Consider the following 54,011-nt stretch of genomic DNA (forward strand, 5'->3'; position numbering starts at 1 on the left):
GATCACACCAACCTGTAGGAGCGAGGCTTGCCCGCGAAGACGCCCGCCCAGACACCACCGCAACACCAGAGACTCCACAGATGAACACCATCAACACCCCCCGCATCGCCCTCATCGGCGAATGCATGATCGAACTGCAGCACCGCGCCGACGGCAGTCTGCAACAGAGCTTCGGCGGCGACACCCTCAACACCGCCGTCTACCTGTCCCGCGAGCTGGGCACCGCCGGCAGCGTCGACTACGTCACCGCCCTCGGCGATGACAGCTTCAGCGACGCCATGTGCCAGAGCTGGGCCGCTGAAAACATCGGCCTGGACATGGTCCAGCGTTTGCCCGGCCGCCTGCCGGGGCTGTATTGCATCCAGACCGACGCCGCGGGCGAACGTCGTTTCCTCTACTGGCGCAACGAAGCGGCGGTACGCGACTGCTTCACCACCCCGGCCGCCGAGCCGATCCTGGCGGCGCTACCCGATTACGACATGCTGTATTTCAGCGGCATCACCCTGGCGGTGCTCGGTGCAAAAGGCCGTGAGCGATTGCTGCAAACCCTGATCGAAGCGCGCCAGCGCAATGCGCGGGTGGTCTTCGACAACAACTACCGGCCACGGCTGTGGGCTTCGATCGAGGAAGCGCGGGCGGCTTATCGCAGCGTGTTGCCTTATGTCGACCTGGCGCTGTTGACCGTCGATGACGAGCAGGCGCTGTTCCATTTCGCCGATTGTGATGCCGTGTTCGAAGCCTACGAGCAGATCGGCACGCCCGAGGTGGTGCTCAAGCGCGGCGCCGAGGCCTGTCTGATTCGTTGTGCTGGCGAATCGTTTGAAGTGCCGGCGCAGAAGGTCGAGCGAGTGGTGGACACCACGGCGGCGGGGGATTCGTTCAGTGCGGCGTACCTGGCCAGCCGGCTCAAGGGTGGCAGTGCGGTCGAAGCGGCAGAGGCGGGGCATCGGTTGGCGAGTCGGGTGATTCAGGTGCCTGGGGCGTTGATTCCCAGGTAAGTATTGAATGGCCGTTGGCTGCGCCACCGGTTCGCGAGCAAGCCCGCTCCCACATTGGTGCTGTGTTGAACACAAAATATCATCCGACACAGATCCCCTGTGGGAGCGGGCTTGCTCGCGAATACGTCCGAAAGCCAACCATATCAATCCCGGAAAAACACCTGCACCAGGTGATACCCGAACTTGCTCTTGATCGGCCCATGCACCACCCGCAGCGGTTTCTTGAAGATCACCGCATCTATCACCCCGACCATCTGCCCCGGCCGCACTTCACCCAGATCGCCGCCGCGTTTGCCGGACGGGCAGGTGGAGTACTTCTTGGCTAGCACATCGAATGCTTCGCCCTTGGCGATGCGTTGCTTGAGTTGCTCGGCTTCTTCGGCGGTTTTCACCAGAATGTGGCGGGCTTGAGCTTTCATGGGGCAGTTACCTGTTGACTGGGTTTACAGCGGGGCGCGCGATTATGCCCTAACTCACTCGGGTTGGCCGATCATCGTGCGAATCTTGTTGGCCAACAGATCGATGGAAAACGGCTTGGCCACCATGTCCATGCCTTCTTCGAGAAATCCTCCGCGTTCCGCGGCCATCTGCGCATAACCGGTCATGAACAGCACCTTGATCTGCGGCCGGTGTTGACGGGCGATTTCCGCCAGTTGCCGACCATTCATGCCCGGCAGGCCGACATCGGTCACCAGCAGGTCGACCCGCATGTCCGATTCGAGCAAGGGCAGGGCAGTCTTCGCGTCTTCGGCCTCAAAGGCGCGATAACCCAGCTCCTTGAGAAGGCTCAGCACCAGCATGCGCACCGCCGGATCGTCCTCCACCAGCACCACGGTTTCCCCGGCAATCGCCGGCGGCGCCTCACCGATCACTGGCGACAACACATCCTCCGATTCCATGTCATGCAGGCGCGGCAGAAACAGGCGCACGCTGGTGCCCTGGCCGGGCATGCTGAACAAACTGACGTGGCCGCCCGACTGCTGGGCAAAGCCGTAGATCATCGACAACCCCAGCCCGGTGCCCTGGCCGATGGGCTTGGTGGTGAAAAACGGATCGAACGCCTTGGCCAGCACCTTGGGGGTCATGCCGGTGCCGTTGTCGCTGACGGCGATCATCAGGTAATCGCCGGCCTTGACCGGCTCAAGGATGTTGACGTCGCTGCCGTCGAGATAGACGTTGGCGGTTTCGATACGCAGTTCGCCGCCATCGGGCATCGCGTCCCGGGCGTTGATCACCAGGTTGAGCAGGGCGTTTTCCAGCTGGCTGACATCGGTGCTGACGGACCAGAGATTCTCCGCCAGTTGCAGTTTGAGCACGATGTGGTCGCCCTTGGTGCGGCTGAACAGGTCTTCAAGCGAGTGGATCAGGTCGTTGGCATTAAGTGGCTTGCGGTCCAGCGACTGGCGCCGGGAGAACGCCAGCAGGCGATGGGTGAGGGCGGCGGCGCGATTGGCCGAGGACACCGCTGCTTCGGTAAACCGGGCGATTTCCTCGATGCGCCCGTCGGCAATGTAGCGCTGCATCAGGTCGAGGCTGCCGATGATTCCGGTCAGCATGTTGTTGAAGTCATGAGCGATGCCGCCGGTGAGTTGGCCGACCGCTTCCATTTTCTGCGCGTGGCGCAGGGCATCTTCAGCGCGTTCGCGCTCGAACATCTCGTTTTGCAGGCGCTGATTGGTTTCGGCCAGTTGCTGGGTGCGGGCGGCGACCCGTTCTTCCAGGGTCTCGTTGAGATTACGCAGGGCTTCCTCGGTGTGTTTGCGCTCGGTTTCGTCGATCACAAAGATGTAGAAGCCATTCACCGCGCCGTCCGCCCCGTGACGCGGCAGGTAGTTCATCAACGCGTGGCGGATGCTGCCGTCACGGTGCGGGGTGTTGATGCTGAAACAACAGGGCTTGCCGGACAGCGCCTGCGCAATGTGCTCGGCGCGCAATGCGTAGGCCTCGTCACCGAGCACCTCGCGCACGGTACGGCCGTAGAGTTCCTGAGGCGTCAGGCCGTACCAGTCCAGATAGGCGGAGTTGTTCAGGCGAAAGCGTTCCTCGCGATCGACGTAGCTGATCAGGATCGGCATGGCGTTGATGATCAGCTGCAATTCGGTCTGGCTCTGGCGCAGCGCCTGCTCGGTGTTTTTGCGTTCGGTCAGGTCCAGGGCGGCGCCGAGGAAACGGATCGGCCGATCGTGGTGATCCTTGTAGCAGCGCCCCCGGGCGAACACCCAGCGCAGTTGCCCATCGGATTGCAGACGATACTCCTCGGTGTATTCGCTGCCTTCGGTAATGCAGCGCTTGATGCCGTGGGCGACCAGGGCGCGGTCCTCCGGGTGCACCGCGTGCAGATACGCGCTGATCGGCAGTTGCCCGGCCTTGGCGGGATCGATGCCATGCAATTGCGCGAAACGCGCGTCGGCTATGAAACGGTCCTCGCCGATGTCCCAGTCCCAGGTGCCCACCGCGTCGGTGGCGGCCAGGGCCAGTTGCAGGCGTTCCTCGGTTTCCCGTTGCGCCTTGAGGCTGGCGGCCGAGCGTTGTTCCAGTTCCAGGGCGATGCGCCGGCGCTCGTTGGTCTCGATGGCGGTGACCAGAATCCCGGCGACCTCGGCCCTTTCGTCGCGGATGGGGCTGTAGGTCAGGTCGAGCCAGAAGTCGGAGTCCTTGCCGTCACGCTGCAGGGTGAAGCGCTGTTCGCTGTAGCTGCGCACCTGGCCTTGTAGGACGGCGCTGTAAATGGGGTCGGCAAAGTCTCTAAGTTCTGGCCAGATCAGGTGCGTCGGCTGTCCGAAAGCGTGCGGATGCTTGCTGCCGGAGAGCAGAGCGAAGCCGTCGTTGTAGATCTGGGTCAACTGCGGTCCCCAGAGCAACAGCATCGGCATCGGCGAATGAATCACGATGTCCACGGCGGTACGCAGGCTCTGCGGCCAGGTGCTGGCGTCACCCAGAGGGCTGTTCGCCCAGTCGAGCCGGGCAATCAGGGCTTGGGCATCGCTGGCGGTCGGTGCTGCACTCATCGAGATTTCCAAGAAGATGTTGCATGAACAATGGTCGGGTTAGAGGCGTCTACTCTGTTATCGAGCGTTTCTCGCTGCGATCCGGTCCGGGTCGTTTCTTTCAATTGAATGCTTCGCGGGTGTTTTTTGCCATGGAAATCGATGCGTTGTTAAAAAGACTGGCCAGCCAGGATGGATCCGACCTTTATCTGTCTACCGGTGCGCCACCCAATGCGCGCTTTGAAGGTGTACTTACGCCGCTGTCGGAGCAAGCGTTCAAACCGGGGGAAATTGCTGTCATGGCCGCCTCCATCATGGACGCCGAACAGCGCCTCGAGTTCGATCGTGAACTGGAAATGAACCTGGCGATGTCCGTGACCGGGGTCGGGCGATTTCGGGTCAATATCTTCAAGCAGCGTAATGACGTTTCGATGGTGATACGCAATGTCAAGCTCGACATTCCGCGCTACGAAGACCTGAAGATGCCACCGGTGCTGCTCAAGACCGTGATGCTCAAGCAGGGGCTGATGCTGTTCGTGGGGGCCACCGGCTCCGGCAAGTCCACGTCGCTGGCGGCGCTGATCGACTACCGCAACCGCCACAGCCGCGGGCACATCGTCACCATAGAGGACCCCATCGAGTTCATCCATCGGCACAAGCACTCGATCATCAACCAGCGTGAAGTGGGCGTGGATACCCGAAGTTTCCACATGGCTCTGAAGAACACGCTGCGCCAGGCGCCGGACGTGGTGCTGATCGGCGAAATTCGCGACCGCGAAACCATGGAACACGCGCTGGCCTTCGCCGACACCGGGCATCTGGTGATCTCCACCTTGCATGCCCACAACGCGAGTCAGGCGCTGGATCGCGTGATCAATTTCTTCCCCGAGGAACGGCGGGGGCAGTTGCTTCATGACCTGGGAAACAACCTCAAGGCGTTCGTGTCCCAGCGCCTGGTGCGCTCGGTCGATGGTGGACGTCGGGTGGCGGTGGAGGTGCTGCTGGGGACGCCGACCGTCGGCGATCTGATTCGCCTCAATCGGCTGGGCGAACTCAAGGAAATCATGGAGAAGTCCGAGGCGCAGGGGATGCAGACGTTTGATGCGGCGTTGTATGGGTTGGTGGTGGAGGGGGCGATCACCGCTGACGAGGCGCTCAAGCATGCCGATTCGGCCAATAACTTGCGCCTGCGGCTGAAATTGCACAGCGAATCCACTCCCGGTGACTGGGGCCTCGTGGACTGACACAACCCCCTGTAGGAGCGAGCATGCTCGCGATGGTCGTCAACGATAACGCTGGCAACCTGATGCCCCGCGGTGTCTGGACCTCCATCGCGAGCGTGCTCGCTCCTACAGGGGATTGCGTCAGGTCTGGAGCTCGGGGCGGTTGCGGTATTGCTCCAGGGCTTCGGGGTTGGCCAGGGCGTCTGTGTTTTTTACTTTTTGGCCGTGCACCACATTGCGCACCGCCAGCTCGACGATCTTGCCGCTGATGGTCCGTGGAATGTCGGTCACTGCGACAATCTTGGCCGGCACATGGCGTGGCGTGGTGTTGGAACGGATCACCTGGCGGATCTGCTGTTGCAGCGCTTCATCCAGTGTTACGCCCTCTTGCAGGCGTACAAACAACACTACTCGCACATCGTCCTGCCACTGCTGACCGATGGCCACGCTGTCGATCACCTGCGGGAGCTTTTCCACCTGCCGATAGATTTCCGCCGTGCCGATCCGCACGCCGCCGGGGTTGAGTACGGCGTCGGAGCGTCCGTGGATCATCATCCCGCCATCGTGCAACTGCTCGGCGTAATCGCCCTGGGCCCAGACGCCCGGAAACTGGCTGAAGTAGGAGGCGCGCAGCTTTTCGCCATCGGGGTCGTTCCACAAACCTATCGGCATCGCCGGGAAGTGTCGGGTGCACACCAACTCACCTTTTTCGCCGATCACTGACTGCCCTTCGTCATTCCACACTTCGACCGCCATGCCCAGGCTCTTGCCCTGCATTTCTCCACGGCGCACGGGTTGCAAGGGATTGCCGTTTGCGAAGCAGGAAATGATGTCGGTGCCGCCGGACATCGAGGCCAGGCAAACGTCAGGCTTGAAGTCGCGGTAGACGTAGTCGTAGCTCTGCGGCGACAGCGCCGAGCCGGTGCACAGAATGGTTTTCAGGCTGCTCAGGTCGTGGCTTTGCACGGGTTTGACGCCGCTGCTCTCCAGGGTCGCGAGGAACTTGGGGCTGGTGCCGAAGACGCTGATGCGCTCGTCGTCGATCAGGTCGATCAGCCGCTGCGCTTCAGGCTCGAACGGCGAGCCGTCATACAGCACCACCGAACTGCCCACCGCTAGCGCCGAGACCAGCCAGTTCCACATCATCCAGCCGCAGGTGGTGTAGTAGAACAGACGCTCGCCGGGGCCGAGGTCGCAATGCAGGCCGTGTTCCTTGACATGCTGCAGCAAAGTGCCGCCGGTGCCGTGGATGATGCACTTGGGCACGCCGGTGGTGCCGCTGGAATAAAGGATGTACAGCGGGTGATCGAAGTGGACGGCGACGAAATCCGGCTCGCCGCCGGGGAAATAGAAGTCGTCCCAGAGCGTGACGTTGGCCTCGGTGTGGAACTCTTCGATGTGCGCGTCGGGGCGGGCGTAAGGCACGACCACCAGCTGGCGCAGGGATGGCAGGCGTTCGAGGATTTCATTCAGCTTGACGCGCTGATCGATCTCCTTGCCGGCATAGCGGTAGCCGGCGCAGGTCACCAGCACTTTCGGCTCGATCTGACCGAAGCGGTCGATCACCCCTTGGGTGCCGAAATCCGGCGAAGAGCAGGACCAGATCGCCCCGAGGCTGGTGGTGGCGAGCATGGCCACCAGGGTTTGCCAGGTATTGGGCATGCACGCCGCGACCCGGTCGCCAACGCCCACGCCCGCAGCGATCAGGCCGTTCTGAAAGCCGGCGACATGCTCGGCCAGCTCGGCCCAGGTCAGGTGTTCACGCTGGCCGTTTTCCGCCACGGCAATCACCGCGATGGCATCGTCGCGACGGCGCAGCAGGTGTTCGGCGAAGTTCAGGGTAGCGCCGGGGAACCACTGGGCGCTGGGCATCTGCGTGCCCTCCACCAGCACCGCGTCGGGTTGTTGATGGAAACGGATATCAAAAAAGTCGACGATCGCCTGCCAGAAATCAGGGCGCTGATCGATGGACCATTGGTGCAAGGCCGCGTAGTCATCGAGGTGCACGTGGTGCCGCTTGATGACAAAACGCCGAAAGGCCTCCATGCGTGTCTTGCCGATACGCTCGGCGCTGGGTTGCCACATTATTTCGGACATGATTTGCCTCTTCTTCTATGTGCAGTTCCATTCGCGGGCAAGCCTCGCTCCTACAGATCCCACGGAACCTGTGGGAGCGAGGCTTGCCCGCGAAGAACGATAACGCGGTCTAGCTGACGATCACTGCGCCAACCACCCACCATCCACATTCCACGCCGCGCCCCGCACCTGGCTCCCGGCCTCGCTGCACAGAAACAGCACCAACTCACCCAACTGCGGTGGCGTGACGAACTCCAGCGACGGCTGTTTCTCGGCCAGCAAATCATGCTGCGCCTGCTGTGGATCGATCCCGGTTGCGGCGCGATCGTCGATCTGCTTCTGCACCAGCGGCGTCAATACCCAACCCGGGCAAATCGCATTGCAAGTGACATTGCTGGTCGCGGTTTCCAACGCCACCACCTTGGTCAACCCGATCACCCCATGCTTGGCCGCCACATAAGCCGCCTTGCCCGTCGACCCCACCAGACCATGCACCGATGCAATGTTGATCACCCGGCCCCAGCCCTTGGCGCGCATGCCCGGCAGGCTCAGGCGGGTGCTGTGGAACACCGACGACAGATTGATGGCGATGATCGAGTCCCAACGTTCCACCGGAAACTCGTCCACCGGCGCCACGTGCTGGATGCCGGCGTTGTTCACCAGAATGTCGACGCCGCCGAACTCACGTTCGACATAGGCAATCATGTCGGCGATCTGCGCAGGATCGCTGACATCGGCGGGATGATGGCCGACCTTGCCGCCGTACTGCGCGACTTCGGCGATGACCTTCGACGCATCGCCGAAACCGTTGAGGATCAGGTTGGCGCCAGCCTTGGCCAGGCTCAGGGCAATCCCCAAGCCGATGCCGCTGGTGGAGCCGGTGACCAGTGCGGTCTTGCCTGAAAGAGTCGTCATGAATACCTCACACAATGCCAGTGGCGTAGAAAGTGCCGATCACCACGAAAACCGCCAGGGTCTTGATCAGCGTAATACAGAAAATGTCTTTGTAAGCTTCGCGGTGGGTCAGGCCGGTGACCGCCAGCAAGGTAATCACCGCGCCGTTGTGCGGCAGGGTGTCCATGCCGCCACTGGCCATCGCGGCCACGCGGTGCAGCACTTCCAGCGGGATGTTCGCGGCGTGGGCCGCGGCGATGAACTGCTCGGACATCGCCGCCAGCGCGATACTCATGCCGCCCGAGGCGGAACCGGTGATACCGGCCAGCAACGTCACGGTAATCGCTTCGTTGACCAACGGGTTGGGAATGCTCTTGAGCCAGTCGGCCAGCACCAGAAAGCCCGGCAAGGACGCGATCACCGCCCCGAAACCGTATTCCGACGCGGTGTTCATCGCTGCCAGCAAGGCACCGCTGACCGCGCTTTTACTGCCTTCGGCCAGTTTGCTCTTGATCGCCGTGAAACCGAATGCCAGCACCATGAGAATGCCCACCAGCAACGCGGCCTGAACCGCCCAGATAGCGGTCAGCTTGGCGATCTCGGTGGTGACCGGCGCGGCCATTCCCGGCAGGGTCAAGCTATGAGTCTTGCCGTACCACTGCGGAATCCATTGGGTAAACAGCAAGTTCATGACGCCCACCGCCAGCAAAGGCGACAGCGCGATCCACGGGTTTGGCAGCTTCAGGTCGGAGGCGGTTTCCGGCTCATTGCGCAGCTCCGTGCCATAGCCTTCACCGGCACGTTGTGCCTTATTGCGCTGGCGCTGGAGAAACAGCATGCCGGCGCAGAACACGAAGATCGTACCGATCACCCCCAGCCACGGCGCGGCCCAGGCGGTGGTGTTGAAGAAGGTGCTGGGGATGATGTTCTGGATCTGCGGCGTACCGGGCAGGGCGTCCATGGTGAACGAGAACGCACCCAGAGCAATCGTCGCCGGAATCAGGCGCTTGGGAATATTGCTCTGGCGGAACATCTCGGCGGCAAACGGATAGACCGCAAACACCACCACAAACAGCGACACACCCCCATAAGTGAGCAACGCGCAGACCAGCACAATCACCAGCATCGCCTGGCGAGTACCCAGCAAGCGAATGGCCGCAGCGACGATGGAACGCGAGAACCCGGACAACTCGATCAACTTGCCGAACACGGCACCGAGCAGGAACACGGGGAAATACAGCTTGATGAACCCGACCATCTTCTCCATGAACACCCCGGTAAAGGCGGGCGCAACGGCGGAAGGGTCGGTCAGCAGAACGGCGCCGAGAGCGGCGATGGGAGCAAAAAGGATAACGCTGTAGCCGCGGTAAGCAGCGAGCATCAGCAGCGCGAGGGCCGCCAAGGCAATGATCACACTCATGGTGTGTCTCCTGGGATTGTTATTTTTGTATAGGTGAAGCTTTGTAGGAGGGGGCTATAGCGAGTTCTGTGCCAAAAGCTTAAGTCGTTGAAATATAAGGATTTAATTTTCTTGGCGGGGGTTGTTGCTAGGCTTTTGTCTCTGATTGGAGATTTTTTGTGGAGCGAGAAGATCGCAGCCTTCGCCAGTTCCTACAGGGGAACGCGGAAATCCTGCGTAGGAGCTGCCGAACACTGCGATCTTTTGATCTTCAGAAATCCTTCCATAAACAGAGATTAACGTCTCTTTATGGAGACTTTCGTGTGACATCACAGAGGATAGACCCAGGAAATATGGATTGCGGTGTCGTAGTAGGTATAGAGATGAAAGGGGTGTTCAAGCACCAAAGGCTCTTGATTCACCAACCGTCGCGCAAGTGCGGCGCGCATCTCCGGGCGATTTGAGTTCGAATTCCAGAGCCCATTCTGTTGCGCGACACACACCATCGAAAATGCATTTTCAATGGCAAGATCCGTTGCGCAGGCAACGACGCAATCGAGGATCTCGTCAACTCGATAAAGGCTCTAGTGCAAGCAAATCATCCAGTGCCTGCCGGAAACTCATCATCAGGTTGTGCGCAGCTTCCTGCGAAATGGCGTCACGGTAGTAGGACAGACTGCCGACCAATCCGCCTTCTGTGCGTAGCGTGTTAAGTGAAACATCAGTCTTGATTCCACTGGAGGGCACCCCGATACCCTTAAGCTGAGATGTGCCTAGCTGGCGTTGCCCGGCGGGATAGTTATGGTGGTTGTACCAATAGGGAAAGCGCGAACCATAAGCGCTGGAGCAGGGTGAACAGTGGGCTTCAAGTTTCTGCGGAGGCAGCAGTGCGTGACCGCTCGCATCCAGTACGCAACCACTGACCTGCTCCAGCAAGTGCAGGGAAGGGGACCAATCAGAAAGCCTCGGACGGATCACCATGGGATGGACAAAATACCCCACCACTGGCTCCAGGGCCGCATCGGTCCGGTTGGCGATGGGGGAGCGAACATAGAGGTCGCTGGTGTCGGTCTCTTTTGCGAGTGCCATCAGGAATGCGGTCAGGATCACGGTGTACAGGCTCGAACCCGTTTGGCTACACAAATGCACGATGGTCGGGTACTGCGCATCCAGGTTCATTGGAATCACAGCGCTGCGGAAGGTGAATACTTGGGGCCGCTCAATGGTGCCACGCATGGGAAAGGGCTCGGGCAGGTGTTTGAGTGTCTGTTCCCAAAAAACGGTGTGTTGATTCAGCGAACCCTCGGCAAAACGTTGATGCTGCGCATCCGTGTAGTCCGAGTAGCTCAGACGGGATTGGATGTTTCCCGGTACGCCTGTCGTCAACAAGGACTGGTAGTGAGCGCAGAGCTGGTCCATCAGGAGCGCCCCCGACCAGCCGTCGAATGCGATGTGGTGGGCGGTGATGATCAGTGCATCATCCGATCTGGGGCACTCAATGTAGGTGGCGCGGACCAAGGGTGGTTGCCGCAGATCAATGGCGGTCAATGATTCTTCGATGACCCTGTGTACCACGGTGTCCGGGAGAGTGTCTTGGGATGTGCTCTGGATGAGATTGAACGGCAGCGGAAACTCATCAAGGGCGTGTTGAGTTCGCTGCGAATGACCTTGTCCGTCGGATTTGAAACTGCAGCGCAATGCGGGTTGCTGTTCGAGGACCGCTCCGAAGGCCTGCCGTACTCTGGCTGCGGAGCACTCGCCTCGGATGTAAAACGCGAGGACCACATTCTCCAGGTAGGCCGGTGTTTGTGGCGGTTTTTCAAGGACCTCGCATTGAGCCAGTCCTGGCGTTTCGCTACCCGCGTGCCTGCGCCAGGCAAGTGCATCAAGTAGCAGACCGTTTTCCTTCCTCTCGCGCCTGCTGCCACTGAGTAAAGCGGCCTGCCGGGCCAGGATCGGATGCTCGAAAATGTCTTTGGGAGTCAGGTCCATATTGAACAGGTTCGCGATTCTGCCAAGCAGCATCATCACCGTCAGGGAAGTGGCCCCGCATTCAAAGAAGTGGCTGTCGAGCGAAATGGGTCGGTGACCGAGAATCTCTCTCCAGATTTCCTGCAACTGTTTCACGGTCGATGGTTCGCCGATAAGGGGCGATTCGGCGGCAACCGATTTGGCATGTCTCTCTCGCAGAGCGTTGTGATCAATCTTGCCGTTGGGCAGTAGCGGTAGTCTGTCGAGCACATGTATTTGGTTTGGGTGCATGTAGGCGGGGAGTTGTAGCGAGACCGTCTGTTTGATCCGTTGCCCGACGGCTTGAGGTTCTGCGTCGGACTGCGCGATGTAAGCCGCACAGATCTGCTTTTCGCCGCTGGCGAGGGTATCGATATAGACGGTGGCGCATTGTACGCCTGGTGTTTGTTGAACTACGTGCTCTATGGCCAGTAGTTCGACCCGATGCCCGTTGACCTTGTACTGACTGTCGCGACGTCCGAGGCAGATAAGTTCTCCGGAGACGGAAACGACGCCGATGTCCCCGCTTTTATAAATCCGTACTGGTTCTCCATCGACATTGAGCGATGAGAAACGTAGCGCGTTCTCAACAACACTGTTTACGTAGCCGATGGCTACGCCGGGTCCTGCGATCGCTATTTCGCCTTCTTGCTGATGTTCCACCGGCAAACCCTGTTCGTTCAGCAGGTGTAGTTGCACGCCGCGTACGGGGCGCCCCACAGGCGGGGGCATGTTCCTGTCCGCCGTCAGGTCCACCCGCCAAAAGGTAGCATCGATAGTCGTTTCGGTAGGCCCATAGAGATTGACCAGTAGGCACCGGGTTTTCGAAACGAACTGATCGATGAGGTCCCAGGTCAGTGGCTCACCGCCACAGAACACCAGGCGGCAGGGGATATGTCCGAACTGCTTTAAACGCATTAGCTCACGCAGCAGTGTAGGGACGAATTGCACAATCGATATGTGCTCCTGTTGGAGTGCCAGCAAGATGCCAAACGGATGTTTGGCATGGGCAGCCGGGAGCAAAACCAGGCAGGCCCCGGCCGCCAACCCGGTCCATAGTTCCCAGACCGATGCATCAAATGCGAGGCTGGTGCGCTGCAGAATGACGTCAGACTCAGTAACGGAAAACTCCTCCATGAACCATTGCGTATGGTTCAACAGAGCGCCATGGCTGATTAACACGCCTTTTGGTTCGCCGGTGGTGCCTGATGTGTAAATACAGTAAGCACAAGTATCGCTGTTTGGCAGGGCTAATTGTTTACGTTGGAAAACCTGTTTAAAGATGTTTTCCGGGTTGATGATTTCGGCGGAAAGTTCCCTTGAGAAAAATTCAGATGAATCACTGAAAACGTATTCGATATTTGCGTTCTCGAGCAGGCAATTGACTCTGTATTCAGGGTAATCAACGTCCAGTGGAAGATAGGCACTGCCGTGTTTCATTATTCCGAGGAGTACAACCACCAGTTGGGTAGTCCTTTCCATGGCAACTGCGATAATTGATCCGCGGGCCACCTCCTGTTTTTCGAGCCAAGCCGCCACCTGATCAGCTTGCTCATTCAATTGCCGGAAGTTTAATCGCTGTGACCCGCATTTGACGGCGATTGAGTCTGGAGATGCGATAACGTGATGCAGGATTAATTCCAGAATACTTTCGTAGTTTCCGTGATTCATGCCCGCTTTCTCTTTGATTTGCCTGATTTTATGGTGAGCTAACTAGCTTGGAGGTTGTATTGGTGGTGTGCAACTACCAACTTTGGTAGTTGCATTTTTTGATGCGTGTGGTCTTGTTTGTCGGTCACAAATGATCAGAGGGGATTGCAGATGCATTACGAAAATAGTCTGCGCAGGGTGTTAGCAAATCGAGCGATATTCGGAATAGCTTCCGCTTTCAAATCTATCGACTGGGTCGACGCCTATTGCGTCTTTGTCAATCGATTGCCTGCACCGTATGGCAGCGATGCAAAGCATGTTGGCGGAGTACTTTCAGGCATCGATTTTATCGTCAAGGATAGTATTGATGCATTGGGGTTCCCGACAACAAACGGAACCGAGGCGCTGAGCATCAACTACCCATCGAAGGATCATTCTCTGGTTGCTCGTCTGAAGTCCTTGGGTGCTGTTTGTGTGGGTAAAGCGAATCTGGACGAAATGAGCTATGGCTGGGCTTCCGATAATCCGTATTTCGGGAAAGTCACCAACCCGATGTACCCTAACCATTCACCCGGCGGTAGCAGTGGCGGATGCGCAGCGGGTGTCGCAGGTGGTGGTGTCTGGGTTGCGATCGGTGAAGACACCGTGGGTTCTTTGCGCATTCCTGCCGCGTTCTGTGGGGTTTCGGCCTGTAGGGCGCCTCTTTCTACTTTAGACGTCGAGGGCATTTGTCCGTTAACGTCTTCCGGCTATGACCAAGCAGGGTTGATCGCAAACACGCTTGACGATATTTCGTTGCTGGACAGCTTAATCCACGAATATGAAGAACTTGCGCCTATCGAGGCCTGCAAATTACAAGTTGCTGTTGCAACAAATTTTTCTCTGACGATGCTGTCGCCGGAGATTGAAGAATGCATGCATAACGCAATATTTAAACTAGCCAGTGCAGGCGCCAATATCGTGATGCAGGAGGTGCCTGCTTCATTCGATCGGGCAGCACAGTCATTAACCACCATGGTTAATTATGAATTTGCGCAAGCATTTAACGCTTACTTGAACTCCCGGTCGCACGTACCTGCAACGCTGGAAAAAATACTCGAAAATAGTGATAGCGCCACAATGCGTAAAATCAAAGCCCTGGCTTTCCCTCCAGGCCGGCCGTGTCGTCCCGCGTACGAGCGTGCTCAGACCAACGCTCGAGATATTGAGCAGGATGTTGTCGATTATTTCGCTCAGACCCGTTGCCACGTTCTGATACACCCTACGGTTGGTATCAACGTGTCTGTGTTGGAGATTTCCTCGATAAATGCTTTAGAGCTTGCCCGCCATGTCTCAGTTGCAAGTTGTGCGCGAGCAATCGCGATGAACTTCTCCGTCATGAGTCCGGAGGGGTTGCCGGTAGGAATTGAAATGCTATGCGATCCGGCGATGGATTCGAGACAGGCATTCGCAATGTGTCGCACGATCGAAGCGATCGTTAAAGGATAGATCGTCGTTGGCGGGAAGTGCAGGCGTCACATCCATGAAACTTTGGTCCCTGTACGTATTCCCACCACCAATACTTTTAATTCGCACAATTTTCTACACGCGATGGATTTGTCTTACAGAGTGATCTCGCTCGATTTAAGGAAAAGGATTACAAGTTTTCCTCGATGCCCAAGGATTAATGGGGAGTACTATTCAAGGCGTACAGGGAGTTCATAACTTCTAATAACCTTCGCCTTTATTGGGAGACATGAGCATGTCGGCATGGAGCGACGGGTTGGATGAAAAGGTCAGGCAGTGTCGAAGTAACGAATGCACCATGGGGCTCTTGCATCGAGCGACTGAAAGCCTGGGATTTGATTTCTTTTTGTACGCTACCCGAGCTGCGACTCCATTTGTGAATCCTGATACCAAGGTAATTGGCACCTTTCCTGCCAATTCGAGTGTTCATTATCTGGCTGCCATTCAGCGCGAAGAACGGTCGTTGAGTCATCTGAACGCTAGGGTTTCCTGTTTTTTTGTTTGGCGCGAATCTATCAAGGGTGCAAATCGCAAGTTGTTTGATGAGTTCTGGAGTTATGGATTACGGCATGGATGTGTACTGACAGTTCGTAACTTCAATAACGCATCTCACACGCTCTCGGTTGCGAGGCGAGGTAATTTGGTTAGCTCGAAAGAGGCGTCTGATCTCAAATCGAAACTCAAGCACCTGATCGAGATTTTTGCAGAAAGCACCGCCTTCCAGAGTGCTGGGGGGCGAGACGCTCAACGCATATTGTTTACGGATCGAGAGCGTCAGATCCTGCAGTGGAGCGCGGAGGGCAAGAGTTCTGCAGAGGTGGGCATCATCCTTGATATTTGCCCCGATACCGTCAATTTCCATCTCAACAACATCAAGCGAAAGCTGGGTGTGTCAAACAAGACCTCTGCGGTTGCTTATGCCGTCGCCATGGGCTTGGTCTAATACTGCGTGATGCCCAATGCCAGCATCTTTTTGTAAAGCGTCGAGCGCCCGAGCCCCAGGCGCTTGGCGGCCTCAATCACATTTCCCTGACAGGCCTCGAGCGTCGTCCCAATCAACTGCCGGTCAAACCGCTCCCGCGCCGCACTGAACGTCTCGTGCTCCAACGGTTCGATGGTCTCCGCCGCCACCCGCTCAACTGGCGTAAAAGTCCCGATCGCCGCCCGTATATCCGCCACCGATAGCCGCAGGTCATCACTGAGCAACGCCGCCCGCTCCAGCACATTACGCAACTCGCGAATATTCCCAGGCCAGGCATGCTGGCCCAGCATTGCCAACGCTTCGCCATTAAGTTCATGCTGGCTGCGCAACTCTTCAAGAATCGCTTCACTGAGCGCGGGTAAATCATCGAGGCGGTCGCGCAGCGGCGGTACCTGGATCGGCAGGACGTTGAGGCGGTAGTACAGGTCGGCGCGAAACTCGCCGCGTTTGATCGCGGCTTCAAGATCGGAGGAGGTCGCGGCGATGACGCGTACGTCGCTCTGGATCACCTCGTTGGAGCCCACTGGCTCGAATTCCTTTTCCTGCAGGACTCGCAGCAGTTTGCTTTGCAGCGGTAGCGGCATGTCGCCGATTTCATCGAGAAACAGAGTGCCGCCCTGGGCGATCTGCAATTTGCCGGCGCGGCCCTTGCGGTCGGCGCCGGTGAAGGCGCCGGGGGCGGTGCCGAAGAACTCGGCTTCGAGCAGCGATTCGGGGATGGCTGCGCTGTTGATGCTGACAAAGGCCTTGTGCGCGCGGGGCGAAGCGTTGTGGATCGCCTGGGCCAGCAGCTCCTTGCCGGTGCCGGTTTCGCCCAGCAGCAAGACCGGCGATTCGGTGCTGGCGCTGCGTCGGGCGCGGCGTTTGACTTCCAGGCTGGCGGCGCTGGTGCCGATGAAGTGGGCGAAGTTGTATTTGGTTTGCCGCGCCCGCAGCAGCGAGCGGGTCGAGGCCAGCTCTTCCTGCATGCTCATGTAGCGTTTGAGCATCGGTGACAGGCTGCGCAGTTCGTCGAACAGGGCAAAGCCGATGGCGCCGATCACCTCGCCGGCATCGTCGTGAATCGGCAGGCGCATGACCACCAACGGTTCCTTGGGGGTGTCCTGCATGTCCAGCAGGATCGGCCGGCCGGTGCGCACCACTTCGCGCAACAGGCTGCCGGGGATCACGCTTTCGCAGGCCTTGCCGATGGCAACTTCGGCCGAGGGCAGGCCGAAGCGCCGGGCGTAGCGTTCGTTCATCCAGACGATGTTGGCGTCGCGGTCGACGATCACCGTGCCTTCACTCGACTGCTCGATGATCTCGAACAGAGAGCGGATCGCCAGCAGGCGGACGCGCTGGTAGTCCTTGAGGCTTTCGGTGGTGTTCATGGATTGATCCTAAATTGTGTGTTGCCTGTGCCGGCCTCATCGCGGGCAAGCCCGCTCCCACAGGTTTTGTGTCGGACCCAAATCCAGGGTCAACCTCATGACCTTGTGGGAGCGGGCTTGCCCGCGATGGCCGCTACGCGGTCTAAAGCCTGGTGCCGAATTATGCTTGCCCCAAATGCGCCGCCGCCAATAGCTCCTTGGTGTACGGATGCTGCGGCGATTCGAACACTTCATGGCTGGCGCCGCTTTCCACCACCTTGCCGTCCTTGACCACGATCATGTCGTGGGCCAGGGCGCGGACGACGGACAGGTCATGGCTGATGAACAGATAGGTCAGACCATGTTTTTCCTGAAGCTGGCGGAGCAGGGCGACCACTTGTTTCTGCACGGTGCGATCCAGAGCCGAGGTAGGTTCGTCCAACAGGATCAATGCCGGCTTGAGCACCAGCGCCCGGGCGATGGCGATGCGTTGGCGTTGGCCACCGGAGAATTCGTGGGGGTAGCGATGGCGGCTTTTCGGGTCGAGGCCGACCTCCTGCAACACCCGGGTTACCTCGGCGTTGCATTCCTCGTTGCTCAGATCGCTGTGTACTTCCAGGCCTTCGCATAGGATCTGCTCCACGGACATCCGCGGGCTGAGGCTGCCGAACGGGTCCTGGAACACTACCTGCATCTGTTTGCGCCAGGGTCGCAACTGCTTTTGCGTCAGGCTGTCCAGCGCCTCGCCCTGAAAGCGGATGCTGCCTTTGGAGTCGAGCAATCGCAGGATCGCCTGGCCCAGCGTCGACTTGCCGGAGCCGGATTCGCCGACGATACCCAAGGTCTTGCCGCGCTGCACGTTCAGGCTGATGCCGTCCACAGCCTTGAGGTAGGTCTTGCGCTGGAACAGGCCGCCACTGACGGCAAACTGCACCTGCAGATTCTCCACCTCCAGCACGTTCTCACGCTCGTCCCGAGGCAGCGCTTCGCCTTCGGGCTCGGCGTTGAGCAGCACGCAGCTGTAAGGATGCTTGGGCTCGGTAAACAGAGTTTCGCAGGGCGCCTGCTCGACGATTTCGCCGGCTTTCATCACGCAGACGCGCTGGGCGATGCTGCGCACCAGATTCAGGTCGTGGCTGATCAGCAGCAGCGACATGTTCAGTCGCTGTTGCAGGGACTTGAGCAGCAGCAGGATCTTGCGCTGCACGGTGACGTCCAGCGCGGTGGTGGGTTCGTCGGCGATCAGCAGTTCCGGTTCACAGGCCAGGGCCATGGCGATCATCACCCGCTGGCGCTGGCCACCGGACAATTGATGTGGATAGGCCTTGAGGCGTTCCTTGGGATTCTTGATGCCCACCAGATGCAGCAACTCGAGGATGCGCGCCTGCGCGGTCTTGCCGGTCATGCCCTTGTGCACCAGCAGGGTTTCGCCGATCTGCTTTTCGATGCTGTGCAAGGGATTGAGCGAGGTCATCGGCTCCTGGAAGATCATGGCGATGCGGTTGCCGCGCAACTGGCGCAGTTTTGCCGCATCGGCGCCCACCAGTTCTTGGCCGCGATAGCGAATGCTGCCGGTGGTTTCGGTGCCGCATTCGGGTAGCAGTTGCAGGATCGAATGGGCGGTCACCGATTTGCCCGAGCCCGACTCGCCCACCAGCGCCAGGCATTCGCCGGGGCGGATGTCCAGGCACAGGTTGCGCACGACGGTCTGGCCACTGAAGGCCACGCTGAGGTCACGGATTTCGATCAGGTTAAGGCTCATGTCTACAGTCCGGATCAGGATCGAGGATCAAAGGCGTCACGCAACGCTTCGCCGATGAATACCAACAGGGAAAGAATCAACGCCAGGGTGAAAAACGCCGTCAACCCGAGCCACGGTGCTTGCAGGTTCTGCTTGCCCTGACCGATCAGTTCACCCAGGGAAGCGCTGCCGGCCGGCATGCCGAAACCGAGGAAATCCAGGGCGGTGAGGGTCGAGATGGCCCCGGTCAAAATGAACGGCAGATAACTCAGGGTCGCGTTCATGGCGTTGGGCAGGATGTGGCGCACGATGACTTTATGGTCAGTCAGGCCCAGCGCGCGGGCCGCCTTGACGTATTCCAGATTGCGCCCGCGCAGGAACTCGGCACGGACCACGTCCACCAGCGCCAGCCAGGAAAATAGCGCCATGATCCCCAGCAGCCACCAGAAATTCGGTTCGACGAAGCCCGACAGGATGATCAGCAGGTACAGCACCGGCAGCCCGGACCAGACCTCTTGCAGTCGCTGTCCGAGCAAGTCGACCCAGCCGCCGTAATAGCCCTGCAAGGCGCCGGCGGCGATGCCGATCAGGGCGCTGACAAAGGTCAGCATCAAGGCAAACAGAATCGACACGCGCGCACCGAAAATCACCCGGGCCAGCACATCCCGCGCCTGATCGTCGGTTCCCAGCCAGTTCACGTTCGACGGCGGACTTGGGGCCGGTTTGTTCAGGTCGTAGTTGGGCGTGTCGTCGCTGAACGGAATCGGCGGGAACAGCAACCAGCCGCCGTCCTTCTTGATCAGCTTCTGCACGTAGTCGCTGCGGTAGTCGGCCTGGAACGGCAGCTGCCCACCGAATTCCTGTTCGGTGTAGCGCTTGAACACCGGGAAGTACCACTGGCCTTGATAGCTGACCATCAGCGGCTTGTCGTTGGCGATCAACTCGCCACCCAGCGTCAGCAGGAACAGGCCGATGAACAGCCACAGCGACCACCAGCCGCGACGGTTTTTCTTGAAACGCTCGAAACGACGACGGCCGAGCGGCGAAAGCTTGAGCATCAGGCATTCCTCGCGGCGAAGTCGATGCGCGGGTCGACCAGGGTGTAGCACAGGTCGCCCACCAGTTTTATCAGCAGACCGAACAGGGTGAAGATGAACAGCGAGCCGAACACCACCGGATAATCCCGGGAAACCGCTGCCTCGTAACTCATGCGGCCCAGGCCATCGAGGGAGAAGATCACTTCGATCAGCAGGGAGCCGGCGAAAAATACGCTGATGAAGGCCTGGGGAATCCCCGACACCACCAGCAACATGGCGTTGCGGAACACGTGGCCGTACAGCACCCGTTGCTCGCTCAGGCCCTTGGCGCGGGCGGTAACCACGTACTGTCGGGTGATTTCATTGAGGAAGGAATTTTTGGTCAGGATGGTCAACGTGGCGAAACCGCCGATCACCAGCGCGGTGACCGGCAGCACCAGATGCCAGAAGTAGTCGGTGACCTTGCCCAGGGTCGACAGCGAGTCGAAGTTGTCGGAGACCAGTCCGCGTACCGGAAACCAGTTCAGCGAAGTGCCGCCGGCGAAGACCACGATCAGGAACATCGCGAACAGGAACGCCGGCATTGCATAGCCGATGATGATCGCGGTGCTGCTCCAGATATCGAACTGGCTGCCGTGGTGCACCGCCTTGCGGATGCCCAGCGGGATCGACACCAGGTACGTGATCAGCGTCGCCCAGAGCCCGAGGGAAATGGTCACCGGCATCTTCTGCAGGATCAGGTCGGTGACGGTGGCGCCGCGGAAGAAGCTCTTGCCGAAGTCCAGTTGCGCATAGCTGGTGATCATCAGCCACAGCCGCTCATGGGCCGGTTTGTCGAAGCCGTACTGTTTTTCGATGTCCTTGATCAATTGCGGGTCCAGGCCGCGACTGGCCCGGGACGTGCCGCTGCTGGTTTCGCCGGAGCTGCCGCCGGCACTCACGCCGCCGATGCCTTGCAGGTGGGCGATGGCCTGTTCCACAGGCCCACCCGGAGCGGCCTGGACGATGACGAAGTTGACCAGAAGAATGATGAACAGCGTCGGGATGATCAGCAGCAGACGCCGCAGTATGTAAGCCCACATCAGTGCGGTCCTCCGGGGCTGCCACGGCGAATGCGTTCGGCGGTCATTTGCTGGTTGGTCAGGGGCGTGGTGCTGACTTCCCACCAGCTCTCGATGGCTTCGTCATTGCTGGCCTGCACATTCGGGATGCCGAAGCGGTTCCACCACACGGTGGAGGTTCCCGGCGGGTAATAGTTGGGGATCCAGTAGTAATTCCACTGCAACACCCGGTCCAGCGCGTGGGCGTAGCGCAGCATGTCCGCCTTGTTGTCGGCGCGCACCAGGCCGTTGATCAGGGTGTCGACCGCCGGATTTTTCAGGGCCATGTAGTTGTTCGAACCGGGATCGGTGGCGGCGGCGGAACCGAAATAGTTGAACAGCTCGCCACCCGGGGAGGTGGTGACCGGGTAACCGGTGACGATCATGTCGTAGTCGCGGCTCATCAGGCGGTTCACATATTGCGAGGCGTCGATGCGGCGGATGTTCAGGTCAATGCCGATCTGCTTCAGGGTGCGCTTGTATGGCAGCAGCAGACGATCCATGCCGTTCTGGCTGACCAGGAAGGTGAAGCTCAACGGCTCGCCTTCGGCATTAACCAGTTGATCGCCGTCAGGTTTCCAGCCGGCCTGTTCGAGCAGGGCCAGGGCTTGCAACTGTTTGTCGCGAATCACGCCGCTGCCATCGGTCTTGGGCGCTTCGAACACCTGGGTGAAGACTTCGTCAGGGATCTGTCCGCGCAGGGGTTCGAGAATCGCCCGCTCGCCGGCATCCGGCAGTTGCCGGGCGGCGAGTTCGGTGTTGGAAAAGAAACTCTGCTGGCGGATGTACAGGTTGCGCATCATCTGCCGGTTGCTCCACTCGAAATCCCAGAGCATCACCAGCGCCTGACGCACCCGGCGATCCTGGAACATCGGTTTTTGCAGGTTGAACACGAAGCCCTGGCTCGGTTGCGGGGCTTCGGTGGCCAGGTGGGCCTTTTGCAGGCGACCGTCGCTCAGCGCCGGGCTGTCATAGCCGATGGAGTAGCCGGTGGCGGAAAACTCGCGGTTGTAGTCGTAGGCGCCACCGCGCAAGACCTGGCGGGCCACGTCGGTATCGCCGAAATACTCGATGCTGAAATGATCGAAATTGTAGAGCCCGCGACTGACCGGCAGATCCTTGCCCCACCAGTCGGGGTTGCGTTCGAAGGTGATGCTGCGCCCGGAGTCGACCTTGCCCACCCGGTATGGCCCGCTGCCCAGCGGCGCCTCATAGCCACCGCCGCCGGCGAAATCGCGGGTCTTCCACCAGTGTTCGGGAAACACCGGCAGGGTCGCAATGTCCAGGGGCAGGGTGCGGTTTTCGTTGTTCTTGAAGTCGAAGCGCACGGTCAGTGGCGACTCCACTTCGACGCCTTTGACATCGGCGAATTGCGTGCGATAGCGCAGGCTGCCCTGAGTCATCAGCAAATCGTAGGTATAGCGTACGTCTTGTGCGGTGATCGGCTTGCCATCGGCAAAGCGTGCCTTGGGGTTGAGATAGAAGCGCAGGGACAGGCCGTCATCGGAACGCTCGATTTGCCGGGCCACCAGGCCATACACGGTGTAAGGCTCGTCCAGCGAGCGCTGGGCCAGGGGCGAGTAGAGCAGACCGTCGATCTGAGTGACGCCGATGCCTTTGTCGATATAAGGCAGGACGTGGTCGAAAAGACCGATTTCGATCGCCGAGCGCCGCATAGTGCCGCCTTTGGGCGCAAGCGGATTGGCGTAGGCGAAGTGGCTGAAGCCGGCGGGGTACTTGGCCGGTTCGCCATAGACAGTCAACGCATGTTGCGGTGCGGCGTTCACGCCGACGGCGCCCAGGAGCAGGGCCGCGGCAGTGAAAAATACAGTTGGGAAAGCCAGTCGCATTGTCAGCCTTAGAGCCGGGTGGTCGATAACGACAATTTGTACGCTAGCGGCGCGTCCCTCGCCAGCCGAATTCGCATCCCAAACACGACGGCCCACCAGAAGGCGGGCCGTTGTGTGCGAAAACCGGGCGTCGATCAGTCCTGACGGCTGGTCACTTCCAGCAGGTGGTAACCGAACTGGGTCTTGACCGGGCCTTGCACGACGTTGATCGGCGCGCTGAAGACCACGGTGTCGAATTCCTTGACCATCTGGCCTGGACCGAACGAACCCAGGTCACCGCCCTGGCGGCTGGACGGGCAGGTGGAGTTGGCTTTGGCGACTTCGGCGAAGTCTGCGCCAGCCTCGATCTGGGCCTTGAGCTCGTTGCACTTGGCTTCGCTGGAAACGAGGATGTGGCGGGCAGTGGCTTTAGCCATGGGGAAATACTCCTTTCAATGTTCGGTAAAGTGGGGAGCCTACCGGATTCAGTGAGCGATTTCTTCTCAAAGTTCCGTTACGTGGGGCCTGCGGGGTAGTTACGGGCTACAGACCGGCTTTTTTCAGGCGCTCGGCGTGTTGCACGTAGAGGTCAATCGAGTCGACGGCTTGTGCTGCCACGATGCCGGTCTGGCGCAGGGTGTCCAGATGATCGAGGGGGTAGTCGGAGCGGATGACGGTGCCCAGGTGCGAGCTGTAGCGTCCGACCAGGCCATCGTTGTGCTCGGTTTCATGGACGAAATATCGGGAAAAGGCACGCAGACAGTTGTGCAGCGGATTGACCGCTTTGAGTCCACTCTCGATGAGACCGCCCTGCAAGGTGCCGCTCCAGGAGTAGTAGCGCACGCCGTTTTCCAGTTCGCAGCCGTTGTCGCCCCTGGTTTTCGGCAGTCCTTGGGGGTATTTGCGATTGAATGCGCCCACGCCTTCGGTGGTCAGGGCATTGAGCGCGGCGAGGGCGTTTTGTGGCAATTGGCGGTGGCCGCCGAGTAATGCCAGAAATTCGGCGAATAAGGTCGCGACTGTTTCGGCGACGTGTTCCGGCAGGTGTCCGGGGACGAGGGCCTTGCGCAGGTAGTCCGCCAGCTCCGAGCCTTGATTCGGTCCGCTGACGGACGTCACCGAGGCCACCGATTCCGGCGCCATCGCGGCGGCATATCGAGCGGCCAGCGCGCCCTGGCTGTGGCCGATCAGGTTGACCTTGTTCGCGCCCGTGCCTTGCAGAACCCGCTTGATCTGCACCAGCAGTTGTTCGCCGCGCGCTTCGTTGCTGTGGGTTGCCGACAGGTGAGGGACGAAAACCCGTGCGCCTGCGTTCCTTAAAGCCTGCTTGATGTCGTGGAAGAGTTCGAAGTTGCCGATCCGGTCGAAGCCGAAGAGCCCGTGGACCAGGAGAATCGGGTGGCGAGTGTGTGCATTCCGTTGCATGTTCAAAGTCCTTTTTCTGGCATTCAGGGTGGTGCCTTGCGGCTCACTCTAAAGCAGGCAGGGTTGCCTGCGGTGTATGAAAAGGACGCGGTTGGCGGGTGAAAACGGAATAAACAGACGCCGAAAAGGCGGAGGTTGCGTCAGTACCGGCCAGCCAAGTCGAACACTTACCTGTGGTGAGGGGGCTTGCCCCCGTTGGAGTGCGCAGCACTCCCATCTTTTTTGGGGCCGCTGCGCGACCCAACGGGGGCAAGCCCCCTCGCCACAATGACCCCATCGTCTGTTCAATCAGGGATCAGGCCCGCAACCGCTCGGCGGCCTGGCGCAACAACTGCTCCGTCCCGCTCCACCCCAGGCAGCCATCGGTAACCGACACGCCGTACTTCATCGATGGACCAATAGCCTGGCAGCCTTCGAACAAGTGACTCTCGATCATCATGCCAATCAGCGAGCGATCACCTTGCAGGCGTTGCTCCAGCACGTCATTGAACACCGCCGGCTGGCGCAGCGGATCCTTGCCGCTGTTGGCGTGGCTGCAATCGACCATGATCCGCGCCGGGATCTTCAGTTTGCTCAAGTCGCCGTTGACCTTCGCCACGCTGGCGCGGTCGTAGTTCGGGCCGTTGTGGCCGCCGCGCAAGACCAGATGAGTGTCCGGGTTGCCGGGTGTCTGGATGATCGCCGGGTGGCCCTGGCTGTCCACGCCGAAATGGCGATGCGGATGGGCCGCGGAGCGCATGGCATCGCTGGCCACCGTGACGCCACCGTCGGTGCCGTTCTTGAAGCCGACCGGCATGCTCAGGCCGCTGGCCATCTCGCGATGGATCTGCGATTCGGTAGTGCGGGCGCCAATGGCAACCCAGCTGAGCAGGTCATCGAAGTAGCCGGCGGCCATCGGTTGCAGCAGTTCGGTCGCGACCGGCAAACCCAGCATCAGCATTTCGCGCATCAGTTCGCGGGACAGGGTCAGGCCGCCGGCCATGTCGTCGCTGCCGTCCAGGTGCGGATCGTAGGCCAGGCCTTTCCAGCCCACCGTGGTGCGGGGTTTTTCGACGTAGGCGCGCATCACCAGCAGCATTTGATCGCTGACCTCGGCGGACAGGCGGGCCAGGTTGGCGGCGTATTCGAGCGCGGATTTCGGATCGTGGATCGAGCAGGGGCCGACAATGACCAGCAGACGGGAGTCTTCACCGTCGAGAATCGCGCGGACCGCCTCGCGGTGGGCGTCGACTTGCCGGGTCAGGGCGTTGGAGAGCGGCAGTTGCTGTTTGAGTTGCAACGAGCTGGGCAGACGCAGGGTCAGCGCTTCATTGGCAGGGCTCAGGGTGGACAGCGGCAAAGCAGAGACGGACGAGTTCATGTTCAGGCTTCCTGGCTGGCGGCGGGTTCGCTCCCGCGCGCTCGGCCTATAGGGGTGTTCGACAATTGGCCGGATTGGCTGCGTGTGTGTGCTTGCCACCTGTGGGTGACCGATCGGAGGCGGCAGGCTGTCCCGAGCGGAGGGTGGTAAATCGCCAGGCGGTAAAAGTGTCGTAACGGTAATAAGTGGCGTAGTTCATGGTGCTGATCCTCTGTATGTCTGGTGTGCTGCAACAAAAAATTAAGGGCTGAAAAAACAAAACCCCCGGTCGGGAAGCCGACCGGGGGTTGAGAAATCTCTGGTGGCGACCCGTTCAAAGTGGGCGCCGTGTGGGTATCAGGCGCGCCAGTGGCTAAACCAATACCCAAAATAAAAGCTGACCGGAGCGCAAACACCGTTCGCCCGGGCAGCCGAAACCGAGCGCGGGGCGCTGGCGGTACGTAGCTGTGAGAGGGCGTTGAACATGGTTTGTCTCCGATGGATGCGCCGAGCTTACTAGAGCCCGGTGCGAGGATTCAATCAGAAATTGCTATCGATCGCAGGCGGAGTTTTCTATGGCTTGAAAAATAATCCGTCGCGGGCGTTGTATGAAAGAAAGGGATTACAAGCGATGGGCAAGGCCCCGTGTTTCCTGAGAATGCAGCGCGACGCCGATCATGGATTTGTCTGAAACACGCTTGGCACAGGGCTTTGCAAGATAACTGGAAACTTTTTATGTGACGCTTTCCGCTAGGTCTGCCAGTTCCTTTTTGCTAAGGTGGCGACAACCCACGAAGACCAAATTGCGAGGTGTCTGCTTGATTAGGGTGCTAGTGGTCGATGACCATGATCTCGTTCGTACGGGCATTACACGAATGCTGGCTGACATCGATGGCCTGCAAGTGGTCGGCCAGGCTGAATCGGGTGAGGAATCGTTGCTCAAGGCGCGCGAGCTCAAGCCCGATGTGGTCTTGATGGACGTCAAGATGCCCGGCATCGGTGGTCTTGAAGCCACGCGCAAACTGCTGCGCAGCCATCCGGACATCAAGGTCGTCGCGGTAACGGTGTGTGAAGAAGACCCGTTTCCGACACGTTTGTTGCAAGCCGGTGCCGCGGGATACCTGACCAAGGGTGCAGGTTTGCCGGAGATGGTCCAGGCCATTCGCCTGGTCTTTGCTGGTCAGCGCTACATCAGTCCGCAGATTGCCCAGCAGTTGGCAATCAAATCCTTCCAGCCAACCAATGACTCTCCCTTCGATGCCTTGTCCGAGCGCGAGATCCAGATCGCCTTGATGATCGTCGGCTGCCAGAAGGTCCAGATCATTTCCGACAAGCTGTGCCTGTCGCCGAAAACCGTGAATACCTACCGTTACCGCATCTTCGAAAAGCTTTCGATCAGCAGTGATGTCGAGTTGACGCTGCTGGCGGTTCGTCACGGCATGGTAGATGCCAGCCTCTGAAAATGACCGAAATCTTTGATCCAAGTGCCTTCCTGTCAACCGTCAGTGGGCGTCCCGGTGTGTATCGCATGTTCGACAGCGATGCGCGCCTGCTGTACGTCGGCAAGGCCAAGAACCTCAAGAATCGCCTGTCGAGTTACTTCCGCAAAACCGGCCTGGCCCCCAAGACCGCAGCGCTGGTTGCACGCATCGCCCAGGTCGAGACGACCATCACCGCCAACGAAACCGAGGCGCTGCTGCTTGAGCAGACGCTGATCAAGGAATGGCGGCCGCCGTACAATATCCTGTTGCGCGACGACAAATCCTACCCCTACGTCTTCCTGTCCGATGGCCAGTTCCCGCGGTTGAGCATTCATCGCGGTGCGAAGAAGGCCAAGGGCAAATACTTCGGTCCTTACCCGAGCGCCGGTGCGATTCGCGAAAGCCTGAGCCTGCTGCAAAAGACCTTTTTCGTTCGTCAGTGCGAAGACAGCTATTACAAGAACCGCACGCGTCCCTGCCTTCAGTACCAGATCAAGCGCTGCAAGGCGCCTTGTGTCGGTCTGGTCGAGCCTGAGGTGTACGCCGAGGACGTGAGGCACTCGGTGATGTTCCTTGAAGGCCGCAGTAACGCGCTCAGCGATGAGCTATCGGGCGCGATGGAAGAAGCCGCGATCAACCTCGAGTTCGAACGTGCCGCCGAATTGCGTGATCAGATCGCGTTGCTGCGACGAGTTCAGGACCAGCAGAGCATGGAGGGCGGCAGTGGCGATGTCGATGTGATCGCGGCGTTCGTCAACCCGGGTGGCGCCTGTGTTCATTTGATCAGTGTGCGGGGCGGTCGGGTGCTGGGCAGCAAGAACTTTTTTCCGCAGGTCGGTATCGAGGAAGACGTTTCCGAGGTCATGGCGGCGTTTCTGGGTCAGTATTTCGTCAGCAGTCCCGAACGCGACCTGCCGAGCGAGCTGATCGTCAACGTGGTTCATGAAGACTTTCCAGCGTTGATCGAAGCCATTGCAGAGCTGCGTGGTCGCGAGCTGACCATCAGCCATCGGGTGCGCGGCACGCGTGCGCGCTGGCAGCAATTGGCGGTGACCAATGCCGAACAGGCTTTGAGTGCACGCTTGGCAAATCGTCAGCACATCACCGCGCGCTTCGATGATCTGGCCAACGTGCTGAAGCTGGACGAGCCACCACAGCGCCTCGAGTGTTACGACATCAGTCACTCCAGCGGTGAAGCGACCGTGGCGTCTTGCGTGGTGTTCGGTCCGGAAGGACCGATCAAGGCCGATTACCGCCGCTACAACATCGAAGGCGTGACTGCAGGCGATGACTACGCGGCGATGCATCAGGCGCTGACGCGACGCTTCAGCAAGCTCAAGGACGGGGAGGGCAAGTTGCCCGATATCCTGTTGGTGGACGGCGGCAAGGGACAGATGTCCATGGCCCGTGACGTGCTCAACGAGCTGGCGGTGCCGGACCTGATCCTCCTCGGCGTGGCCAAGGGCGCGACGCGCAAGGCTGGATTCGAAACCCTGTACCTCAATGACGCTGCCCACGAATTCACCTTGCGCGGTGATTCCCCCGCGCTGCATTTGATCCAGCAGATCCGCGACGAAGCTCACCGCTTCGCCATTACCGGGCATCGCGCCCGCCGTGGAAAAACCCGTCGTACGTCTACGCTTGAGGGCGTTGCCGGGGTAGGGCCGACACGCCGCCGCGATTTGTTGAAACATTTTGGTGGATTGCAGGAGCTGTCTCGTGCCAGCATCGAAGAGATCGCCAAAGCACCCGGGATCAGTAAAAAGCTCGCAGAGTTGATTTATGCAAATCTGCACAGCGAGTAGAATGCCACCTCACCTCGTAGCCAGTTGTGCCGATGAATATCCCTAATCTGATTACCGTTCTACGCGTTCTGCTCATTCCGATCTTCATTTTGCTGTTCTACCTGCCTTATCAGTGGAGTTACCTGGCGTCAGCCTCGGTCTTCGCGTTTGCCGCTGCCACAGATTGGCTGGACGGGTATCTGGCCCGCCGTCTGGAGCAAAGCACACCGTTCGGGGCATTCCTCGATCCGGTTGCCGACAAACTGATGGTCGCTGTTGCGCTGGTGCTGCTGGTGCAGGAACACGGCAATTTCTGGCTCACGCTGCCGGCAGCGGTAATCATCGGTCGAGAGATCGTGGTTTCCGCTCTGCGCGAATGGATGGCCGAACTGGGCGCTCGTGCTCATGTGGCCGTGTCCAACCTGGGCAAATGGAAAACCGCCGCGCAGATGCTGGCGCTGGTGATCCTGCTGGCCAATCCGAAAGACTTCAGCTTCTGGGTGTTGATGGGTTACGCCTTGCTGATGGTCTCCGCGGGCCTGACTTTGTGGTCTATGGTCCAATACTTGCGCGCCGCCTGGCCGCATCTGAAGACCGACGTTCAAAAGAAATAAAACTTTTTTGAATCAAAGGGTTGACGGGGCTTCTGGATTCTATAGAATGCGCCACACCAAGACGCGGGAATAGCTCAGTTGGTAGAGCACGACCTTGCCAAGGTCGGGGTCGCGAGTTCGAGTCTCGTTTCCCGCTCCAAGTTTTACGCATTTGATGTTGTTGCTACTGACAGCAAATGTTTTGAGGCCGAGTAGCAAAATGGTTATGCAGCGGATTGCAAATCCGCCTACGCCGGTTCGATTCCGACCTCGGCCTCCACTATAAACAACCCCGTAGATCGATGATCTACGGGGTTTTTTATTGCCCTCAGGAAGGTCTGGGTGTCTGCCAATCAGAACGTCTGGTGCTGACGAGTTTCCCGCTACTTTCAGGGATACCTGATTTCTGTGAGGCAGCCTTGCCGATAGTGTTGCATTACCAGTGGTGCCTTCTGCAGCAAAGCTGATTCAGGGCACCGACGTCGAGACTGAAGCACTTTCCCAAGGATTCACAATGAACGCTGAAAGCCCCCTGATCAAAACGGTTGCCCTTGAGCGGCTCGCTCCTAAAACTGTTCAGGAAATACTCGATAGCCTTCACGAGCTTGAACGTAACGCGCTTTCAACGCTTTTGAATTTTCTCGGTAATGGTCGGTCCGGAAATTCCTGTGAATTCGATCTTGGAGTTTGTACCGGCTATGCCGATATGCTTTTTTTCGCCCGTCGAATTGACGCAATTAAACGACAGGCTTTGGCATCCTATGCGCTGGACTTGAGTCTGAGCTGACAGGCAATTGCACTCGGCGTCGTCTTTGCAGCAGTTTCACAAGGAGCAGTGCGTGATCAAGACCGAATTGGACGTGACCAACCATGGCAACGGCTTGGCTTCGACATTGAAGCCCACCAAGGCAGTGGGGGATGAATCAAAGAGTGCGACCATCGTTTCAAGCCCCTTGTCGGCAAAGGAGGGTATCAAGGTCTCACTGTCTGGTGCCGGCCTCCAGAAAGCCAGCGGCTCCAGCGGCAAAGACCGGGACATCGACGAAAGCGGTCTGCCGACTGACATCAAGCAGATTCTGAAAATGATCCGCAAGTTGCAGCGACAGATCGCCGAGTAGATGGCCCAGATGCAGGCGGTGCTGAATGATCAGCGTTTGAGTCATGCAGAGGCGAAGGCCAAGGTGAGCGCGCTGCAAGCGGCCATAGCAGGCCTCAATGCGGGCCTGGTGACGGCGAACAGCGCCTTGAGCAGGGCCATGAAGCAGGCAAGTCTGAGTCCTGATCAGGTGCTCTAGGCGATGTCGTTAGCAATGAAGTCTTGATAGCGGCGCAAAAGTGGCGGGCGAGTAAGCGACAAAACCTGGCAAGAATCCGAAAAATGTTTCGTAGGTTCATGATTTAAGAAGTTTTTTATTTTTGGTCCCGGCATGATTTAGTCTCGTAAATCACACATGCGACCTTGCTTCACCAGAGCGGGATGTATATATTTCCCCCCTCTGATTCACCGCGCTACCGCCCGAATGGCGAAACTGGTAGACGCATGGGACTTAAAATCCCCCGCTCGTAAGGGCGTGCCGGTTCGATTCCGGCTTCGGGCACCATCTTATATCAAGGGTTTGCGAGCGAAAGCTGATGCAAACCCTTGTTTGTTTCTGGTCTGCAATTCTGAAGTTGGTCCGCAATTCACTTGGTGGGAGAGACCTTTTTCCCTTTCCGATTGCGGATGTACTGCTCCGTCATCACCACGGTGATATGCCCAAGTTGATCTTTGGCCTGCATGATGTCTCCACTGGATTCCGCCTTGTCGGTACCGGCCTTCGCACTCAAATCCCGCATTTGGAACTCCGGTTTCGAAACACCGGCCGCCTCCCTGGCCAAGTCAAATCTCCTTCGCAACATCGCCACTGTCATCGGTGAGCCATCCTCAGAAACGATCAGCCGCGTCGAGCGGACCTTGTGCCCGGTCTTCCTAGCCATGATTCGATCAATCACCACCTTCAGTTCGCCTGTCACTTCGATCCGTCGTTTGGCCTCTGTTTTCCCCTGAGTGACCCAGATCTGGCCATCGCGGACATCGCGCTCGTCCATAAGCCTGGTGTCGGTTACCCGTTGACCTGTGAGATAAGCCAGGTCCATGGCGTCTTGCAGGCCAGCATCGGCCTTGTCGTGCACTCGCCTGAACAGCTCGTCTTCGACGTAGGTGTCCCGGCCTGTTTCCTTATTGCCCTTGATGCCGGCGCAGGGGTTCGCCAGGGCCGTGTAGCCCTTGTCCCTGGCGTAGTTCCAGATGGCACTCAGCAACGCTTTCTCCCGGTTGGCCCGCACGGGGGCAGACTTTCTCCAGGTGAGGTACTGCCGAACGTGCAGCGGCTCGATCGTTTCAAGCGGTGCAGGAGGGTCGTCAAAGAATGCGATGAGGTTTTTCAGCTCGCGCTTATTGTCGGCCTGTGTGGCAGAGCTCTTGGTGGGCACGATGTCGACTGCATATTTTTCAGCGGCATAGCGGAAAGTAATGACCTTGGACACCAAATCAGTCGCGGTTCGATCACGCTCGAGCTTGGCGTACTCCATGATCGCCAAGCCATAATCGTTGCCAAGGGGGATTTCCTTGCGGTCTTTTCCGCCGGTGTCGTAGTAGTAGAAAACACGGCCGTTGGCTTTCTTTCGCTCACGCAGCCGCGCTATAGATCCGGGTTTACTTGGGCGTCTTCCCATGTCAGCTGGCCTTACGTGGTGTCCATACGGGTTTTTCTGCTTCGTACATTCCGACCGCTGTCACGGCCAGGGCCGTCACGCTTGGCCAGCCGTTTACCTTGATGGTATGCCTGATGCCGTTTTTCTTCAGGTTGAGGATTTGCCCCGCCTTGGTCCGCGCCCCGGTGAGCTCACAAACCTCCTCGTGGGACAGAAACTGGACGCTCATGCGATGCTCCATGCCGCCGGCGGCGGCAAAGTGTTCAGTGAATGGTCACGCTGTCCTGGCCAAGGGCGATGGTGCGAGCCTGCTGTTCGGTGCGGCGGGAGATGTGCTGAATCTTGCCGTTGCATTCAGCGATCACCCACCAGAGGCCGGCGAATCGGTGCGGGCCCTTGATGATCTTCGTGATGGTCATGGCTTCGCCTCGCCCGCCGTCACCGGCAGGCTCATGTGTGGGGGGTGGGGTTATAGAGCGAGTTCGGCCTGGGCTTTGCGCTGCCAGATCGGCGAACTGTTGTGCGACTCGATGCGGTCGGCGATCACGCAAGCGCGCTGGCTTGCGGTTGGCGGGGCGTACATGCCGAAGCGGCTGATGCTGCCACCGTTGACAGCGGCGTTCGTGGAATCGGCCGAGGCAAATGGCAGGTGCTCAAATATGGCCGGGTCGAGCATGCGGAGCCCGTGCAGCCGGCAGGCCGGTCTGCCCTGGTCATCGCAGATGGCATCCATGGCGGCTGACATCCGCTTCCACCAGGCTGAAGTTCCTGGTGAGCCCCATTGCCCTGAACTGCCGAACGCGACCACCGGCCATTCAGCGGCCATCCGCTGCAGGCGGTCGAGCGATTCATGCAGGTGCCACACCGGTACGCCACGCAAGGCCTCTGGCCACGCTGCCAGAAGCGCATCGTTCGCCGCTTCGTCACCATCGATCACGTTCGGGATGAGCGCCCAGTCGAAGCCCGGGTGCCGGTGCCAGTCTTCGACCCACCGGATGTAGCCGTCCACGTCGAGCGTGCCGCCCTTGTTCCATACGCTGAACGCGCCATTGTCGAACACGAACGACTGACAGACTTCTGCGACGATCCCCATGTCATCCTGGCGCGGGAATGGCACCAGTGCGTGTCGGCCGGCGAGGAATCGAGCGCCGTCTTGGCGGGTGCCGCCGACTGGCGTGCCGTGGTAATGGATCATCCGCTGAGCCTCACCGTTTCGATTTCCACGCCCTGATGCGTGGCGATGATCGTTTGGTCGCCGCCGAGGGCTTCCGACAACCGATCTGCGATTTGTTCGTGCCAGCCTTTCTTGATCAGCGCAGTCGCCGCTTTTATGTGTTCGACGTGGATCATCGCGGTAGACCGCAGTTCGAACCGGTAAATGATGGTTTCACCGTCGGACGGGCAGACGGCGGTGAAAGTGTGGCGGTAAGTGTTTTTGGATTTTTCTTGACTAGGATGTGTAGCCATTTACAAACTCTCCGTGAGACTATTGACGTTTAACGATAACTAGTGCGCGAGTAAAGAATTGAAAGATTTTAGGCAGGCTTCTATTTTGATAGTTCTGGTCGCAATCATTGGCGTTTCTGGTGTTTATTTTTATATGTTTAATGCCGGGCTTTCTGATGATTCAGGAAAATGGTCAGATTTTGGAGGGTACATTGGGGGGTTGATAGGTCCGCTAATTTCATTTGTTACTTTGCTTGCTGTTTTGCAAACTGTTTATCTTCAAAAGCAATTGCTTGATACTCAGCAGGCAGAATTTAAAGCTTTAATGAAGCTCCAGAGAGATACTTTCGATGCACAGGAGCGCCAAGTAAATAATGCTATCTCTATCGCGGATCGCGATCACATTGAGCGCACTCGCGAAGCTTGCCTCCAGATGATTGACCGACAAATTCTTCACACTGAAAATAAGATGGCGCGGGCTGGGAAGACCTTTGAGTATACCTTTCAGTGGAAAACCGAAAGCGGAGAGCAGGAAGCAGATATACGGAACACGCTAAAGAATCAAATAATTATGTATACTAACTTGCTTAACGACCTTGTTGGATATTCAGTAAGAGTGTCTCAAGATAGCTATGGCTCTGCTGAAAGTATGTTGATTTCGTTTAGAGAAGAGATGCATGGGATATATGTAACAAACGGGCGAGGCGATACTGAAGCTGAATCGTAATGGCTAACTTTCCTTGCCGCTATAGCGACTGACTTTGAAGCGGGAGGAGTTACTGCGGAGTGCGGGCGCACTCCGATCGAAACTTTGATGATTTGTCAGGCGAAGATTTATAGCCTGCTTCTCAGTCAGTGAGCGAGAGTAGTATGTATAATTTAAATTAACTAATTCAGATTTATATCAGGAATGATGCTGAATGAGGTATTAGACATTTTCATTCGCGTCAATGGTATCTCTAGTTCGGCACAAACGCTTTCAAGCTTGCTGAGATTTTTCGCGCTGATTTTAACTCCCGCATAAACTCGCGTAGCTTTCGGCACGATGCATGTTTGGGGTTCTTTCATAAAGTTATTAGAGAATACGAGTCTCCACTCCTTTTCGTATGCCCAGTCTGAAGCTTTCGTTAGCGCAGGCAGAACGATGGATAGAGGGTTAGCCCTGTTCATATCTATTTCGGTTATAAAGTCTGAGTGGTCATGCAGCAAATCGCTATAAAATACTGGGTAAAGAAATCTGGTAATTAGCGACTCTGGACCAAGCGTTGTGAAGTTATATTCTATGCAAAATCCAGTGTGATAACTCGCATAGTGTGCCCACATCAGTGTGGATTTCTCAGTCTCACTAAATGAGCACACCTTTGTGAGGTTTTTTGTTTTTTCGGAAAACTCTCCAACCATTACATCATTGTAATTCTCAATGGCAGAGATTAGTTCCTCTGCTAACGTCTCATCTAAAATATCCTTTTTGACGAGAAATCTTATAGCGCTCGCAATTGGGTCGTCTGTCTTCAAGAAATTTGAGAATTCAATCTCTTGGGTTTCTTTGCTTATTTTAAGTTGGTCGTATAGAGCAGCTACGCCTGACATGGAGGGGTTGACTTTATTTAGTTTTACTGCAAGCGAGCAATCATAAGGGTCATTGAAATTTTGAGGCGAGTTCATCCAGACTGTGCTTTCGATTAAATTCTTGAGGGAGTTATCTCTCTCGTCGAATTCTCTGTATTTGAAAAGCTGCTTGGGAATATTGCGAAATTTCAATAAGAAGCCCGTATTGATATCGTCCGGTTCGATGTATGGCCCAAGCATTGTTTGTTTGAAATCTTCTTTCCAAGCCATGTCTTTCTCCACTGGTTCGGTTCACTGCACTATATATCAAATTAAGTTCTGGCCAACCTGTGAGCTTGCGCTTGCAGTATTCGAAGGTCTCAACCACCCATTACACGTTGGTGCCGGACGCCTCACCGGCCTGTTTACTGTGAGCATGGGCGTCCTCTGCCGGGGCATGCCCGGGCGGTGGAGGGTGGTGAGGGATCAGCTAAAGTGGGGCGACATGCCAGATAAGTCGCCGAGGGAAATATGGGTTTTGAAGCAACGCAGAAAGGAAATCCGCATAAGTTGACGATCAATCAACATGTTTTTCCGAGGAAAGGTATTGATAGATTTTCAGATGAGAACGGCCTAGTTCAGCTATGTAGGAAGGAGGGCGCCAAGGTTATCCGAGTAAGCTCCACAAACGTTCTGTTCTGCGCTAAACGCGTATGGGATCAGGGCACTGAAGCTGGCATAGGTAAGGCGATTGAAGATCGGTTCCAAGCCTTGGCCGACTCTATACTTGCCGGCTCTACCAGTGTCATCGGTTGTTTCGAAAAGACTGTCGTCGAAGATTTCTTTTCTCTTTGGAGAACGAGGCAGAAGCTCAGGGCTGAAGGCCTCGACGACGTAAAATTCGAGGGAATGGCGGGAGATTCTCTGACTAAGGATGAACAGGAGATTCTCGAGCGAAAGCATGTTTTGTTCTTCAGGGACGGCGTTATGCCTGGGCGCTTTGCTGGGCGCATGCATGTCTTCGGCTACATGAACACATTCCGACAGGACAACCATCACATGCAGTGGGGAATTGTTCGTGCGGGAGAAGGAGAGTTCATCGTTCCCGATAGTTTTCAGGACATGATGATTGTTCCCATTTCTCCGAAGTTGCTGATTGTCGCTGGCCAGCCGAACTCTATTCTGACTCGCAGTGAAGTCGCTGTTATCAATCAAATTGCAATCGATCGCGCTACTGACTATTACATCGCAAGAAGCCTGTCGGAGTGCCCAGTTTACCGAGATAGCCCACCCAGACTTCACCGGATCTTTGCTAAGTGAGGATATGGGGGTCAAGCAGCAGCTCTCAGCGCTTCGATGATTCGTTGTCCGGCCAGCGGCGGTACCGCGTTGCCGGCCATGTGCATGGTAAGGCGGTGGTTGTCCGGGCGCAGGGTGTCGGCCGGGAACGACATGGCCGCCAGTGCCTCGTTGGCTGACAGCATCCTCATCTCGTCGCCGCGCACCAGGGCCCAGCGGTCGAGCGTGGTGATGGTCCCGATCGGCCGGTTGATGTCCCGGCCGGTGAGCCCTGAACCTTTTCCGTAGTAGGGCATGATGAACTGATCGCCGAAGCGCTCGCGGCCATTGCGCACCCGGTCAAGGGTTGCCTGAGCCCGGCCCGGTTTATCAATCGGAGACCAGCGGCCGGCGTCGAACTCGAGGAAGCTGGCGGCGGGAACATGCTGGCGCCGGTGCAGCTCGAGCATCAGCGGCGACCTACTGCGAGTGCAGACCAGGAACAGACGGACGCGGTGCTGGGGTACTCCGAGGTCGGCGCAGTCGACGACATGGGGCGCGATCATGTAACCCAGCGCAGCCATGGCCTGCGACCAGGCAGGGTACAGTGCCCAGTCGGTGAACTCTTCGACGTTCTCGACCAGCACTACCTCCGACCGGTGGAACTCCGCGGCGGACACAACGGCCCAGGCTGTCGACCGAGACGCATCGTGCTGGGGGTTTCCGGCCTTCTTGCCGCGGGCTTTCGTGTGCCCCTAGCAGCACGGCGAGGCCAGCATGATGTCGTGGGCCGGAACCTTCGACCAATCCGCCTGGTGCAGGTCCTGGCAGATGTGAATTGCTTCTGGATGGTTGGCGCTGTGCCATTCGACGGCGACCGGCCAGTGGTTGGCCGCCCAGATTACGTCGATGCCGGCATTGCGGGCACCGGTAGACCATCCGCCGAGGCCGGCGAACAAATCGATTGCGGTTGTCATATTGAGTTCTCGAACTTGAGATGGGACGATCTGAAGCGGGGAAAATGAGGGAGCACCACTATGTTTTCGGCAGAGCTGTTTTTCACAATTCTTGTTGCGTTGTTTTCTTTGAACTCTTGCTACCTTTGGTTCAAGTCGGCAACCGTAGAGGTCCTCTACGATGAAACCGACGATGGTTGGTCTGGCGTGTCTTTAACTAAGAGTTCAAGCAAAGGGACTGTCGATATCCTTAAAACCGCCGAGGAATAAACCAGATGGAACAAAGGCGCTGTGGCCTCTGCAGCTGCTGCGGCCATATGCCAAGTCGCTCTGACGTGGATAACCTACTGAAGCTATTCGCAAAGCCCGTAGGCTGAAGAGCAGCGGTACTGGCTGTCTGTGCGGGCGATCAAGTCGACCATGTCAAATTGGCGCCCGCCGCGGGCGGTGTTACTCCAGTCGACCATCCGGTCAATCCCGTGAGTGATTGCGCTCACCTTGTCGGTGGATCTGACGGTTGGGTCGGTGACAGTTGCGAAGAACGTGGCAGCCCCACTCTCGCACCCGGTCTACTTCTTCTGGCCACCTGGCCGCGATCTGCCTGAGTTCGTCCTTTGCGCACATGATGCAGGGCATGCACCCGACGCGATTGCAGCCCTGCAGATAAAGCGGGTTTGGCTTGATGCCGGCCGCCCGGTGCGCTTCAAAAACCGCATCTACTGGCCATTTCAGTATCGGCCGATAGTTGAACAGGCCGCCTCCAACCTCGTCGCACTCCGGCAGATATCTCCTGTCCAGTGATTCATCGGCCCGCACGCCTTGCCAGGACAGCAGCATGTTCTCTCCGTCCATGAGCGGCAGGAAGGCCTGCTCGATGATCGGGTTACGCTTGAGCTCATCGGTGCAGAAGCGTGCCTTGGTGCTGGGGAACCGACCTTTCCACAGGCACATGTCCAGGAACGGGTTGCCCGTGGGGTGCAGAACCTCTAGCGCCCCAAGCACCACGGATTCCGGGACACCTTTCTCGTGCCATTTGGTCTCGATGAATCGGCGCTTGCCGGCGATCTGCCGGGAGAAGTCTGCCTTCACCCATTGGATTGGAACGCCTGTGGCCTCGGCCAGATAGTGAACGTAGTCATAGGTCTCGGGATGCTCGTGTCCGGTGTCTGCGAATACGGCGCTCAGGTTCGACACGCCGAGCTCGCGAGCGACCAGCAGCGTAGCCGTGCTGTCTTTTCCGCCGCTCATGCTGACGACGTTGTGAATAGGCATAGAAGATCCTCGCCGGCTGGCGTGATTCGTTGAAGTGGGGTATTTGTGTTCGGCCCGGCATGGGGCCGGATCAGAGGGGTAGTGCTGATGGAAATTCGCAGGCAAGGTGCGAACAGGAATAGCGGCTGGGTTGCGATAAAGGGGAAAAAGCCTGCTGCTGTGTCTGTTCAGGCAGATCCCGAATTTGGACCCGTAGTGTCTCTGAGTTTAAGAAAGACTAAGGATCCAGATCGTAACGGCGAGTACGACCATGAGGTACGTTTGAGTCTTCCTGACGTTGTTGCTGTGATTGATGCGTTGTCAGGTAATGGACTATCAAAATTTAATGTAGAGATATCCGAACAGCTTTCACAATCCGTTCGGTCTCTGAATAGGTTGATGGCAGCGGCTAGCGGGATAGAAGTTGGTTCGTCTTCCAATAAGGAATGATGTGATTGACTTGGTGCAGTAGGTGAGGGCGGATTAGGCGCGTCGGACTTTGAAATGGAGCATCGCCTTGATGCTGTGGCAGTAATCCTGAAGCCGCTCATAGGCCTTGTATTTGGCTTGGCTGCGAGTGGCCGCCCAGACCCTGACCAAGTCTTCGCGGGCTTCCCGATTCCAGTTGAGATCATCCCAAACATGATTGAACGGCAGGACTAGCCATTCTTTGAGCGGTAGCTTCTCAGCCATCTCGCCGTACTGCATTTCGTGCGACGGGTGGTAGTTGCTGATCCGCTTCGTCGGATCTTCGTCCAGCACCACGCCGATGTAATGTCCACGGTCGGCTGACGCCGGGCTTTCCGTAGGCGATGACTCGACGACCGACTTCGGCGGGCACCTGATAGTGCTGCCGGACAAATGCACAGTTGTAGCTCATGGATTTCTCCAGTCAGGCGCCGCCTCCGTGACCGGCGGTGGCAATGAATGATGGCAAATTGACTTTTTTTAAGGTATTTGTGTGCCGCCCGGTATGGGAACCGAGAGTTAAATAGGTAGGATTAAATGAAAAATAAAATAGGTCTGGGATGGCTCATCGCAATAGTGGTGATGATTGTCTTAGCGGTATACGCTGGGTATTATTATTTTTTGTACTCTGGATTTTCCTCTCCAGAGGACTTGGCGGAGTTGAAAGGTGTTCGAGGAGGAACTTTTGGTGATGCTTTCGGAACACTCAATGCTTTGTTTTCTGGGTTGGCATTTTCTGGTGTCTTGATAACTTTGCTCATACAACGTAAAGACTTGATGGGTAGTCAGGAGCAAAACTCTAGGCAGCAGATTGAATCTCAGTTCTATAACATGTTAAGTCTGCAGCAAGGCGTAGTCCAAAGTTTCGATATCAAAAAAAATGGCGTCGTCAAAATGGTCGGTAGGGACTGTTTTAAGACTTGGGTATGGCATTTGCGAAACGAATACGGTACCGCCAAAGGGACCCATGAGGAGCGAATGGGGCTCGCCTATCGCGAGGTGATGCGGAGGTTTCATGGTGATCTGGGTTTGTATTTTCGCAGTCTTTATTCGGTTTTTAGGTTTGTTTCAGAATGCCAGCATCCAGATAAAAGAAAGTTTGGAAACGTAGTAAGGTCTTTATTGTCGGATTTCGAGTTGGTGATATTGTTTTATAATAGTCTTGGTGATAAGGGTAGAAATTTCCAATCATATATCACTGAGTTTTCGATATTTGATAATTTAGAGCCTGCTATGTTGCTGGATATGATGGATGTGCTTTTTTTAGCGCCCGAGTCCTATGGTGCAAACGCTGAAATTCTTGATACTTTTAGCCGAAATAGATGTGGAGTGTGCAGCGCTGCTTCATCGAAAAGGGCGTCTGATATCACTTATTAGTTGTGTTTGGATGAATTATTTCATCACCGGAGTACCTTCTGGCCTCTCGAAGGCTCTCACTCCGAAATATTCGCGCCACGTTTTCGCTGATCACGATTTCGTGGCGCGTTTTCAATGCCTCCCGTGCTCCTTCAGGCCCAAGCGAATGAACATAGCGCAGGCAACCCTCAATCACTGAGGCCTGCTCTGTATCCTCGTTCCAGGCCATGAGCTCTTCCAGCTTCTGCCGAGTGCCAAGCCGGCAGCGGTGCCGCAGTTCCTTCTCGTCGAGTTCGATCCGCTTTAGCGCAGCTTTAGCCGATCGTTCTTTTCCATTCTTGGCCATGGCCTACCTCTTCAATTCCGCTGGCTGGCAAGTCCAGCCAGGTCTGTCGTCGGCGCTGGTGCGCCCGGTTGATCATTCTTCTCACGCTGCGACCTTCACCTGATGCCAGGCGCCGGCGGCGTAGAACAGCTTGGCGGCCTGGGCTTCGTCGAGCGTGACCTCCGCGGGAACGGCGATCCATCCCGATGCCACCAGGTGGTGCGGGTTGCAGCCGTCGCGCAGCTCCAGGTAGTAATGCTCGATGGCGTCGGTCAGGCGCTCGACCTTGTGCAGACCCTCGGGCGATATCTCCACCGACTTGACGTACTTAACGCCACGCTCATCGCGACACATGGCGCTGATGTAGATCGTTCAGTGGTAGGAGAAGTCGAACAGGGCGTTGGCAATGGCGAGGCTGCGGATCGGCCTGCAGTTCTTCCAGTTGGCCATGATCTGCGTGCCGCTGGGGTCGATGGTCACCACCGCGACGTGGTTGGTCCGGAGCAGCGCGCGGCAGCTGCGTTCGGCCCGGGCATATCCGTTGTTGGGTTTGCGCTTGCTCATAGCACCTCCGTGATCCGCCGTAGCGCGATTCGTTCTGCCTGAGTAGGGGAAGGGCTGCGGCCCCTGAGGACGGTGTCGGGGTCGATCTTGGAGGAGCGGGCAGCAGGCGTTGGATTGATTTGCGCGGGCGCCGATCTGGAGAAGCGTCCACCGGCGGCGATGTGTTGTTCGACCTGAAGTGAAAGCTCCAGCGCTTTCTCCCGTCTGAACTCGATGTCGTATTTAAGGTTGCTGATCATGATCAAGCTCCTAAGCGATGGGCTTGCGCCCGAGCCTTGTCCGCGACTTCATCAACCATGCGATTCAGCTCCAGATTGAACTGAACAAGCTCCTTGTGCAGGTTGGCGATGTAGTCTTCGTCGCGATAAATCGTCTCGATGTAGAGTTGGCACTCTTCATCTTGGCGCGAATCGAACGACAGGAAGTCCCACCATTGGCGCCCGGTGACGAACATGCAGCCCTGCACCTGCGGCATGTGCTCCTCGGGCATGCCTTCGAGCCACGTTCTGACGTGTATCGCCTCGTTGAAAGGGCACTTCGACTCTGTGCCCCCGTCATCGTTGATCAGTCCGTCTGGTGAACAACCAAGCCAGTCGTACTTCGGGTGGACGATGAACTCTGACGGTATGACGATGTTGCCAGTCAACATTTCGTAAGCGTCCTGAGCCTTCTGTTCTTCGGTGTGACCCCACTTCATGGAAGCGCTGCTGACGTTGTGCTTAGACTTCTTTGCCAGTCGCTCGAAGCACAGCTCACGCATGTAGGAAGTACGCGCACCCATTGGCTCACGCTTCCCATTTTTGTCAGGCTTCCCCCAGGCCATCACATCCTTGAACCGGCTGGCAGTGACTCGGCCAGATCGGTCGGCACACCACTTTTCTGTGCCCTGAAGCTCCGCTCTCACTACGCTGCCTCCTCGGCCTGAGTAAGGTCGTCATGGGCGCCGGTCATGTCGGTAAAGTCGGCATCAACGGTTGCCGCCATGCTCTTGAGCGCTTCGTGACACTCCAGGCCGATCGCAGCGCGCTGCTTGGGTTTGAGTTCTGCCCAGGCTGCTGCATACGCATCGATGTCTTGGCGCTTCGCGACGGCCAGAAGGTCCGCGAATACTCCGTCAATTTCCGGCGACGGCGATTTCGGGCCGAACGACACGCCGGCAGCTGCGGCAGTGTTCTCGGACTGCCTGGCGGGCGTGATGTCGATCTCACCGCCGTATGAGTCTTCGAACTCGTCAGGCGTGTAAACGCCAAGGATCACGTCCGGGCAAAACAGTCATGCCCATTTTTTGGTGACGAGGTAGGCGATTTGCTGCTTGGGATCTTCCGCCCAAAGCGTCGAGTTCCGGGTACGGACCTGGGTGAGCAGAAGCTCAAGAGCGCGCGGCTCGTTTTCCCCTTTGAAGGTTGCCCAAACCTTGATCCCGAGGCCTTTTTCGTCGTCAAAGCTCCAGGCTGGGACGCGGTATTTTTTGAACTCACCAGTGTCCTCGTCCTTCTTCGTTTTGCTGGTGACCTCGCGCATCTTCCCGATGACGTTTTCCCAGCTTCCGAACCATTCGAAGTTCAGGCGGCCTTTGATCGGTGCCTTGGTGGTGATAACTGCGTTGACCAGTTGCACCTCATAGCTCAGTGCGCCGCCGTTGACGATGAACGTCTTCTGCGCAACGGCAAATGGGTTCATCAGGATCATCTATGGCGGAGGAACTCGGCGCCAGGCCCTTCTCGAAGCGGCGATCTGCACACTGATCACCATCGGCCTGATACCAGTCCTCGAGTACTTCGGACTGCCGCAGAACTTAGCTACGGCTGCCGGTGTGTTCATCGGCTTCCTGGGCGTCAAGAAGCTAGCTGACATCGCCGATCGGATTGCCGAAATCAGATTCCCAACCCGTGGGGCGGGGCAGTAACCGCGACACGTTTTATCGAGCCCATAAATTATGTCGCAACACGCGACGAGGAACGCAGCATGGATAACCAGCACAAGAAAATCACCGGCTACCGCGACCTCACCCAGAGCGAAATCGACGGGATGAACTCGATCAGGGCCCTGGAAGCCGATACGGGCGAACTGTTCAAACAAATCAGCCAGATCGAATGTGTCGATCCGCGAATGCTGGCCCTGGTCAAGACCAACCAGCAGCGGGGCTTCATGTGGTTCGTGCGCTCCATTGCCAAGCCCGCCGACCCATTCGACTGAGGCGTCCATGACAACTATCGCCTACAAAGACGGCGTTATTGCCTACGACAATCGCCAGACCCGAAACGATCGGATTGTTTCTGACGATGCCATCAAGCACCAGGTAGTCGACGGGGGTGAGCTTCTTTCTCTCGGGCGCCGTATGTGATGAGAAGGCGTTGATCGCCGCCTACTTCGGCACGCCTTCACAGGCTCCTGTGGAGTGTTCAGGCTATGTCGTCGACGGCGGCAGACTGTTGATGGTCGGTCATGACGACAAAACTGGGATTTGGAAACAGGATCTTGGCCTGTCAAATCCTGACGCCATTGGCAGTGGCTCCCCATATGCCATAGCTGCAATGGACATGGGTACAAGCGCAGAGGATGCGGTGCGAGCCGCGATGAAGCGGGATATCTACACTGGCGGCAAAATCAGAACGATCACCATCAAGCCTGAGTAGATGTGCCGCAGGTGAGTGCGGCACGGATAGGTCACTTCTTGTTGAGCGCAGCCTCAATGATGTCAGCGTATTCGGACAGCTTGCCAAGCTCGGTACCAAGAATTCCGCTCGATGTATTGTTCAGCACGCGAACCGCGATTAGCTCTAGCGCGGCAGAGACTGCGTAGGCGCGCTTCGCCTTTGGGTCTGAAGCTTGTGCATACGATACTGCTTGAAAGTTGACTGTAGTTTTCTCACTCATGAACGACCTTCCTTGCGTTGATTGGATCCCTACCAATACCGGCAACCCGCCATCATTTCAAGCACTGGGTGAACGATGGATAGGCCAAGTCCCCCGGCATCCATGCTCGATATCAGCGAGCTGTCCTACTTCGGTATCCGGCTCAAGCCTGCGCCTGAAGTGTGGGAGTGGCTCCAGGCCGAGATCCTTGCTGACACCGGCAGCATCCATAACGAAGACCATGCGCTCCTGATCGATGCTGACGTCCGGATCATGTGGGCGTCATCATGCTTCGAGAAGCAGGGTAGGACGGTACTCGGCCAAGCCGAACAGGTGGCGTTCCGCGCCGGCGGCTGGCAGAAAGCCCGAATTGAGCAACAGATGCGTGATTGGTTCGGTGAAGTGCCGGCCTTCATCATCACTCTGGCCGCCGACTATTGGTCACAGTGCAGCGACCTTGAGTTCTGCTCACTGATCGAACATGAGCTGTATCAACTGGCTCACGCGACCGACAAGTACGGTCAACCAGCCTTCACCCAAGAAGGCGCACCGAAGATCAAGCTGCAAGGCCATGACGTGGAAGAGTTTGTCGGCGTGGTTCGCCGCTACGGTGCGAGCCCTGATGTTCAAGCGTTGGTGGATGCAGCAAACAGTCCTGCTGAAGTGGGGAAGTTGAACATTGCGAGGGCCTGCGGAACCTGTCTGCTCAAGTCGGCCTGACTCTTGACAGGCCTAGACGGATAAAGAATTTATGGCAGCCTTGAAAAATGAGGTTAAGAGCTCATCGTTCAGGCCTTGGCGTGCTTTGACACACATTCGCAGGTTGTGGAGGCCGTCAAGAACGAATACGGGATTGTGGTGGGCCGCCAACAGGTGGAGACACACGATCCCACCAAGGCTGCTGGCAAAGGCCTGGCCAAGCGCTGGGTGACGCTGTTCGAAGACACCCGCAAGCGATTCCGCGAAGAGACGGCCGAGATCCCAATCGCCAATCGTGCCTTCCGCTTGCGCGCCATGAACCGGTTCGTCGAACGTGCTGAGACGATGAAGAACATCGGCTTAGCGATGCAGATCCTGGAACAGGCCGCGAAGGAAGTCGGCGACGTTTACGTCAACCGGCTGAAGAAAGTCGACGACGAGGGTGAGCCCATTGTCCCGACCTCTGTAACGGTTCAAGTGATCAACGCGAGGAAGCCGGATGCCGAGCCTGAATGTTCCGCAGGCTGACTTCCTTCTGCTCCCTCACAAATTCCGTGGCTTCGTTGCTGGGTTTGGCTCTGGTAAGACCTGGGTGGGGGGCGCGGCGCTCTGCAAGCACGTGTGGGAATGGCCGGGGATCAATTCGGGCTACTTCGCCCCGACCTATCCGCAGATCCGCGACATCTTCTTTCCAACCATCGAGGAAGTTGCCTACGACTGGGGCCTGAAGGTCAAGACTAAGGAGAGCGACAAGGAAGTCGATTTCTACAGCGGAAAACAGTACCGCAGCACAACGATCTGCCGCTCGATGGAGAAGCCGCAGACCATCGTCGGCTTCAAGATCGGTCACGCCCTGGTCGACGAACTCGATGTGTTGCCCTCACTGAAGGCGCAGCAGGCTTGGCGCAAGATCATCGCTCGGATGCGCTACAACGTGTCCGGGCTGAAGAACGGCGTGGATGTGACGACGACCCCGGAAGGGTTCAAGTTCGTCTACCAGCAGTTCGTGAAGCAGATTCGAGAGAAGCCAGCGCTCAAGGATATGTACGGCCTGGTGCAGGCGAGCACCTTCGACAACGAGCTGAACCTGCCCGACGACTACATCCCATCGTTGATGGAGTCGTATCCCGAGCAACTGATCCGCGCTTACCTGAATGGTCAGTTCGTTAACCTGACGTCCGGGTCGATCTACCACGCTTACGATCGAAAGCTGAATCAGGGCTTCGATACCGTTCAGGCGGGTGAGCCGCTGTTCATCGGCATGGACTTCAACGTCGGCAAGATGGCGGCAATCAGCCACGTTAAGCGTGACCAAGGGCTGCCGCGTGCGGTGAATGAGCTGCTGGACGGCTACGACACGCCAGACATGATTCGCCGTATCAAAGAGCGCTACTGGGAGCACACCGGCAACGATTTCCGGAAAACCTGCGAGATCCGGATCTACCCGGACGCCTCCGGCGACTCTCGCAAATCGGTCAATGCAAGCGTCACCGACATCGCCATGCTCAAGCAGGCGGGGTTCACGGTCATTGCGCCGGCGGCCAACCCGCCCGTCAAGGATCGAATCAATGCTATGAACGCCATGTTCTGCAATGCGCAGGGCGAGCGGCGTTACCTGGTCAACCCGTTCACCTGCCCGACTTACGCCGATGGCCTGGAGCAACAGATCAGCAACCTGGATTCGAAGACGACCAGCCAGTGCCGGACGCTCGATAAGCGCCGATTCAAACTGACTGAAGGACCACGGCCGCCGATCCACATCAACTGTCGTTCGACGGTGGTGGCGGTGACCCGTTTCAGCGCCTTGTTCGCCAAAGACGCCACCCGAGCATCCATCGGCGATGGTGGCGCCCAGCAGGTGAGGACGGACCTGAGCTATTACGACTGGCTCAAGCAGCAGCCGGCGGCGTTTCAGGACAAAGCCATCGGCCCGGTCCGGGCGAAGCTGTTCCGCGAAGTTGGATTGACCGTCGAGAGATTCGCCGAACTACAGCTTGATCGCAATTTTTCACCTCTGACTCTTGTGCAGATGAAGGCACTTGAACCGCTGGTGTTCGAGCGAGCGTTCGGATGAGATTATTGATTTTGGCAGGCGATTTTCTGTGCCTGAAACTTTTTCATGTATTCGTCATACTTAGTGAGGATCCCGCTAATTCGGTCTTGTGAATCAGCCATTATTTTGACCTGCTCTTCAGTGGTCGTAGCTCGCATGTTTTCTATGATTACGTTGCCAAAATTAATGGACGCGAAGCCAACGTCTGCGGGGACGTAGGCAAGCAAACTGTATGAGTGCGTCACAACTGGTTCAGCAATTTCCAAGAATACTGCGCGAGAGTGCGTCGGATCCGCTATGCGCCCAAGCATGGTTCCGACTGCTTTGAAAAAAGGCTCTGCGTGTTCTCGGATTTTTGTTTCTTGGGTGTCAATCCTTGCTAAGCAACTGATAACCATCGCTTGCTTCGTGGATTCACGATTGGAGTACCAAGTCAAACCCGAGCCAACAATTGCGACCCAGGCAGCGATCATCGCGATAGTGAATGGAGAGCTCCATACAGATACGTTTTCTACTGATTTAGGTTCGTTTGAATTTTTCATTTCTTTCTGCTGATTTTTCACAGGATTCTCGACGCCGTTTTGGAATCCCTTTAACGGCCGAGATCTCAATCAATTGAGCATTTCTAGTTAGCCCAGCAAATGTTGGGTTCTATATCCGATTTCCTGCATCGGGCCGAAAGCCAAGGTGCAGCAAATCATGGTTTTCTTTGATCGGCACGCCGGATCGAAAGCCTTTCTCTGGACGACCCCGGATCGAAAGCCTTTCTCTGGACGACCCCGTTGGGCGAACTCGGCCTATTCACCTGTAAAAATCCCGTACCCACACCCGTGGGAGGCGGGGTGTTCAAGCTCACGGCCACTTTTGACCGTGCTTTCCAGCCATAAGGGGCAACCATGCCGCTGATCAGTGACATCCAAGTGCTTGAGCCTGGCAGCGAAGTGCTGCTCTTGAATTGGACGGTACGGACGACGGCGCTGACGTTTTGCGCTTTCACGGGTATGCCATTCCCCATACATCGGAAGAGCTGATCACCGCGCGACCTGGCCATGTGTGAAGCGACTGCGCTGCCGTGGCACATTCTGAGTTGGCCGGAGGGTGGCCTGCGGACTGTGGTGCCGACTGGTGATGTTCCGCTGTTGAAGCGCCCATTCGTGCACGGCGCCTGGAACTGCTGGCAAGTATGTGCCGGTTGGTACAAACGCGAGTGGGGGCTGGAGTTCGAAGCCTTCACGCGCACCGACGGCTGGTGGGAGAGCAAGGACAGCATCAGTTTGTACGAAGCGAACTACGAGGCCACCGGCTTCTGCCGGGTCGACCAGCCGCAGCGCGGCGACATGATAGTGATGGAGGTGGGCCGGACTATTCACCCGAACCATGCCGGGATCTTTCTCGGCGCTGATCCAGCGCTGCCCGGTGAGGATGCGGCCACCTTCGGCCCCGGCCCTTTCCTGCTGCACCACCTGTACGGCAGGCCTTCGGAAATCACTGTGTTCGGCGGGCTATGGCTTGATCGGTCGCGCCTGATCCTCAGGCACAAAGATGCACAATCAACGAAATGATGCGGCAGGGCCGCTGGAGAGAGTTATGAATCAGCCATTTGTGGTTGCTGAAGATGGACGAGCTTTCATCAACGAGTCGGAAATTCTGAAATCCCAAATGGTTGCCTCGGCTGTCGGTGTTTCTTTGCCGCCTGACTTTGCGGTAAATTTGCGGTAAAGGCTCCAGAGAAATCCGACCTACTTGAGCGCCGGCTTGCTCGTCTGGAAAAAGAGCTTGGCCTTGATCCTATTTGTGCTGATTAAAGACTGCGGAAATTCGGGCCGTATCGGGACGGGACGGCCCGGTGCTCGGCATGGTTTTCGCCACTTCTAACGCGAATACGCGTGCCGCCTCAATACCCTCAGGTCCCTGAGCTGCTCGAAGCTGGCTTATTAGTCCGGCCAATATGCAGCTTATTGTTGTTATGTCACCGCCATGAGAATTGATTACTTCGATGAGCCTCTGTTCGTTTGACACATTGACCTCCGGGTCATAAGCGCGCCGAATTTGGCGCAATCCCAGTCCTTGGGCTTGCAGGCAAAGGACTGGGGTATCAGTCAGTTAACGTTTTCCTCCTCAGGCTCGCACGCAGCGTCGATGTATTCTTGAAGCTGTCTTGCGAAATCGGGGTTGGCGGGATGATTTTTGATATCAAGTGTGAAGGTTCCCTTCTTTTTTGCAGACGTGTGAATGTCCACGAAGACACCGCCGACGATGTACTGAGTACCGTACTGAAGAGGCTTGTCACCTTCATATTTTTTATCAGTTCTGATGAAGTTTAAAACCCCAAACAGGAATTTGCTGTCTATGCGCATTGCAATGTTTCCTTAACGTAAGTCAATCCTAGCCACTGGTCCGGCGTAGAGTCATAACGCTACTATCTCTGGATCCACCTTATCCACTGGGATTTCATCCACGCTGGATGCCCGACCAGGTCGGTGCTACATTCGCTTCTCCAATAGCGAAGGAGTCGCAACATGGCAGTGAAGACATTTGTGTTCAGCCTCAAGACGAAGAGCGGTAGCGGCATGAGTAACGTGCTTCAGAACGGCACAGACCAGAGGGACGCTGAGCGCAAGATTCTGGAGAAATATCCTGGCGCAACCATTTGGGAAGTCCGCCAGCAGTGACAGGAAAGCCCAGCCAACCGCTGGGCTTTTTCGTTTCTACTATCCCGGTGGTATCTTGCAGCCTTTCCCACAGGAGTGACCTGCATGAAATTTATCGTAGGAGCGGTGGCGCTGGCGTTGCTGGCGGGGTGCGCGACGTCGCCTGTCCCATCTGATAAAGCGGATCCCGTCCCGAGCTCCAGATTGTTCGCAAATCAAAAGCCAGAGTTTGGTGCTGCGATCCTCATTGTGACAAGAGACAAGGGTTTCGTCGGTAGCGCCTGCAATACCACCATCAGCATCGATGGTCGTAAGTCCGCAGAGATTGGGACGGGCGAGACTGCCAAATTTTTCGTCGCTGGTGGCGATCACATTATTTCAGCGGCCTCGTGCGGTAGTGGATTGAAAGAGCGCGAGGCGACGGTCAAGCAGGGGAGCACGAAGCGATTTCGGGTATCCATAGATTCAGCGATGAGCATGGATTTATCGCCAACTACATATTGAATTGAGCCGCCTCCGGGCGGTTTTTTTACGTCCGGGGATTGAGATGCAAAGCGGAACAATGAGCACTGGAGTCATGACCACCATCGATCTGGGTGGAGTTCTCGGAAAAAAGTTTTTCCGGTCGAAAGATTTCTTCCTCGAAACCGGAAGTGCCTGGGAGGTTTTCAAAGCACTCAGGGCCACGGTTGAAGGATTCACAGAAGAAGTTGCCCGGCTCGATAGCGCAGGAATGAGGTTTGCGATCATTTGTAACGGTAAAAACGTGGGCGAGAAAGATTTCGATTTTTGGGGGGGGGGGGTGCGCAAATTGAAGATCGTCCCCGTGATCTCCGGCAGCAAGCGGGTCGGGGTCCCGCTGCAGGATGGCTTCGGCGTGCATCTCGACCAGAGTGAAGATCTTCTCACTGGCCTCGCGCAGTTGCAGGTTCAATTCCTCGAATTCGTTCTCGTACATCCGGAGCTGGTGCCGGCAGGTTTTGAGCGGGGTAGGGCAACCGAGCCAGTCGTCGGTGTTTTCTATTTCGAGCGGGTCCATTGGTGGGCTTTACTGATACTGTTGTTATATACAGTGATCCAGGCGGGCGGATTGAGCGAGGGTGAGTTGACGAATTGCAGGATCTGGATTTGTCAGCGGTCGGCAGGAGGCCGAAAAGAGGTAGTGGAGCCTGTCTAAAACTACCTCGACCTGTCCCGGATTCATTAGCCCGAAAGGCGCCTAAGTCGGGTCAGGGTTTTAGACAGTCGCCAATGCATACTGTTGGAATAAAAGCCCCGCGAGCCATTTCCCGAAGTACTGCTGCATCATCGGCGTGTGGTCACCTTGACTTGGCATGGGTCAAGACCGCACCCAGGGCTCCAAGCTGTAGCCAAGCTTCGACAATTGATCGCGACTGTGCTCGAGTACAAACGCCAGGCGGGTGGGGTCGGATAGCTCTCGCCAGAGAAGGTCTGGTTGGGTGATGAGCGGCACGTCTGCAGCACTGAAGACTCGGAATCGGATCCGGTTACCGTAATCCCACTGCTCAGCCACGCAGCGTAGCGGGCTGAAAGCCGACTGTATGGTGTGGATGATCTCTTCTGCCGAAAGGGGTGGGGTCGACATGCGTGCGTCTCGACTGATTGCCTGATTTCACCCGACAAACGGGCGCGATGCTCGTACCACGTTTTGTACCAATGACCGTGTAAAGCAGGTAAAAACCGGGTGCGCCTAAGTAAGCAATTGCCCGATTTCATTGACTATTCCTACTTTGCCTTACCCCTTGAGAATCGCGGTGTAATTGTTTTCTTGCGGATTTTCAGCTGGGAAGGACGCTGGTACAGCGTAGGTAACGTCAGCATGATCCTGCGGATGACATTCAGCATGATAACGAATGATTTCCTCAACCAACTCGAGACCAGTTACAGGGCCGGGCGTAAACAGACTGACGCTTGCTCTTACCGCGGCCAAAATGTCTTCGACGGGCCGGCTGACATCTAGTTCATCCTCGTCCACCCAGACCCCATGTTGCATCCTTTTGATATAGATGTTCGCTGTAGGCACCAGCGAAATACGTCTCAAAACCTCGCGCAGGCACACACCCTCCACTACATAGCCTTCTAGATTTTCCATGGTGGCTTTCAGATTCAGGTAGTCGATGTGGTCTACATACCCGCCCATTTTCTTCTCCAGGAAGGAGTCCAAGCTGATACATGGAAGCCCGAGAGCTTCGGAGACCGCTTGTGCCAGCGTCGACTTGCCTGCACCGTCTTTTCCATCAATTCCGATGCGTATCATATTCGTCGCTCGGATTGCGTCGATCACTTCCTGTGGGTTTATGCAGTCCGTCATGAGTGCATCCCTGGGGGCGATACTGGTAGGTTAAATGCTTGACGTCGTAAGGTTAGCAGGAGATGCGATGGTCGCCCCACGGCATTCTCGGGTTGGACGGGATCTCCGACTGATGAAGGTATGCAGCATTGCATAATCCGACCCTCGGGAGGGCCGACAAAGGCGCGTGTTGCCGTCCGAATTCCCCCCTATTTTCGGGCCGCAATTATTTCAACGCATGCGGAAACATTGGGCTGCATGGCAGCTATTTACCCACGATTGCGAACCAAAAAATCTATCGCAAGCCGCAGCGTGATTGATTTCCTCTCGGGACTTAAATTCCCCCGCTCGTAAGGGCGTGCCGGTTCGATTACGGCTTCGGGCACCATCTAAAATCAAGGGTTTGCGAGCGAAAGCTGATGCAAACCCTTGTTCGTTTCTGATCTGCAAATTTCAAGTTGTTCCAAAAAATCTACGTTGCAAAGCAGGACGGCTTCCCCGGCCCCAGAAATATTCTGCGCCGTTGCGTGGCTGATATTGTTGCGTCGTCTCCAATACCACTAACTGCGTAGAGCTACACTTTTGGGCGTTACTGTTGAGTGAGGGCTATCGACATGAAAACGCATCGTGTTGTTGGTATCACCGGAATGATGTTTTTGGTGGGTTTTGCATCGTACAGTTTCGGGGCTCAGCAAGCGCCAGTCCCCTCCAACGCGAAGACGTTGGCCAATGCCGAAGTGCAGCAAGCTTTAGTTGGGAAAAAGATCAATAGCCGCCTGAGCAACGGGACGCCGTATTCTCTGACATTTAATGCAGATGGCACTGATATCTACAAAGAATCAGGTAAGGATCCTGCAAAGGAAAAATGGACTCTGGAGAACGGAGTGGTGTGTTTGATCGCACCCGGGTGGCCTACCGACTGCAGTCAAGTGAAGCAGGCCAATGGTGAACTATGGTTCGTTAAACCAGAGGATGGCACTGTGAGGTATCACTTCACTGTCAGTAACTAGCAATTACATAAATCTGGCGCTTCGAAATGCGACTCTGAAGCGCCCCGCACCCATCACTCACACGCCGTGCTAACAGCCTTCTCGGCGCGCTGGATTTCCTGTTTGACGTCGGTGGTGATGCGCTGCTCTTTGCGCTGTTGACCGAGGAAGGGTTGTTCGCCTCGGGACTTCACTTCTGCATCGGTTGCCGCGACCTTGGCTTCGACGGTGGCGGAGTGTTCCGAAATGACGGCTTCCACCTCTTCCTTGGTGTTGGCGGTATCCAGAGCGTGGATGAGTTTGCCGACGTCGTCTTTTTCTGCTTCGGCGTAACCTTCGACGGACAAACCGGCGGCCATGGCGCGAGCCTGGATCTCTACGCCTTTGAGATGTTCCTGGGCCACATGGCAAAGCTCATCCTGTCGCCGGCTCTTGCTGTCCTGCCATGTACTGAATCCGTAACCCAGGCCACACGCACAGGTCATAAGCACGGCAGCGCCAATCAATCTGCCTTTCACGTTCACATACTCTTGAAAGAGGAGAGAGGAGATCGTTCGATTCGGTTTTAGAGTGGAAAGACTAGCTTAGTATGCACCCGAAGGTTACCGGATATGTTTCAGGCAGGGAAAAAGCTCCCCCGCAAATGCAGGCGATCCCAAGTGACCCCCCTGATTGGCAATCAGAGGCTGTTCAGCCTTCGCCTTGTTGTTTCCCCTCTTGCCCCGAGCTGCTGGAGGATTCTGCTTCCTTCTTTTGAGATTGCGCATCGGTACCCGAGTTGGACCCTGCCGCTTCCTCGCCTTTTTTGTTGGCTTTGTCCTCTTTGGACTCGGCGCCCTGGGCCTGGTTGAGCCCCGGAATGGCGGCAGGTGGCACGACGGATCCCTGGGAGGAGGTTTCGGCCGCCAATGCAGGGACCGAGGCGCTCGACAGCAGGCCTACCAGGGTAAGAGCAGTTATTGATCTGTTCATCATCTCAGTCTTCCACGCGCAGGGAGGGTATAGCGTTGGAAGGATGGGGATGGGAAAGGTGCCGGTCACCGGACAAGCGGAAGACCGCAGGAGCGAGCTGTCTCGCTCCTGCGGTCTTTTCAGACGTATCGGTCCAGCCCGGCCTTGCGCCGTTCGTTGCCGTCGGGGTTGCCGCTGTTGATCAATCGCCT

The 54,011-nt window shown here is 57.2% G+C and carries 55 protein-coding genes, 3 tRNA genes and 10 pseudogenes (1 of these 68 running past the window's edge); 32 read left to right on the top strand and 36 right to left on the bottom strand.

What is annotated here, in order from left to right:
* Window positions 1–80: 80 nt before the first annotated feature.
* Window positions 81–998 carry a sugar kinase gene (locus ACW9JE_RS00005; protein ID WP_457431436.1) on the top strand — a complete coding sequence of 306 codons (918 nt, stop codon included), beginning with the start codon at window positions 81–83 and terminating at the stop codon, window positions 996–998.
* Window positions 999–1,141: 143 nt separating this feature from the next.
* Here the strand turns inward: ACW9JE_RS00005 and ACW9JE_RS00010 are convergent, their stop codons facing one another.
* Together ACW9JE_RS00010 and ACW9JE_RS00015 are read right to left on the bottom strand one after the other, a co-directional pair.
* On the bottom strand, window positions 1,142–1,417 hold the full coding sequence (locus ACW9JE_RS00010) for a peptidylprolyl isomerase (protein ID WP_224541809.1): 276 nt from the start codon (window positions 1,415–1,417) through the stop codon (window positions 1,142–1,144).
* 54 nt (window positions 1,418–1,471) lie between these two features.
* A complete protein-coding gene (locus tag ACW9JE_RS00015; RefSeq protein ID WP_457431437.1) occupies window positions 1,472–4,006 on the bottom strand; it encodes a PAS domain S-box protein in 2,535 nt (844 codons plus the stop codon).
* Between the two features lie 131 nt (window positions 4,007–4,137).
* Here ACW9JE_RS00015 and ACW9JE_RS00020 point away from each other — a divergent pair, with 131 nt between their 5' ends.
* Window positions 4,138–5,229 carry a PilT/PilU family type 4a pilus ATPase gene (locus tag ACW9JE_RS00020; protein ID WP_457431498.1) on the top strand — a complete coding sequence of 364 codons (1,092 nt, stop codon included), beginning with the start codon at window positions 4,138–4,140 and terminating at the stop codon, window positions 5,227–5,229.
* A 120-nt stretch (window positions 5,230–5,349) separates the two neighbouring features.
* Here the strand turns inward: ACW9JE_RS00020 and ACW9JE_RS00025 are convergent, their stop codons facing one another.
* The 4 genes from ACW9JE_RS00025 to ACW9JE_RS00040 all read right to left on the bottom strand — a co-directional run bounded on the left by ACW9JE_RS00025 (window position 5,350) and on the right by ACW9JE_RS00040 (window position 13,258).
* A complete protein-coding gene (locus ACW9JE_RS00025; protein WP_457431438.1) occupies window positions 5,350–7,305 on the bottom strand; it encodes an acetoacetate--CoA ligase in 1,956 nt (651 codons plus the stop codon).
* Between the two features lie 120 nt (window positions 7,306–7,425).
* On the bottom strand, window positions 7,426–8,199 hold the full coding sequence (hbdH, locus tag ACW9JE_RS00030) for a 3-hydroxybutyrate dehydrogenase (RefSeq protein ID WP_224535201.1): 774 nt from the start codon (window positions 8,197–8,199) through the stop codon (window positions 7,426–7,428).
* Between the two features lie 7 nt (window positions 8,200–8,206).
* Complete coding sequence (locus ACW9JE_RS00035; RefSeq protein WP_457431439.1) at window positions 8,207–9,598, bottom strand: GntP family permease; 1,392 nt, start codon at window positions 9,596–9,598, stop codon at window positions 8,207–8,209.
* 546 nt (window positions 9,599–10,144) lie between these two features.
* Window positions 10,145–13,258, bottom strand: a complete 3,114-nt coding sequence (locus ACW9JE_RS00040; protein ID WP_457431440.1) for an amino acid adenylation domain-containing protein — start codon at window positions 13,256–13,258, stop codon at window positions 10,145–10,147.
* 150 nt (window positions 13,259–13,408) lie between these two features.
* On the opposite strand from ACW9JE_RS00040, the gene ACW9JE_RS00045 reads away from it, so the two are divergent.
* Together ACW9JE_RS00045 and ACW9JE_RS00050 are read left to right on the top strand one after the other, a co-directional pair.
* Complete coding sequence (locus ACW9JE_RS00045) at window positions 13,409–14,725, top strand: amidase family protein (protein ID WP_457431441.1); 1,317 nt, start codon at window positions 13,409–13,411, stop codon at window positions 14,723–14,725.
* Between the two features lie 253 nt (window positions 14,726–14,978).
* A complete protein-coding gene (locus ACW9JE_RS00050; protein ID WP_457431442.1) occupies window positions 14,979–15,686 on the top strand; it encodes a LuxR C-terminal-related transcriptional regulator in 708 nt (235 codons plus the stop codon).
* Here ACW9JE_RS00050 and ACW9JE_RS00055 read toward each other — a convergent pair.
* The 8 genes from ACW9JE_RS00055 to ACW9JE_RS00090 form a co-directional block, all read right to left on the bottom strand.
* On the bottom strand, window positions 15,683–17,095 hold the full coding sequence (locus ACW9JE_RS00055) for a sigma-54 interaction domain-containing protein (RefSeq protein ID WP_457431443.1): 1,413 nt from the start codon (window positions 17,093–17,095) through the stop codon (window positions 15,683–15,685). The two genes, ACW9JE_RS00050 and ACW9JE_RS00055, sit on opposite strands and share 4 nt — an antisense overlap.
* 160 nt (window positions 17,096–17,255) lie before the next feature.
* Window positions 17,256–18,836, bottom strand: a complete 1,581-nt coding sequence (locus tag ACW9JE_RS00060; RefSeq protein ID WP_457431444.1) for an ABC transporter ATP-binding protein — start codon at window positions 18,834–18,836, stop codon at window positions 17,256–17,258.
* Between the two features lie 14 nt (window positions 18,837–18,850).
* Entirely contained in the window at window positions 18,851–19,873 is a 1,023-nt protein-coding gene (locus ACW9JE_RS00065; protein ID WP_224535214.1) for an ABC transporter permease, read from the bottom strand.
* Window positions 19,873–20,934 carry a microcin C ABC transporter permease YejB gene (locus ACW9JE_RS00070; RefSeq protein WP_224535216.1) on the bottom strand — a complete coding sequence of 354 codons (1,062 nt, stop codon included), beginning with the start codon at window positions 20,932–20,934 and terminating at the stop codon, window positions 19,873–19,875. Before ACW9JE_RS00070 ends, ACW9JE_RS00065 begins: the two co-directional genes overlap by 1 nt.
* Window positions 20,934–22,802 carry an extracellular solute-binding protein gene (locus ACW9JE_RS00075; protein ID WP_224535218.1) on the bottom strand — a complete coding sequence of 623 codons (1,869 nt, stop codon included), beginning with the start codon at window positions 22,800–22,802 and terminating at the stop codon, window positions 20,934–20,936. The genes ACW9JE_RS00070 and ACW9JE_RS00075 overlap by 1 nt, the downstream gene beginning before the upstream one ends.
* 134 nt (window positions 22,803–22,936) lie before the next feature.
* The gene (locus tag ACW9JE_RS00080) at window positions 22,937–23,218 is read right to left on the bottom strand and encodes a peptidylprolyl isomerase (protein WP_175378130.1); all 282 of its coding nucleotides are present in this window, start codon (window positions 23,216–23,218) and stop codon (window positions 22,937–22,939) included.
* A 106-nt stretch (window positions 23,219–23,324) separates the two neighbouring features.
* A complete protein-coding gene (locus tag ACW9JE_RS00085; protein ID WP_457431445.1) occupies window positions 23,325–24,206 on the bottom strand; it encodes an esterase/lipase family protein in 882 nt (293 codons plus the stop codon).
* Between the two features lie 295 nt (window positions 24,207–24,501).
* Window positions 24,502–25,566, bottom strand: coding sequence for a 3-deoxy-7-phosphoheptulonate synthase (locus tag ACW9JE_RS00090; protein WP_457431446.1), 1,065 nt, complete (start codon window positions 25,564–25,566; stop codon window positions 24,502–24,504).
* A gap of 797 nt (window positions 25,567–26,363) precedes the next feature.
* On the opposite strand from ACW9JE_RS00090, the gene gacA reads away from it, so the two are divergent.
* From gacA to ACW9JE_RS00135, 9 genes are all read left to right on the top strand, one after another.
* On the top strand, window positions 26,364–27,005 hold the full coding sequence (gene gacA, locus ACW9JE_RS00095; RefSeq protein ID WP_008015884.1) for a response regulator transcription factor GacA: 642 nt from the start codon (window positions 26,364–26,366) through the stop codon (window positions 27,003–27,005).
* Between the two features lie 2 nt (window positions 27,006–27,007).
* On the top strand, window positions 27,008–28,831 hold the full coding sequence (gene uvrC / locus ACW9JE_RS00100) for an excinuclease ABC subunit UvrC (RefSeq protein ID WP_224535224.1): 1,824 nt from the start codon (window positions 27,008–27,010) through the stop codon (window positions 28,829–28,831).
* Between the two features lie 32 nt (window positions 28,832–28,863).
* Window positions 28,864–29,424, top strand: a complete 561-nt coding sequence (pgsA, locus tag ACW9JE_RS00105; RefSeq protein WP_224535226.1) for a CDP-diacylglycerol--glycerol-3-phosphate 3-phosphatidyltransferase — start codon at window positions 28,864–28,866, stop codon at window positions 29,422–29,424.
* 63 nt (window positions 29,425–29,487) lie between these two features.
* Window positions 29,488–29,563, top strand: a tRNA-Gly gene (locus ACW9JE_RS00110).
* Between the two features lie 46 nt (window positions 29,564–29,609).
* Window positions 29,610–29,683 (top strand) — tRNA-Cys (locus ACW9JE_RS00115).
* Between the two features lie 234 nt (window positions 29,684–29,917).
* Complete coding sequence (locus ACW9JE_RS00120) at window positions 29,918–30,190, top strand: hypothetical protein (protein WP_457431447.1); 273 nt, start codon at window positions 29,918–29,920, stop codon at window positions 30,188–30,190.
* 52 nt (window positions 30,191–30,242) lie between these two features.
* Window positions 30,243–30,521, top strand: a complete 279-nt coding sequence (locus ACW9JE_RS00125; protein ID WP_457431448.1) for a hypothetical protein — start codon at window positions 30,243–30,245, stop codon at window positions 30,519–30,521.
* Window positions 30,522–30,698, top strand: a complete 177-nt coding sequence (locus tag ACW9JE_RS00130) for a hypothetical protein (protein WP_457431449.1) — start codon at window positions 30,522–30,524, stop codon at window positions 30,696–30,698.
* A 219-nt stretch (window positions 30,699–30,917) separates the two neighbouring features.
* Window positions 30,918–31,004, top strand: a tRNA-Leu gene (locus ACW9JE_RS00135).
* A gap of 82 nt (window positions 31,005–31,086) precedes the next feature.
* Here the strand turns inward: ACW9JE_RS00135 and ACW9JE_RS00140 are convergent.
* From ACW9JE_RS00140 to ACW9JE_RS00160, 5 genes are read right to left on the bottom strand one after another with little or no spacing between them, the layout of a single operon-like run.
* On the bottom strand, window positions 31,087–32,118 hold the full coding sequence (locus tag ACW9JE_RS00140) for a site-specific integrase (protein WP_457431450.1): 1,032 nt from the start codon (window positions 32,116–32,118) through the stop codon (window positions 31,087–31,089).
* 1 nt (window position 32,119) lies between these two features.
* Entirely contained in the window at window positions 32,120–32,326 is a 207-nt protein-coding gene (locus tag ACW9JE_RS00145; protein WP_457431451.1) for a DUF4224 domain-containing protein, read from the bottom strand.
* A gap of 34 nt (window positions 32,327–32,360) precedes the next feature.
* Window positions 32,361–32,516, bottom strand: a complete 156-nt coding sequence (locus tag ACW9JE_RS00150; protein WP_457431452.1) for a hypothetical protein — start codon at window positions 32,514–32,516, stop codon at window positions 32,361–32,363.
* Between the two features lie 50 nt (window positions 32,517–32,566).
* On the bottom strand, window positions 32,567–33,292 hold the full coding sequence (locus ACW9JE_RS00155) for a hypothetical protein (protein WP_457431453.1): 726 nt from the start codon (window positions 33,290–33,292) through the stop codon (window positions 32,567–32,569).
* Entirely contained in the window at window positions 33,289–33,564 is a 276-nt protein-coding gene (locus tag ACW9JE_RS00160; RefSeq protein ID WP_457431454.1) for a hypothetical protein, read from the bottom strand. The genes ACW9JE_RS00155 and ACW9JE_RS00160 overlap by 4 nt, the downstream gene beginning before the upstream one ends.
* A gap of 58 nt (window positions 33,565–33,622) precedes the next feature.
* On the opposite strand from ACW9JE_RS00160, the gene ACW9JE_RS00165 reads away from it, so the two are divergent.
* Complete coding sequence (locus ACW9JE_RS00165; RefSeq protein WP_457431455.1) at window positions 33,623–34,270, top strand: hypothetical protein; 648 nt, start codon at window positions 33,623–33,625, stop codon at window positions 34,268–34,270.
* A gap of 161 nt (window positions 34,271–34,431) precedes the next feature.
* Here the strand turns inward: ACW9JE_RS00165 and ACW9JE_RS00170 are convergent, their stop codons facing one another.
* On the bottom strand, window positions 34,432–35,382 hold the full coding sequence (locus ACW9JE_RS00170; protein ID WP_457431456.1) for a DUF2971 domain-containing protein: 951 nt from the start codon (window positions 35,380–35,382) through the stop codon (window positions 34,432–34,434).
* A 240-nt stretch (window positions 35,383–35,622) separates the two neighbouring features.
* Between ACW9JE_RS00170 and ACW9JE_RS00175 the strand changes: the two genes are divergently transcribed.
* Complete coding sequence (locus ACW9JE_RS00175; RefSeq protein ID WP_457431457.1) at window positions 35,623–36,411, top strand: hypothetical protein; 789 nt, start codon at window positions 35,623–35,625, stop codon at window positions 36,409–36,411.
* An 11-nt stretch (window positions 36,412–36,422) separates the two neighbouring features.
* Here ACW9JE_RS00175 and ACW9JE_RS00180 read toward each other — a convergent pair.
* Window positions 36,423–37,346 (bottom strand): annotated as a pseudogene (locus ACW9JE_RS00180) (DNA cytosine methyltransferase).
* 450 nt (window positions 37,347–37,796) lie between these two features.
* Window positions 37,797–38,597: a phosphoadenosine phosphosulfate reductase domain-containing protein gene (locus ACW9JE_RS00185; protein ID WP_457431458.1), complete on the bottom strand. Its 801-nt coding sequence runs from the start codon at window positions 38,595–38,597 to the stop codon at window positions 37,797–37,799.
* Window positions 38,598–38,684: 87 nt separating this feature from the next.
* Between ACW9JE_RS00185 and ACW9JE_RS00190 the strand changes: the two genes are divergently transcribed.
* A complete protein-coding gene (locus tag ACW9JE_RS00190) occupies window positions 38,685–39,026 on the top strand; it encodes a hypothetical protein (protein WP_457431459.1) in 342 nt (113 codons plus the stop codon).
* A 33-nt stretch (window positions 39,027–39,059) separates the two neighbouring features.
* On the opposite strand, the pseudogene ACW9JE_RS00195 reads toward ACW9JE_RS00190, so the two are convergent.
* A pseudogene (locus tag ACW9JE_RS00195) lies at window positions 39,060–39,456 on the bottom strand (hypothetical protein).
* A 125-nt stretch (window positions 39,457–39,581) separates the two neighbouring features.
* Here ACW9JE_RS00195 and ACW9JE_RS00200 point away from each other — a divergent pair.
* On the top strand, window positions 39,582–40,421 hold the full coding sequence (locus ACW9JE_RS00200) for a putative phage abortive infection protein (RefSeq protein WP_457431460.1): 840 nt from the start codon (window positions 39,582–39,584) through the stop codon (window positions 40,419–40,421).
* Here the strand turns inward: ACW9JE_RS00200 and ACW9JE_RS00205 are convergent.
* From ACW9JE_RS00205 to ACW9JE_RS00230, 6 genes and pseudogenes are all read right to left on the bottom strand, one after another.
* On the bottom strand, window positions 40,411–40,746 hold the full coding sequence (locus tag ACW9JE_RS00205; RefSeq protein ID WP_457431461.1) for a hypothetical protein: 336 nt from the start codon (window positions 40,744–40,746) through the stop codon (window positions 40,411–40,413). The genes ACW9JE_RS00200 and ACW9JE_RS00205 overlap by 11 nt on opposite strands.
* A gap of 81 nt (window positions 40,747–40,827) precedes the next feature.
* A pseudogene (locus ACW9JE_RS00210) lies at window positions 40,828–41,289 on the bottom strand (hypothetical protein).
* The gene (locus ACW9JE_RS00215; RefSeq protein WP_457431462.1) at window positions 41,286–41,528 is read right to left on the bottom strand and encodes a hypothetical protein; all 243 of its coding nucleotides are present in this window, start codon (window positions 41,526–41,528) and stop codon (window positions 41,286–41,288) included. Before ACW9JE_RS00215 ends, ACW9JE_RS00210 begins: the two are co-directional and overlap by 4 nt.
* A gap of 2 nt (window positions 41,529–41,530) precedes the next feature.
* Window positions 41,531–42,193 (bottom strand): lambda exonuclease family protein, encoded by a 663-nt coding sequence (locus ACW9JE_RS00220; protein ID WP_457431463.1) that lies wholly within the window; start codon window positions 42,191–42,193, stop codon window positions 41,531–41,533.
* Window positions 42,193–42,546, bottom strand: coding sequence for a hypothetical protein (locus ACW9JE_RS00225; RefSeq protein WP_457431464.1), 354 nt, complete (start codon window positions 42,544–42,546; stop codon window positions 42,193–42,195). The genes ACW9JE_RS00220 and ACW9JE_RS00225 overlap by 1 nt, the downstream gene beginning before the upstream one ends.
* 15 nt (window positions 42,547–42,561) lie before the next feature.
* Window positions 42,562–42,969 carry a recombinase RecT gene (locus tag ACW9JE_RS00230; protein WP_457431465.1) on the bottom strand — a complete coding sequence of 136 codons (408 nt, stop codon included), beginning with the start codon at window positions 42,967–42,969 and terminating at the stop codon, window positions 42,562–42,564.
* Between ACW9JE_RS00230 and ACW9JE_RS00235 the strand changes: the two genes are divergently transcribed.
* The 3 genes and pseudogenes from ACW9JE_RS00235 (at window position 42,929) to ACW9JE_RS00245 (ending at window position 43,925) form a co-directional block, all read left to right on the top strand.
* The gene (locus ACW9JE_RS00235) at window positions 42,929–43,195 is read left to right on the top strand and encodes a phage holin, lambda family (protein ID WP_457431466.1); all 267 of its coding nucleotides are present in this window, start codon (window positions 42,929–42,931) and stop codon (window positions 43,193–43,195) included. The genes ACW9JE_RS00230 and ACW9JE_RS00235 overlap by 41 nt on opposite strands.
* A gap of 59 nt (window positions 43,196–43,254) precedes the next feature.
* Window positions 43,255–43,485, top strand: coding sequence for an Acb2/Tad1 domain-containing protein (locus tag ACW9JE_RS00240; RefSeq protein ID WP_457431467.1), 231 nt, complete (start codon window positions 43,255–43,257; stop codon window positions 43,483–43,485).
* A 7-nt stretch (window positions 43,486–43,492) separates the two neighbouring features.
* A pseudogene (locus ACW9JE_RS00245) lies at window positions 43,493–43,925 on the top strand (proteasome subunit beta).
* 31 nt (window positions 43,926–43,956) lie between these two features.
* Here ACW9JE_RS00245 and ACW9JE_RS00250 read toward each other — a convergent pair.
* Window positions 43,957–44,166, bottom strand: a complete 210-nt coding sequence (locus ACW9JE_RS00250) for a hypothetical protein (protein ID WP_457431468.1) — start codon at window positions 44,164–44,166, stop codon at window positions 43,957–43,959.
* A gap of 75 nt (window positions 44,167–44,241) precedes the next feature.
* Between ACW9JE_RS00250 and ACW9JE_RS00255 the strand changes: the two genes are divergently transcribed.
* The 4 genes and pseudogenes from ACW9JE_RS00255 to ACW9JE_RS00270 form a co-directional block, all read left to right on the top strand.
* On the top strand, window positions 44,242–44,865 hold the full coding sequence (locus ACW9JE_RS00255; RefSeq protein ID WP_457431469.1) for a putative metallopeptidase: 624 nt from the start codon (window positions 44,242–44,244) through the stop codon (window positions 44,863–44,865).
* A gap of 31 nt (window positions 44,866–44,896) precedes the next feature.
* Window positions 44,897–45,372, top strand: a pseudogene (locus tag ACW9JE_RS00260) (DUF2280 domain-containing protein).
* Window positions 45,344–46,513: pseudogene (locus ACW9JE_RS00265) on the top strand (terminase large subunit domain-containing protein); the annotation flags it as partial. The pseudogenes ACW9JE_RS00260 and ACW9JE_RS00265, both read left to right, overlap by 29 nt.
* Window positions 46,511–46,918 (top strand): annotated as a pseudogene (locus ACW9JE_RS00270) (phage head morphogenesis protein); the annotation flags it as partial. The pseudogenes ACW9JE_RS00265 and ACW9JE_RS00270, both read left to right, overlap by 3 nt.
* Before the next feature lie 2 nt (window positions 46,919–46,920).
* Here ACW9JE_RS00270 and ACW9JE_RS00275 read toward each other — a convergent pair.
* Window positions 46,921–47,460 carry a hypothetical protein gene (locus ACW9JE_RS00275; RefSeq protein ID WP_457431470.1) on the bottom strand — a complete coding sequence of 180 codons (540 nt, stop codon included), beginning with the start codon at window positions 47,458–47,460 and terminating at the stop codon, window positions 46,921–46,923.
* 91 nt (window positions 47,461–47,551) lie between these two features.
* Between ACW9JE_RS00275 and ACW9JE_RS00280 the strand changes: the two are divergent.
* The 4 genes and pseudogenes from ACW9JE_RS00280 to ACW9JE_RS00295 form a co-directional block, all read left to right on the top strand.
* Window positions 47,552–47,784, top strand: a pseudogene (locus ACW9JE_RS00280) (hypothetical protein); the annotation flags it as partial.
* 9 nt (window positions 47,785–47,793) lie between these two features.
* A pseudogene (locus ACW9JE_RS00285) lies at window positions 47,794–47,936 on the top strand (phage minor tail protein L); the annotation flags it as partial.
* Window positions 47,929–48,459 (top strand): annotated as a pseudogene (locus ACW9JE_RS00290) (NlpC/P60 family protein); the annotation flags it as partial. The pseudogenes ACW9JE_RS00285 and ACW9JE_RS00290, both read left to right, overlap by 8 nt.
* A 25-nt stretch (window positions 48,460–48,484) precedes the next feature.
* Entirely contained in the window at window positions 48,485–48,616 is a 132-nt protein-coding gene (locus ACW9JE_RS00295; RefSeq protein WP_457431471.1) for a hypothetical protein, read from the top strand.
* Window positions 48,617–48,996: 380 nt separating this feature from the next.
* On the opposite strand, the gene ACW9JE_RS00300 is transcribed toward ACW9JE_RS00295, so the two are convergent.
* On the bottom strand, window positions 48,997–49,254 hold the full coding sequence (locus ACW9JE_RS00300; protein ID WP_457431472.1) for a hypothetical protein: 258 nt from the start codon (window positions 49,252–49,254) through the stop codon (window positions 48,997–48,999).
* 162 nt (window positions 49,255–49,416) lie between these two features.
* Between ACW9JE_RS00300 and ACW9JE_RS00305 the strand changes: the two genes are divergently transcribed.
* From ACW9JE_RS00305 to ACW9JE_RS00315, 3 genes are all read left to right on the top strand, one after another.
* The gene (locus tag ACW9JE_RS00305; protein WP_457431473.1) at window positions 49,417–49,569 is read left to right on the top strand and encodes a hypothetical protein; all 153 of its coding nucleotides are present in this window, start codon (window positions 49,417–49,419) and stop codon (window positions 49,567–49,569) included.
* A gap of 84 nt (window positions 49,570–49,653) precedes the next feature.
* Complete coding sequence (locus ACW9JE_RS00310) at window positions 49,654–50,052, top strand: hypothetical protein (protein ID WP_457431474.1); 399 nt, start codon at window positions 49,654–49,656, stop codon at window positions 50,050–50,052.
* Between the two features lie 73 nt (window positions 50,053–50,125).
* Window positions 50,126–50,725: a hypothetical protein gene (locus tag ACW9JE_RS00315; RefSeq protein WP_457431475.1), complete on the top strand. Its 600-nt coding sequence runs from the start codon at window positions 50,126–50,128 to the stop codon at window positions 50,723–50,725.
* A 579-nt stretch (window positions 50,726–51,304) separates the two neighbouring features.
* Here the strand turns inward: ACW9JE_RS00315 and ACW9JE_RS00320 are convergent.
* Window positions 51,305–51,880, bottom strand: coding sequence for a shikimate kinase (locus ACW9JE_RS00320; RefSeq protein ID WP_457431476.1), 576 nt, complete (start codon window positions 51,878–51,880; stop codon window positions 51,305–51,307).
* A 593-nt stretch (window positions 51,881–52,473) separates the two neighbouring features.
* Here ACW9JE_RS00320 and ACW9JE_RS00325 point away from each other — a divergent pair.
* Window positions 52,474–52,869, top strand: coding sequence for a hypothetical protein (locus ACW9JE_RS00325; protein ID WP_457431477.1), 396 nt, complete (start codon window positions 52,474–52,476; stop codon window positions 52,867–52,869).
* Between the two features lie 53 nt (window positions 52,870–52,922).
* Here the strand turns inward: ACW9JE_RS00325 and ACW9JE_RS00330 are convergent, their stop codons facing one another.
* The 3 genes from ACW9JE_RS00330 to ACW9JE_RS00340 form a co-directional block, all read right to left on the bottom strand.
* Window positions 52,923–53,366 (bottom strand): hypothetical protein, encoded by a 444-nt coding sequence (locus ACW9JE_RS00330; RefSeq protein WP_318011750.1) that lies wholly within the window; start codon window positions 53,364–53,366, stop codon window positions 52,923–52,925.
* Between the two features lie 172 nt (window positions 53,367–53,538).
* Window positions 53,539–53,823, bottom strand: a complete 285-nt coding sequence (locus tag ACW9JE_RS00335; RefSeq protein ID WP_318011751.1) for a hypothetical protein — start codon at window positions 53,821–53,823, stop codon at window positions 53,539–53,541.
* Between the two features lie 116 nt (window positions 53,824–53,939).
* Window positions 53,940–54,011 carry the 3' portion of a CsgG/HfaB family protein gene (locus tag ACW9JE_RS00340; RefSeq protein WP_224535230.1) on the bottom strand. The gene runs 129 nt beyond the window's last position, so 72 of the gene's 201 nt are visible here — the last part of the coding sequence; the start codon falls outside the window, past its right edge; its stop codon occupies window positions 53,940–53,942.

The sequence above is a fragment of the Pseudomonas sp. SDO55104_S430 genome (assembly GCF_054070595.1).

Bases quoted from the DNA above. Each gene is read 5' to 3' on its own strand.
- ACW9JE_RS00205 (WP_457431461.1), bottom strand. From the start codon at position 40,746: ATGGCCAAGAATGGAAAAGAACGATCGGCTAAAGCTGCGCTAAAGCGG.
- ACW9JE_RS00145 (WP_457431451.1), bottom strand. From the start codon at position 32,326: ATGAGCGTCCAGTTTCTGTCCCACGAGGAGGTTTGTGAGCTCACCGGG.
- ACW9JE_RS00075 (WP_224535218.1), bottom strand. From the start codon at position 22,802: ATGCGACTGGCTTTCCCAACTGTATTTTTCACTGCCGCGGCCCTGCTC.
- ACW9JE_RS00020 (WP_457431498.1), top strand. From the start codon at position 4,138: ATGGAAATCGATGCGTTGTTAAAAAGACTGGCCAGCCAGGATGGATCC.
- ACW9JE_RS00170 (WP_457431456.1), bottom strand. From the start codon at position 35,382: ATGGCTTGGAAAGAAGATTTCAAACAAACAATGCTTGGGCCATACATC.
- ACW9JE_RS00065 (WP_224535214.1), bottom strand. From the start codon at position 19,873: ATGCTCAAGCTTTCGCCGCTCGGCCGTCGTCGTTTCGAGCGTTTCAAG.
- ACW9JE_RS00070 (WP_224535216.1), bottom strand. From the start codon at position 20,934: ATGTGGGCTTACATACTGCGGCGTCTGCTGCTGATCATCCCGACGCTG.
- ACW9JE_RS00155 (WP_457431453.1), bottom strand. From the start codon at position 33,292: ATGATCCATTACCACGGCACGCCAGTCGGCGGCACCCGCCAAGACGGC.
- ACW9JE_RS00160 (WP_457431454.1), bottom strand. From the start codon at position 33,564: ATGGCTACACATCCTAGTCAAGAAAAATCCAAAAACACTTACCGCCAC.
- ACW9JE_RS00315 (WP_457431475.1), top strand. From the start codon at position 50,126: ATGACCACCATCGATCTGGGTGGAGTTCTCGGAAAAAAGTTTTTCCGG.
- ACW9JE_RS00085 (WP_457431445.1), bottom strand. From the start codon at position 24,206: ATGCAACGGAATGCACACACTCGCCACCCGATTCTCCTGGTCCACGGG.
- ACW9JE_RS00185 (WP_457431458.1), bottom strand. From the start codon at position 38,597: ATGCCTATTCACAACGTCGTCAGCATGAGCGGCGGAAAAGACAGCACG.
- ACW9JE_RS00305 (WP_457431473.1), top strand. From the start codon at position 49,417: ATGGCAGTGAAGACATTTGTGTTCAGCCTCAAGACGAAGAGCGGTAGC.
- ACW9JE_RS00230 (WP_457431465.1), bottom strand. From the start codon at position 42,969: ATGAACCCATTTGCCGTTGCGCAGAAGACGTTCATCGTCAACGGCGGC.
- ACW9JE_RS00150 (WP_457431452.1), bottom strand. From the start codon at position 32,516: ATGACCATCACGAAGATCATCAAGGGCCCGCACCGATTCGCCGGCCTC.
- ACW9JE_RS00015 (WP_457431437.1), bottom strand. From the start codon at position 4,006: ATGAGTGCAGCACCGACCGCCAGCGATGCCCAAGCCCTGATTGCCCGG.
- ACW9JE_RS00005 (WP_457431436.1), top strand. From the start codon at position 81: ATGAACACCATCAACACCCCCCGCATCGCCCTCATCGGCGAATGCATG.
- uvrC (WP_224535224.1), top strand. From the start codon at position 27,008: ATGACCGAAATCTTTGATCCAAGTGCCTTCCTGTCAACCGTCAGTGGG.
- ACW9JE_RS00035 (WP_457431439.1), bottom strand. From the start codon at position 9,598: ATGAGTGTGATCATTGCCTTGGCGGCCCTCGCGCTGCTGATGCTCGCT.
- ACW9JE_RS00080 (WP_175378130.1), bottom strand. From the start codon at position 23,218: ATGGCTAAAGCCACTGCCCGCCACATCCTCGTTTCCAGCGAAGCCAAG.
- ACW9JE_RS00320 (WP_457431476.1), bottom strand. From the start codon at position 51,880: ATGACGGACTGCATAAACCCACAGGAAGTGATCGACGCAATCCGAGCG.
- ACW9JE_RS00060 (WP_457431444.1), bottom strand. From the start codon at position 18,836: ATGAGCCTTAACCTGATCGAAATCCGTGACCTCAGCGTGGCCTTCAGT.
- ACW9JE_RS00025 (WP_457431438.1), bottom strand. From the start codon at position 7,305: ATGTCCGAAATAATGTGGCAACCCAGCGCCGAGCGTATCGGCAAGACA.
- ACW9JE_RS00040 (WP_457431440.1), bottom strand. From the start codon at position 13,258: ATGAATCACGGAAACTACGAAAGTATTCTGGAATTAATCCTGCATCAC.
- ACW9JE_RS00190 (WP_457431459.1), top strand. From the start codon at position 38,685: ATGGAAATTCGCAGGCAAGGTGCGAACAGGAATAGCGGCTGGGTTGCG.
- ACW9JE_RS00090 (WP_457431446.1), bottom strand. From the start codon at position 25,566: ATGAACTCGTCCGTCTCTGCTTTGCCGCTGTCCACCCTGAGCCCTGCC.
- ACW9JE_RS00335 (WP_318011751.1), bottom strand. From the start codon at position 53,823: ATGATGAACAGATCAATAACTGCTCTTACCCTGGTAGGCCTGCTGTCG.
- ACW9JE_RS00255 (WP_457431469.1), top strand. From the start codon at position 44,242: ATGGATAGGCCAAGTCCCCCGGCATCCATGCTCGATATCAGCGAGCTG.
- ACW9JE_RS00310 (WP_457431474.1), top strand. From the start codon at position 49,654: ATGAAATTTATCGTAGGAGCGGTGGCGCTGGCGTTGCTGGCGGGGTGC.
- ACW9JE_RS00250 (WP_457431468.1), bottom strand. From the start codon at position 44,166: ATGAGTGAGAAAACTACAGTCAACTTTCAAGCAGTATCGTATGCACAA.
- ACW9JE_RS00120 (WP_457431447.1), top strand. From the start codon at position 29,918: ATGAACGCTGAAAGCCCCCTGATCAAAACGGTTGCCCTTGAGCGGCTC.
- ACW9JE_RS00215 (WP_457431462.1), bottom strand. From the start codon at position 41,528: ATGATCAGCAACCTTAAATACGACATCGAGTTCAGACGGGAGAAAGCG.
- pgsA (WP_224535226.1), top strand. From the start codon at position 28,864: ATGAATATCCCTAATCTGATTACCGTTCTACGCGTTCTGCTCATTCCG.
- ACW9JE_RS00140 (WP_457431450.1), bottom strand. From the start codon at position 32,118: ATGGGAAGACGCCCAAGTAAACCCGGATCTATAGCGCGGCTGCGTGAG.
- ACW9JE_RS00200 (WP_457431460.1), top strand. From the start codon at position 39,582: ATGAAAAATAAAATAGGTCTGGGATGGCTCATCGCAATAGTGGTGATG.
- ACW9JE_RS00130 (WP_457431449.1), top strand. From the start codon at position 30,522: ATGGCCCAGATGCAGGCGGTGCTGAATGATCAGCGTTTGAGTCATGCA.
- ACW9JE_RS00175 (WP_457431457.1), top strand. From the start codon at position 35,623: ATGGGTTTTGAAGCAACGCAGAAAGGAAATCCGCATAAGTTGACGATC.
- ACW9JE_RS00325 (WP_457431477.1), top strand. From the start codon at position 52,474: ATGAAAACGCATCGTGTTGTTGGTATCACCGGAATGATGTTTTTGGTG.
- ACW9JE_RS00295 (WP_457431471.1), top strand. From the start codon at position 48,485: ATGAATCAGCCATTTGTGGTTGCTGAAGATGGACGAGCTTTCATCAAC.
- ACW9JE_RS00010 (WP_224541809.1), bottom strand. From the start codon at position 1,417: ATGAAAGCTCAAGCCCGCCACATTCTGGTGAAAACCGCCGAAGAAGCC.
- hbdH (WP_224535201.1), bottom strand. From the start codon at position 8,199: ATGACGACTCTTTCAGGCAAGACCGCACTGGTCACCGGCTCCACCAGC.
- ACW9JE_RS00240 (WP_457431467.1), top strand. From the start codon at position 43,255: ATGGATAACCAGCACAAGAAAATCACCGGCTACCGCGACCTCACCCAG.
- ACW9JE_RS00045 (WP_457431441.1), top strand. From the start codon at position 13,409: ATGCATTACGAAAATAGTCTGCGCAGGGTGTTAGCAAATCGAGCGATA.
- ACW9JE_RS00050 (WP_457431442.1), top strand. From the start codon at position 14,979: ATGTCGGCATGGAGCGACGGGTTGGATGAAAAGGTCAGGCAGTGTCGA.
- ACW9JE_RS00300 (WP_457431472.1), bottom strand. From the start codon at position 49,254: ATGCGCATAGACAGCAAATTCCTGTTTGGGGTTTTAAACTTCATCAGA.
- ACW9JE_RS00055 (WP_457431443.1), bottom strand. From the start codon at position 17,095: ATGAACACCACCGAAAGCCTCAAGGACTACCAGCGCGTCCGCCTGCTG.